The following is a 43,361-nucleotide window of genomic DNA, read 5'->3' as shown; positions in this document are numbered from 1 at the left end:
CGCCGCCGCGGCGCCGTCCCGCCCCGGGCCCCAAGGGGCTCGCGAAGAGGCCTGTAGACCGGCCTGTTTCCCGGCAGTGGCACGCCACGGGTACGCGCCGGGAATGCCTGCATGAGTGTCATGTTCGTTCCTCCGCCCGAAAATTCGTCGCTCATGTGTTCGACACCTTAGTCGATTGTGTGTTCGATTGCCGAACATCTGATCGAAGCGTGTCGTGCAAACGAAACGCTAGCCCGTGCCACCGACAAGGCCGGTCGGTCGCCATCACTGCCATGGGGCACGGATACCCGATCGCGCGAATAGTGACGCGTTTGTAATTCAGCACCTCAGCGGGTCAGCCCAGCTCCGGCTGGGCTGGGATTGAACCGGCATCACCGTCAAGCCCGCTCCGACACACCGGTCGAACACATGTTTGATTCTCGGGCGCCGTCGGGTTACATTCAGTGCCATGAGCGACAGCAACGCCCCCGCAGTCGGTTCCGTGGACCCCACACTCACCGAGCGGCAGCGCACCATCTTGAACGTCATCCGCACCTCGGTCACCAACCGCGGATATCCCCCCAGCATCCGCGAGATCGGCGACGCCGTTGGTCTCACGTCGACTTCGTCGGTAGCCCACCAACTGCGCGTTCTGGAGCGCAAGGGCTATCTGCGGCGTGACCCGAACCGGCCGCGTGCGGTCGACGTCCGCGGCGCCGAAGACGTCGTGACACCAGCGGCGGTCACCGAGGTAGCCGGCTCGGACGCGCTGCCCGAGCCCACCTTTGTCCCGGTTCTCGGCCGCATCGCCGCCGGCGGCCCGATACTTGCTGAGGAAGCGGTCGAAGACGTGTTCCCGCTGCCGCGCGAGCTCGTCGGCGAGGGGACGCTGTTCCTGCTCAAGGTCGTCGGCGACTCGATGGTCGAAGCCGCGATCTGCGACGGCGACTGGGTGGTCGTGCGACAGCAGAACGTCGCCGACAACGGCGACATCGTCGCGGCCATGATCGACGGCGAGGCAACCGTCAAGACCTTCAGACGAGCAGGCGGTCAGGTGTGGCTGATGCCCCACAATCCGGCCTTCGACCCGATACCAGGCAACGACGCAACGGTGCTGGGCAAGGTCGTCACGGTGATCCGCAAGATATAGGACCCGGCCGCCACCCGGCAGACATCGCCGGGAGCCGGACTTCTAGTCCGCCTTGATGAAACCGTTGGCTTGGGCGGCTTCCTCGCTGGCGAACCAGATCTCGGCGAGCGTGTCGTAATAGAGCGCACTGCTGGGGGTGTAATACAAGCCGAACCGAGCACTGGCTTTGATCGGATACCCCGCTGGCGCCTGGTATGGGTCGTGGTCCAGCGGCATGTGGATGGTCGGTCGCACAGCCGGGCCCGGCCCGGAGGCAACCGTCGGCGTCAGAGCCGATTCCGGCGCTTGCGGCTCGTCCTGGGGCTCTGCGGCAGCGTGGCGCCCCGTCCTCCCCTGAGGACCCGAAACGTCCGGGAAGACTTCCGGAAACGCCTCCGGAGCGACCTCCGCGTAGCCTGGCTCGGCATCGGCGAAGGCGGCGCGCGGGGCGAAAGCATCCGGGAAGGCGGCATCGGCAACCGCGGTCTCCGGCACACCTACCTCGGGAGCCGCTGCCTCTGGAACCGCCGCTTCCGGCGCATATGTTTCTGGTACCACAGGTTGCCCGGTCACGGTTTCTGGAACATCGGGCTCGGGAACCGCCGCCTCCGCGAGATCGGCGCGGGTCACGATGGGCGTCGGCGTGGTATCCACCGCGTCGGGATTTTCTTCGTCAAACTCGAAGCCCATATCCGACGCGCGCAGTGCATCGCCGCCGTATTCGCCACTGCTAGAGGCATATTCGTCGACACCAGCGCCGGTCGCGGCGCCCCGTGGCCAGCTGACCCGCGACGCCGCCCCGGCATCCGGACCGCGATGTTCCTGCAGGTGCTGGTCGTCGGCCGGGAAGTCTTCGGAGCCGAAATCGATGTCGTCATGCGGCCAGCGCCCACCGGCGGCGTCATAGCCGGCCTCCACATCGCGATCCTGCTCGTGCTCGTAGCCCTCGTAGGCGGCGGGTTGGCCGGTGCGCCGCCGGCGCACGCCCAGCACAACCAACACGAACATCACGATCAGCAGCACGACGGGGACCACGGCCACCAGCCACCACCAGTGCCAGGTGAACTTCTTGCCGTGCGATGGAGCCGCCGACGTACTGGGCTGATTCTGCCCGGACACCTGCAGCCCGGATAGCAGCGGCGCCAGGTTCGCCGGGTCGGTGGTGAAGGTGTTGCTCGAGCGGTTCCAGGACACCTTGCCGCCGGTGAACTTCTGCGACACCACGTCGCCGTCGACGGTCTGGTCGGCGACCGGCGCACCGAGTTTGCCGGTGGCACCTTTGAGCTTGTCCCAAGCGGCCTTCATCGCTCCGCGCACCACAAAGGCGCCGTGATCAGGGGTCCAGAAGATCACCGGCTTGTCGGCGGCGGAGAACGCCGCGATCCGGCTGGTCGGCGTGATGCCGCCGTCGGATTCGTTGGCGATGGGGAAGCCAAGGTCGCTGCTGACCGGACCGCCGAGCGACTCGTATTTGGCCAGGATCGCGCCCTCCACGGCGTTCGCACCGGTGGCCGGACTGAAAAAGATCTTGCCGCCGACGAAGTCCTGGGCGATACCGTCACCGCCGATCGGGTAGGGCGCGCCCTTCTTGGCACCCAAGGCGCCGGCGGCGCCGCCGGCGGCGCGCCAGGCCATGTTGATGGCGGCGGTGGGGTCAAGCGCCACCTGCAAGCCCTTCAGCTGATCAGCCAATACCGCCGGGTTGGTGGTGAAATCTTTGGTTTTCTTGTTCCAGGAGACTTCGCCGCCGGTGAACTTCTGGGACACGACGTCGCCGTCGTAGGTTTCATCGGCTATCGGGGCACCCAGGACGCCCCCAGAGCTGCCGAGCTTGTCCCACGCAGCGTTCATCGCGCCGCGCACCACGAATGCGCCGTGGTCGGGCGTCCAGAAAATCACCGGGTTGTCGCTGGCGGAAAAGGTGCTCACCCGACTGTCGGGGCCGGCGAGGCCGGGAACCTCGTTGATGGTCGGAAATCCCAAATCGCTGTCGGCCGGCCCGCCCAGCGCCTCGTATTTTGCCAGGACCGGGCCGTACAGGTATTTGGCACCCGTATCCGTGGTGTAAAACATCTTGCCGCCGTCGAAGTCCAGGCCGAACCCATCCCCGACGGGATAGACGTCACCTTTCCGGGCGCCGAGCGTCGATGTCTCGCCCCCTGCCTTCTCCCACGCGGCCATCATGGCGGCTTCCGCATCACCTATCGGAGACGCTGCCGCAGTAGGCGCCAGCAGCCCGACAGCCAGCAACGTAGCCGCCAAGCTGAGCACCGCACGCCCGACCAGCCTGCTCAATTGACCTCTCTGCCCGTTCACCAAGCCTCCCAGCCGATGCCCTGCCCGCGCCGCGAGCTGGCGGATTTCCCACCTGTGGGCCGTCCCCCAGCTACGTTCCGCATCGTCGCCGGGCCCGCATAACTTTGCTCTAGCGAACGACAAATGCGAAGTCAAATCGTAAATATTCCGAAAACGGATACCCAGCTGATTCCGAAATGATGCCGGATCGCGTGCGTGTCGCGAGGAACCGCGACTCGGCCCGCACCGGTCGTACGCTACCGTGCCCCAGAGCCCAGCCCGACTCACCCCACGAGAGGATACCCGGCTGACATGGGTGTTTCCGCAGTTGTCTGGGTCCTCACGATCGTCATGATCACGGCCCTCATGCTGATGGATTACGTCTTCCACGTACGACACACGCACGGCCCGACGCTACGGGAGTCCGCGCTGTGGTCGGCGATGTTCATCGGTATCGCCGTGCTGTTCGGTATCGCGGTGGCCGTGTTCGGCAGCGCTGCCATGGGAATCGAGTACTTCGCGAGCTACCTGAGTAACGAGGCTCTGTCCGTCGACAACCTGTTCGTGTTTCTGGTGATCATCAGCAGCTTCGGGGTTCCGCGGGTCGCCCAGCAGAAGGTGCTGTTGTTCGGTATTGCGTTCGCGCTCGTCGCACGCACCGGATTCATCCTGCTGGGGGCCGCACTCATCGACACCTTCAACTGGACGTTCTACGCGTTTGGCCTGGGTCTGTTGGTCATGGCGGGCAACCTCGCCAAGCCGGAACCGCCCGAATCCCGCAATGACAACCTGATCCTGCGGTTGGCCAACCGATTCCTGCGGACATCCCCGGACTACAACGGCGACCGATTGTTCGTCGTCGAAAACGGCAAGCGAGTGATGACGCCGCTGCTGCTGGTCATGATCGCCATCGGCGGCAGTGACGTGCTGTTCGCGTTCGATTCCGTGCCGGCGCTGTTCGGACTGACCCAGAACGTCTACCTGGTGTTCGCCGCAACCGCCTTTTCGCTGTTGGGGCTGCGCCAGTTGTATTTCTTGATCGACAATCTGCTGGACCGGCTGATCTACCTGTCCTATGGGCTGGCCGCGATCCTGGGCTTCATCGGCGTGAAGTTGGTGCTGGAAGCGCTGCACGACAACAACATTCCCTTCATCAACGCCGGCAAACCGGTGCCGATCGTAGAGATCACGACGGCGACGTCGTTGACGGTGATCGTCGCCGTCCTGTTCATCACCACCATGGCGTCGTTGTTCTCCGCCCGCGGCCGCAGGCAAAACGCCGTCGCCCGGGCACGCCGACACGCACTGGAATATCTTGACCTGCATTACGAGGCAGATCCGGCCGAACGCGAGAAGATCTTCGCGGCACTGCTGGCCGCCGAGGATGAGATCGACTCGCTCTCAACAAGGTATCGCGCACCGACCAAGCAAGAAGAAGAGCTGACGGCGTTGTTGCGCAGCGCCCACGACGCACACGAAGCGCACGGATGAGCCGCCGGGGCGGCTAGACACCCAGACCGCGGCCGATGATCTCCTTCATGATTTCGGTCGTGCCGCCGTAAATGGTCTGCACCCGCGCATCCAGAAAGGCGCGGGCGACCGGGTATTCGCGCATGTAGCCGTAACCGCCGTGCAGCTGCAGACAGCGGTCGTTCAAGTACACCTGCTTCTCGGTGGAATACCACTTGGCCATGGCGGCCTGCTCGACAGTCAGCTTGCCTTCGAGGTGCAGGGCGATGAACTCGTCGACCATGATCCGCACCACGGTGGCCTCGGTGGCCAGCTCGGCCAGCACGAACCGGTTGTTCTGGAAGCTGCCGATCGGCTTGCCGAAAGCCTTGCGTTCCCTGACGTATTGCAGCGTCTGCTCCAGCACGGCCTCCATCCCGGCGGCCGCCATGATGGCGATTGAGATGCGTTCCTGCGGCAGGTTCTGCATCAGATAGATGAATCCCATGCCTTCTTCCCCGAGAAGGTTTTCGGCCGGAACCTTCACATCGGTGAACGAGAGTTCGGCGGTGTCTTGCGCGTCCAGCCCGATCTTGTCCAGGTGGCGGCCGCGTTCGAACCCCTGCATCCCACGCTCGACCACGAGCAGCGAAAAGCCCTGCGCGCCCTTCTCGGGATCGGTCTGGGCGACCACGATCACCAGGTCGGAGTTGATCCCATTGGTGATGAATGTCTTCGAGCCGTTCAGCACGTAGTGATCACCGTGCTTGACCGCGCGAGTCTTGATGCCCTGCAGGTCACTTCCGGTTCCCGGCTCGGTCATCGCGATCGCCGTGATCAACTCGCCGCTGCAGAACTTCGGCAACCAGCGCTGCTTCTGCTCTTCGGTGGTCAGTGCCAGCAGGTACGGCGCCACGACGTCGTTGTGCAGCCCGAAGCCGATGCCGCTGTAGCGTCCGGCGCTGGTCTCCTCGGTGATGATCGTGTTGTACCGGAAGTCGGGGTTACCGCCGCCGCCGTACTCCTCGGGCACCGCCATGCCGAGGAAACCTTGCTTGCCGGCCTCCTGCCACACCCCGCGGTCAACGATCTTGGCCTTTTCCCATTCATCGTGGTACGGCGCCACGTGGCGGTCCAGAAAGGCCCGGTAGGACTCGCGAAACAAGTCGTGCTCGGGTTCGAACAGCGTGCGCTGATACTTGATGGCACTGCCCATGAAAACCTCCGGCGAAGCGAACTCTGCTGCCCAACATATACCAACCAGCCGGTTGGTCGGCAGCCGCCGACGGTCTGGTGCTTCAGCGGACGGCGAACTCCTGCAGGCGCCCGGCCAACGTCACCGGAACCCGCGCCTTGATCCGGGTGCCGTGAGCGCTGTGCTCCTGGTGCTGGACGCGCCCGTCGGAGTGCAGGCGGGCCACCAGATCGCCGCGATCGTAGGGGATCACGACGTCCACGGCGGCGTCGGTGGGAGCTACCAGCTCGGCCATCCGGCGTCGCAGCGCCTCGACACCGTCTCCGGTGCGGGCCGAGATGAATACCGCGCCGGGCAGCGCGTGACGCAGTTTGGCCAACGCCAGGTCGCTGGCAGCGTCAACCTTGTTGACCACCAGCAGTTCCTGCGGCGCGTCCCCGCCGTCAGCCCCGTGGTCGGCGATCACTTCGGAGATCACCTGACGCACCGCGTTGATCTGGGCCAGGGGGTTCGCGTCAGCGCCGTCGACGACATGCACCAGCAGATCCGCGTCAACGACCTCTTCCAAGGTGGAGCGGAACGCTTCCACCAGCTGGGTGGGTAGATGCCGGACGAAGCCGACGGTGTCGGTGAGCAGGAAACGGCCCGGCCGGCCCAAACCGTCATCGAACTCCGCGCGCCGGGTGGTCGGTTCCAACGTCGCGAACAGCGCGTCCTGCACCAGCACCCCGGCCCCGGTCAGCGCGTTGAGCAGGCTGGACTTCCCGGCATTGGTGTAGCCCACGATGGCGATCGAGGGCAGGTCGCTGTGCACCCGACGGCTGCGCCGGGTGTCGCGGGCCTGCTTCATGTCCTTGATCTCGCGTCGCAGCTTGGCCATCCGCTCGCGGATCCGGCGCCGATCGGTCTCGATCTTGGTTTCACCCGGACCGCGCAGCCCCACTCCGCCGCCACTGCCGCCGGCGCGGCCACCGGCCTGCCGCGACATCGACTCGCCCCAGCCCCGCAGCCGCGGCAGCATGTACTCCATCTGGGCCAGCGACACCTGAGCCTTGCCCTCCCGGCTCGTGGCGTGCTGGGCGAAGATGTCGAGGATCAGCGCGGTGCGGTCGATGACCTTGACCTTGACCGCCTTCTCCAGCGCAGTCAGCTGGGCTGGAGAGAGCTCTCCGTCGCAGATGACGGTATCGGCTCCGGTCGCCACGACGATCTCGCGGAGTTCGGCCGCCTTACCGGAGCCGATGTAGGTCGACGGGTCCGGCCGGTCGCGGCGTTGGATGATCCCTTCCAGTACCTGGGAGCCGGCGGTTTCGGCAAGCGCCGCCAATTCCGCCATGCTGGCCTCAGTGTCGGCGGCGCTGCCCTCGGTCCAGACGCCTACCAACACCACGCGCTCCAGGCGCAGCCGGCGGTACTCGACCTCGGAGATGTCGGCCAACTCGGTCGACAACCCCGCGACCCGGCGCAGCGCCGACCTGTCCTCGAGGGCAAGTTCGCCGGTGCTGGGCTCCAACGGATCTTGAGGGGGAAATTCGGGATGTGTCATAGGCAATTAGCAATAGTGCACGCTGAATCGGTGTCGTGCACCTCAATTAACGCTGCTGGGCGTGCCACCATTCCCCGCTGACTTCGCCGTTGGCCACCAGCACCGACGGCCCACGCAGGAAGCTGGTGGCATCGGTGACGGTCACCGTGACCGCGCCGCCGGGAACCCGCACGATGAGCGTGCCGGTCTCGGTCCCGTCGTCTGCCAGCGCGGCGACGGCGGCTGCGACCGTCCCGGTACCGCAGGAACGGGTTTCACCCACCCCTCGCTCATGGACCCGCATGCTGACCACGCCGTCGACCGGAGCCGTCAGCACCTCGACGTTGACCCCGTCGGGGAACTGCTCCGGGTCGAAGCTCACCGGCGCCGCAACATCCAAAGCCGCCAGGTCCGCAACGGTTAACCGGGGATCGAGGCAGGCCAGGTGCGGATTGCCCACGTCGACGGCCAGGCCGGGAAACCGCCGAGCCCCGACGACAGCGGTCCCCGTGCCGATCCGGTTGGCCTTGCCCATATCGACGGTGACGTCGGCGTTGCTCGCATCGACGCTGTGTACGGTGACCGGCCGGGGGCCGGCCAGCGATCCGACGACGAACTCGTCTCGGTGCTCCAGACCGCTGGCGCGCAGGTAGTGGGCGAACACCCGCACGCCGTTGCCGCACATCTGCGCTACCGACCCGTCGGCGTTGCGGTAGTCCATGTACCAATCGGCCGCACCGACGCCGTCAGGTAGCCGGTCGAGCACACCGGCGGCCACCGCGGCTTCGGCGATGGTGACCCGCAGCACCCCGTCGGCGCCCAGTCCCCGGCGGCGGTCACACAAGGCGGCAATCTGGCCCGCGCCGAGCGACAGCTGCGCCTTGACGTCGGGTAACAGCACAAAGTCGTTCTCGGTGCCGTGGCCCTTGGCGAACATCACCAGATCAGCCTACGTCCCGCCAGGCGCGGATCGCGTGGTCGACCACGCTGTCGGCCGAGTTCACATCCAGCCAGTGCACCCGGTGGTCGCGGCGGAACCAGGACCGCTGCCGTCGCACGTAGCGACGGGTGCCCACGTAGGTCTGCTCGCGCGCATCGCGCAGCTGGGCAGCGGTCCCGCCGGCGTCCAGCGCCGCGATCACCTGGGCATAACCCAGCGCTCGTGCGGCCGTGACGCCGCCCCGCAGGCCCTCACCGAGCAGCGCGCGAACTTCGGCAACCAGTCCCTGCTCGAACATCGCGTCGGTTCGGCGCTGTAATCTTTCATCGAGAATTGTTGTGGCACAGTCTAATCCGACGATAACGGTGCCCCACCGGGACTCTCGGATGCGCGGTGCGGACGCGGCGAACGGGCGCCCGGTGAGTTCGATCACCTCGAGCGCCCGCACGGTTCGGCGCCTATCGGTCGGCAGGATCACCGCGGCCGCGGCCGGGTCACGACGAGCCAACTCGGCGTGCAACTCGCCCACCCCGACTTCGGCAAGGCGCTGTTCCCATCGCGCGCGCACCGAGGGATCGGTGGCCGGAAACGTCCAGTCGTCGAGCAACGACTGAACATAGAGCATCGAGCCGCCCACCACGATCGGCAGCGCTCCCCTGCCCAGGATGTCCGCGATGTCGGCTGCGGCGGCCTGTTGATAGCGCGCGACGGTGGCCTTTTGGGTGACGTCGAGGACGTCGAGTTGATGATGCGGGATGCCGCGGCGGTCTTCGACGGACAGCTTCGCTGTCCCGATGTCCATGCCGCGGTAGAGCTGCATAGCGTCGGCGTTGACGATTTCCGCGCCCAGCTCGCCGGTGAGCCGGTCGGCGATATCGAGCGCGAGTTGCGATTTGCCGGTCCCCGTCGGCCCGATGATCGCCAGTGGCCTCATGGCAGCCAAACGCCGACGAAGTACCCCACCCCGTAGGGCGCCCCGCGGTAGAGCTCCTTGGCCGATTGCGGCCCGGATCCGGTCAAGCCCGCCAATACCTGAAATGCCGCCCGCCCGAGGACCGTTGCGGGCAACGTGCGCAGCGCCGCCACGTCGCCGGCTCCCAGCGCGTCGTCGAGGGCCAGCTGGACGTCGGCGCCGCCGGGGTCGTAACCGCCCGGGGCCTGGGACGTCAGGGCGTTGACGCCGTCGGCCACCACCAGCACGCCGATCGGATCGGGCACTCGGTCGATCTGGGCCCGCAGGTCTCTGCCACGCGCCAGCGCCGTATCGACATCGTGGTCGCCGGCATAAACGCGGACCTCGGCAGTGGCCTCCGGCCGTGCCCGGCCCCGTATCCAGGCCGTCATCAGCGCGCACAGCGGCAACTCGGCCGGCAGTCGCAGTCCCGGCTCGTCGTCACACAGCGGCGAGAGCCGGACGCGGACGTCAGTGCCGAAACCCGCGAAGGAGCCGACGGCATCGCGGTCCACGACCCCGTCGGCGGCGCCTACCCCGACGGCAACCCACCGCGGCGGCAACATGGCCGCCGCCGCGGTCACCGCCGCACCGATGTCGGCCACCTCATCAGCCGCCGCCCCGGCGAGCTCGGCAACGAGCACCGGCGCGGACGGAACGATCGCAATGGCGCCCAGCACGCCACCAAACTAACCCGTCCGGCGGTGGACCCAGGCGGGCACGCGGGCCCGCGGCAACCCCATCGCGGGGATTACACAGAGGAAGATCCCCAAACCGGACCATCGACCACCACGACGGGATCGGCGATCTGATCGACGCCGGCATCGCGCTTGGCCGACGACGTCGGCGGCGCTGTCAGTATCCTGTCGCGCCCGGCCTGAGCAACCATGGTCGCGGCCTCGCCACGGGCCAGCGCCACGGTCGCCGCGATCACCGCCGCCACCGCGAGCACCAGCACAATCGCCTCCGGACCGCTGGCTTCCAAGGTCTCGCCCAGCACGGTAACGCCCAGAACCGCCGCCACCACGGGCTTGGCGACGGTGATCGTTGGTAGCGAGGCGGTCAGCGCACCAGCGCGAAAAGCGGACTGCTGGAAAATCATGCCGGCCAATGCCGCCAGGAGCCAGGGGTAGAACTCCGGTGCTCGCAGCACCGCGCCCAGTCCGTCTTCGGCGACCTCGACCACTCCCTTGGTCAGTACGGCGAACAATGCCAGCGATGCACCCGACACCACCGCCAGCAACACCGCCGCTTGGGGGCGCCCGAGGCATAGCCGGGCCGCAAGCACGCACAACACCAAAATCGGGCCCAGGACCACACCAACGATGACCCAGGTGTGCAGCGGGGCGCGCTGGTGGCCGGCCGCCGGGTCTCCGACGATGATGACCACCGCCAACGCGGCCGCCAAGGCCACCGCCCACATCCACTCCCAGCGGGTGATCCGGTGATGCGCGAACCGCGCGTAGATAGGCAGGGCGAACAGCAGCGCGGTGACCTGCAACGCGGTCACCAGCATCACCGACGCCCAGGCCAGTGCCAATGCCTGCAGGCTGTAGTTGAGAGCCGCGGCCGCGCCGCCCAGCCACCACCGGCCGTCGCGCAGGGACAGGCCGAACAACCTCAGGTGACCGACCTGCTGGTCGGTAATCTCCTGGGCGGATCGTTGGCGAATAACGTCGCCCACCGCCGATGCCAGCGCCGCGCACAATGCGATCAGCGCGGCAACCTCAACCTTGGACATGGCCGACCCTCCACCTCTTCGCTCGGCTACCAGCGTTCCCCCGGTCAGCTGGACGTACACCCGTTGTTCGCTAGCAGTTCACTGAAAATCCTATGGCGCCGCTCACACTTTCTTGTGCTCGTCTTGGTGCTGGTTGCTTATAGTTCGCCTCCGAATACTTCCGCAACGACCTATGCACGACCTGTCATCAGCTATGCGGCAGCTGTGAAACCCCCATGATCGACGGCGCCCGATATCTCTGCCTCGCGCGTTAGCGCCAGGCGAAGCGCCCATCCCCCCCCACTGACCCCCGCTGGTCTGGCCCAGGCGGCCATGCCGCCGATCCGCCGATGTTCTGCGCCACGTTACCGGCCATGGGCAGGTCGTCACGCGTACCCGCCCAACGACAACCGAACTGTTACCGCCCTCGTGGCCGATGGCGTCAAAATCGGGGCGGCAAAAGCCTTTACGAGACCGCAAGCTGGCCTGGCACGTTCAGATCGCCGACAGGTGCGGCCATCATGGCCGCCTCGTCGCGGGCCAGTGCCACCGTCGCGACGACCACCACCGCCACCGCAACCGCCAGCGTGAACAGCTGCCCTTCACCCGAGTGGACCACCTCGTCGAGCACGGTGATTCCCAGCAGTGACGCGATCACCGGTCTGGCCACCGTAATCGTCGGCAGTGATGCCGTCAGCGAACCCGCCCTCAGCGACGATTGTTGCAGCATCAGCCCCGTCGGCAGGACCAACATCCAGCCATAGAACTCAGGAGTCCGAACCATCGCCTCGAACCCGTGCGGCAGTTCGGCGACCACTCCCTTGGTCAGCACGGTGAACCCCGCCAAAGCCGCCGATGACGCCAGCGCCAGCAACACCGCCGCCGCCGGACCCGGCCAGACACGCGCGCCGACCACACACAGCAGTACCACCGGAACGATCACGATCGCGACCACTGCCCAGTCCGACAGCGGAGCACGGGCGTGGCCGGCCGTCGGATCCCCCGCCAGGACGATCACGGCAACCGCCCCGGCCAGCAACACCGCCCACATCCACTCCCTGGCGGTGCACCGGTGGTGGGCCAGGCGAGCGTCGATCGGCAAGGCAAACAGCAACGCCGTAGCCTGCAGGGACTGCACCAACACCACCGACCCCATGGTCAGTGCCACCGCCTGCAGACCGAAACTCCCCAGAGCTGCCAGGCTGCCCAGCCACCACAGGGTGTGGCGCAGCGAGAGATGGAACAACGTGAAGTGGCCGACTTCCTCGTCGGTGACCTGCTGAGCGGACCGCTGAAGGGTCACATATCCGACGCCGGCCAGCAACGCAGCGCCCAGGGCGAGCAATGTCGCGAACTCGACGTTGGCCAAGGTGACCTCCCTGCGAACGGCCGGAAGCGCTCAGACGAACGTCTGCTACACAGTTGTTCAATAATGACTCTTGTGCGGCGGTTAAGCATCACAACGGGACTTTCCGTTGGAAATGGCTCATTTGCCGCCGGCGTCGCACTTTGCGGACCACAAGGCACCGATGTTCGCGACGATGCGAATCACGGTGCCGGCATTTCGCGCCTGGCTCCGCGGCCGGAAATCCGGCTCGGGCAGCAAAGCGACCCGCGGGCAGCGCCCACGGTGAGCAACGCCGCTGACAGCTACGATCCGGGCCCCACGCCGATCACCGTCGAACACCACAAATCGGGCGTCTGTCGTGCTGCACGCACACACCGCACGGTCGGGTTCCGGCACCGCGGTGCCGATCACCCGTGCCCACCCGCTACCGACAGGCGGGCACCCCAGCTAACGGAACGATTGCAGCTGTGGGACGGATGCTTCATTTTTGGTGCGCCCGCTATAGCAAGCAATTACCGTCATGATTGCTAGGCCGGGTGTGCGGTCAGCAGGTCGGCCGGTGAGTATGGCTTGCTGGTGCGATTACCCGTTGGTTTGAGGAGTCGGCGATGAGTGCCTCCACGCGAGGTTCGCGAGTGGGTACCCGGTTCGGGCCCTACTACCTCAAGCGGCTGTTAGGTACCGGCGGGATGGGCGAGGTCTATGAGGCCGTCGACACCGTCAGGCAGCGAGTCGTGGCGCTGAAACTGATGTCGGAGTCGCTGAGCCACGATCCGGTGTTCCGCATGCGGATGCAACGCGAAGCCCGCAACGCTGGCAGGCTGCAGGAACCGCACGTGGTGCCCATCCACGATTACGGAGAAATCGACGGGCAACTGTACTTGGACATGCGCTTGATCGAAGGCACCCACCTGGCACTGCTGTTGGAACGATTCGGCCCGGTCACGCCCCCGTGGGCGGTGGCCCTGGTGCATCAGGTGGCCTCGGCGTTGGACGCCGCGCATGCGGCCGGGGTGATGCACCGCGACGTCAAGCCGGAGAACATCCTGGTCACCCGCGATGACTTCGTGTACCTGGTGGATTTCGGGATCGCCAGCGCGGCAACGGACGAGAAGCTGACCCAACTCGGCAGTGCGGTGGGGACCTGGCGGTATATGGCCCCGGAAAGATTTTCCGATGCCGAGGTGACGCACCGCGCCGACATCTATTCCTTGACGTGCGTGCTGCACGAATGCTTGACCGGGACGCCGCCTTATCGGGCCGACAGCGCCGGCATGCTGATCACCGCCCCCCTGATGGCACCGATTCCACGCCCCAGTCAGTTACGCCCCGGGATCCCCGCCGCTTTCGACGCGGTGATCGCACGCGGGATGGCCAAACGGCCGGAGGACCGCTACGCAAGCGCGGGCGACCTGGCGCTGGCGGCTCATCAAGCACTCAGTGGGCCCCACCAGGCCCAGGAGTTTCGCATCCTCAAGCGCAGCGAGGAGGCGGGTGGGCTGTACAGCGACGTCCTGGCTGAAGACATCACCGGCGTCAGCTACGGGAGTCTTTCGACCTCCACCCCATCGGCGCCCACCCCGGTGGCGGCGACGCCGCAGCCGGACCTCAATGTGTCCGGGCCGCTGGCACTTCCGTCACTTCCGACGTCGGAGGTGAACGTTTCATCGTCCAACCCGCAGGCCAGCTCCTGGCCCGGCGTGACCAGCACCCCACCACCGCCGTCGCAATCGCCGCCGCCACCACCGCAGAAAGCCGATGCCACCCCACCTTCCGGCCGGCGCGCGCCGTCATTTTCCGGGCGGCTGCGCAACCCGTGGATACTGCTGGCGGCCGCGGCTCTGGCGGTATTGCTGGTGTTTGCGGCACAGGGGATCTGGCTCACGGTCCGGCCGAACACGGCGTCGGGCCCCCGGACGGTCACGGCCTCACCGTCACCGACATCTCCCACTTCGACGGCGTCCGCAGACGCGTTGGCCCGGCTGCTCAGCCTGCTGCCGTTGGGGTACGCACCAGGCACCTGCAGGCCTTTCCTGCCGCCCAAAGACGCACTGGCCAGGGTCATCTGCGACAAGAACGTCGACGCCGGCGGACCATCCCGGGCGATTTACACGCTGTTCGGCGAAACCGCCACCTTGCGTCAATTCTTCGACGGACTGCTGCGAACCGACATCATGGTCAACTGTCCCGGGGAATCCAAGTCGCCGACGGGTTGGCATCGCCCCGAGAGCCCACAAGTGGGCGGCATGGTCTTCTGCGCGGTCCAGGAAAGCAGCCCGACGGTGGTATGGACCAACGAGGCCCAACTGATGATCTTCCTCGCCCAGGGGGATCCCGAGGGGCCCAACCTCGACCAGCTCTACGCCTGGTGGAAAAAGCACTGGTGACCGGACCGCCCGTACCGCGGCACCGAATAAGGTGGCGGCGCACGGCCCGGCAAGCTGCTTCAATACTGTTGGAGCCGGTCGGAAACCCTGATGACGCATAGGGCCCATCAGACCTGCCGGCCGTACGGTGCCGCTTCGCGCGGCCGATGCGCGGGTATCCAACGCGCGAAAGGGTGCAAAGGGTAGGTGACGAGCACATGACGGCTGACGAGCCCCGCAACAGCGATCCGCACCCGCCGGTGCCGGGGCCGGTTTCCAGGCCGGTTCCAGGCCCCGTGCCACGTCCGGGACCGCGCCCGGGTCCGGTGTCGCGGCCCGTCCGGCACCCGGTGGCACTACCCCCGCACAGCGATCCGCACCGCTTCGGGCGTGTCGATGGCGACGGCACGGTGTGGCTGATCACCTCGGCCGGCGAGCGTGTTGTCGGCACCTGGCAAGCGGGCGATCCCGAAGCCGCATTTGCGCATTTCGGCAGGCGGTTCGACGACCTGAGCACCGAGGTCACGCTGATGGAAGAGCGGCTGGCCTCGGGCACCGGGGATGCCCGCAAAATCCGGGCCAACGCCGTGGCGGTGGCCGAGACCTTGCCCACCGCAAGCGTGTTGGGCGATGTCGAGGCGCTCGCGGAAAGGCTGAACTCCCTTCGGGAGCGCGCCGAGGCGGTCATCGCGGCGGACCGCTACAAACGCGATGAGCACCGTGCCACACAGACCGCGCGCAAGGAGGCACTGGCCGCCGAAGCCGAGGAGTTGGCTGCTAACTCCACCCAGTGGAAGGCCGCCGGTGATCGGATGCGGGCGATCCTCGACGAATGGAAGACGATCACCGGTCTGGATCGCAAAGTCGACGACGCACTGTGGAAGCGGTATTCGGCTGCCCGCGAGACCTTCAACCGCCGGCGCGGATCCCACTTCGCCGAACTCGACCGTGAGCGATCCGGTATCCGTCAGACGAAGGAACGGCTCTGCGAGCGCGCCGAGGAGTTGTCCGGCTCGACTGACTGGACCACCACCAGTGCGGAATTCCGCAAGCTGCTCACCGAATGGAAAGCCGCCGGACGGGCCAGCAAGGACATCGACGACGCATTGTGGCGCCGTTTCAAGGGCGCCCAGGATGCGTTCTTCAGCGCCCGCAACGCCGCGACCGCAGAAAAAGATGCCGAGCTGCAAGCCAATGCTGCGGCCAAAGAAGCGCTGCTGGTCCAAGCCGAAAAGCTCGACACCAACAACCTTGACACGGCCCGGGCCGCGCTGCGCACCATTACCGACAAGTGGGACGCGATCGGCCGTGTACCGCGGGAGCGATCAGCCGAGTTGGAGCGCCGTTTGCGCGCGGTGGAGAAAAAAGTGCGCGACGCCGGCGAATCGGATTGGGCCGACCCGCAGGCCCAGGCACGCGCCGAACAATTCCGCGCCCGTGCCGAGCAGTTCGAACAGCAGGCCGCGAAAGCTGCCGCCGCCGGCAGGACCAAGGAAGCCGAAGAGGCCAAGGCGAACGCCGAGCAGTGGCGGCAGTGGGCCGAGGCTGCCGCCGACGCGCTGAGCCGCAGGTCCTAGCGGTCCCTGCCGTTGGCAGCGGTGCCGTCACCGGGCTGGTCGGGCTCGTCCAGGCTGTCCAACAGCGTTTTGGATTGTTGCTGTGCCGCCGAGCGGCGACGCTGTTCCTCGGCGGCGAGTTGCACGATGGTGCGCTGCCATACTACCCGCGCCCAGTGAAACGTCAGAAGCATCACGGTGATCCACGACACGATCAGCCCGATACCCGGCCCGGGGTGACCCGCGGCGACAGTCTGGCGCGACCACACCGCCAACAGGCCGGTGGCGCTGGCCAGTGCCGACCCCACGAGCGCGATCCAGGCCAGCGCCCAGCGCCTGGTCATCAAGGCGAGCATCGAGAAACCCACCCCGAAAACCAGCGCCAACCAGGCAAAGACCCGTGACGGTAACGCCACCGCAGCGGCGGCGGCGCCGTGGCTGCTGAACAGCACGTCCCATCCCCGCACGCTGCCGGTGTGCGGCAAGATGAACGATCCCACCAATACGAACACCAGGATCGCCACCACGAAACCCCTTGCGCCAGGCTCGATCTCACCTGCTACCCGGCGCTCGGCCGCCTCGATTTCGGACCGGTAGGCATCGAAGTCGGCCACGTCAACTGCTCCGTTCATCGCAAGACCCGTTACCCGGATCGTCCGTCGGGCCGCACCCGGAGCCGCATCCCCCGGAATCGGCGGCCACGGGCCGTCCCACACCGGGGATGCCAAGCCCGACGCCGGGTGATCGCCCTCCGGCGGCGTAGGCGTCGCCGGCGCGGGTGCGGCGGTGATCAATGATGCCCGCGTCGGCGATGAGATGGTGCGGGGCGGCGCCGGTGATCCGTGTGGTGATGATGTCGCCGGGACGCACGTGCTGAACGCCCACTCGGAAATGGACCAGTCGTCCGTCGCGTGCCCGCCCGCTCATCCGGGAAGTGCGGCTGTCCTTGCGGCCTTCACCGGTGGCGACCAACACCTCGACGCTCTGCCCGACGAACTCCCTGTTGCCCTCAAGCGAAATCTGCTCCTGCAACTCGATGAGCCGCTCATAGCGTTGCTGCACAACGGCTTTCGGCAATTGTTCGTCGAAGTCGGCGGCCGGAGTGCCGGGGCGTTTGGAGTACTGGAAGGTAAACGCCGCCGCGAATCGGGCCTGCCGCACCACATCGAGGGTGGCCGCAAAGTCCTCCTCCGTCTCACCGGGAAAGCCTACGATCAGGTCGGTGGTGATGGCGGCGTGCGGCATCGCCGCACGAACCCGTTCAATGATGCCGAGATAACGGTCGGATCGGTAGGACCGCCGCATGGCCCGCAGCACCCGGTCCGACCCGGATTGCAGCGGCATGTGCAGCGCGGGGCAGACATTGGGTGTCTGCGCCATCGCCTCGATCACGTCGTCGGTGAACTCGGCGGGATGCGGGGAGGTGAACCGGACGCGCTCCAGGCCCGGTATACGGCCGCAGGCGCGCAGCAGTTCGGCGAACGCGCCCCGGTTGCGCGGCAATGCCGGGTCGGCGAACGAGACGCCGTAGGCGTTGACATTTTGTCCCAGCAGAGTGACTTCGAGCACACCGGTGTCCACCAGCGACTGCACCTCGGCCAGGACGTCGGCGGGACTGCGGTCGATTTCCTTGCCCCGCAGCGACGGCACGATACAAAAGGTGCAGCTGTTGTTACAGCCTACCGAGATGGAAACCCAAGCAGCATAAGCGGATTCGCGAGCGCTCGGTAGCGACGACGGGAACTGCTGCAGCGCCTCGGCGATTTCGAGTTGGGCGACCTTGTTGTGCCGGGCCCGGTCGAGCAATGTCGGCAGCGAGCCGATGTTGTGGGTACCGAAGACGACGTCGACCCACGGCGCCCTGCGCAGCACCACGTCGCGATCTTTCTGGGCCAGGCAACCGCCGACCGCGATCTGCATGTTGGGATTGGTGCGCTTGCGCGGGGCCAGATGGCTGAGGTTGCCGTACAGCTTGTTGTCGGCGTTCTCGCGAACGGCGCAGGTGTTGAACACCACGACGTCGGCATCTCCAAAATCTGAGCCGTCGGCCGCACGCTGGTAGCCGGCAGCTTCGAGAAGGCCGGCCACACGCTCGGAGTCGTGGACGTTCATCTGACAGCCGTAGGTCCGGACCTGGTAGGTACGTGCGGCAGTGGGCGCAGCCTTGCCCGCCACATTCGCAGCATCGGCCCGCTGCGCCACCGTCGAAGTCACGGGGTCATGGTACGGCGACCGGCCGGTTGGCGCCGGGCCGGATGTGCGGCCGCACGCCTAGCAGGGCGCGTCGCGACTCGGCGCGGCCCTAGACGCGCCGGCGCTCCCGTTCGGCGGCCAGCTCGGCGGCCACCACCTCGCACGCCACCGTCTGGCTGTAGCCGCGGCGGGCCAGCATAGCCACCAGCCGGCGGCTGACTCGCGTTTCATGCCTGTTGTCCTCGCCCAGCGTTTCCCGCCGCAGCCTGGTCCGTACCAGTTGCTCGGCCCGTTCCCGCTCGGCAGCGCCATCGATCCCGGCCAGCACCGTGGTGATTACGTCGTTGTCGACCCCCTTGGTGTGCAGCTCAGCAGCCAACGCACGCTTGCTTTTTCCCGCGTTGGCCCGCCGGGACTGCACCCATTGTTCGGCGAAGTCAGTGTCGTCCACCAGACCAACGGCGGCCAGCCGATCCAAGACCCGGTTGCTGATGTCGTCGGGGTATCCGCGCTTGGCCAGCTGGCCGGATAACTCAGCGCGAGTTCTCGATCGCGCGGTGAGCAGGCGCAGGCACAACGCCCGCGCCTGCTCTTCGCGGGATGGCTCAGAAGTCGACGGGGGCGGGCAAGACGTCGGCATTTGCGGGGTCATCGGTCACCACTGCGCCAATGCCAAGCTTTTCCTTGATCTTCTTCTCGATCTCGTTGGCCACGTCGGCGTTCTCCATCAGGAAGTTGCGGGCATTCTCCTTACCCTGGCCGAGCTGCTCGCCCTCGTAGGTGAACCAAGCCCCGGACTTGCGGATAAAGCCCTGGTCCACGCCCATATCAATCAGCGAGCCCTCTCTGCTGATGCCCTTGCCGTAGAGAATGTCGAACTCGGCCTGCTTAAACGGCGGCGACACCTTGTTCTTGACGACCTTGACCCGGGTGCGGTTGCCGACCGCGTTGGTGCCGTCCTTGAGCGTCTCGATCCGTCGCACGTCCATGCGCACCGACGCGTAGAACTTCAGCGCCTTTCCGCCGGTGGTCGTTTCGGGCGATCCGAACATGACGCCGATCTTGTCGCGGAGCTGGTTGATGAAGATCGCCGTGGTTCCCGAATTGTTCAGCGCGCCAGTCATTTTCCGCAGCGCCTGGCTCATCAGCCGGGCCTGCAGTCCGACATGGCTATCCCCCATCTCACCTTCGAGTTCCGCGCGCGGCACCAGCGCCGCCACCGAGTCGATGACCACGATGTCGAGCGCGCCGGAGCGGATCAGCATGTCGGCGATCTCGAGCGCCTGTTCACCGGTGTCCGGCTGGCTGACCAGCAGGGAATCGGTGTCGACGCCGAGCTTCTTGGCGTACTCGGGATCCAGCGCGTGCTCGGCGTCGATGAACGCCGCGACGCCGCCGGCGGCCTGCGCATTGGCCACCGCGTGCAATGCGACGGTGGTCTTGCCCGAGGACTCCGGGCCGTATATCTCCACCACCCGGCCACGCGGCAGGCCGCCGATACCCAGGGCGACGTCCAGGGCGATGGATCCGGTCGGAATGACCGAAATCGGCTGACGCACCTCGTCACCGAGGCGCATCACCGAGCCTTTGCCATAACTCTTCTCGATCTGGGCCATCGCCAGTTCGAGAGCCTTCTCACGGTCGGGGGCTTGCGCCATGGTGCCTCTCCTATAGTCGGTGTTCGGTTGACCGGTATCGGTCGGTTGGCCGTGACACTAGAGAAGGCCACCGACAAGTCGACATCTTCGCCAATGCCCACCACAGTAGCCGAACATCTGTTCGACTCAAGTTGACACGCCGAACGCGCCAACATCGCTTGCTACCGAAGGACACATGAACATCGCCGCGGAACTGACCGAAATATCCACCTACGGTGGGTTTTTCGCGCCGGTCGTGGGCGGTGACGCCACCGGATGGCATCCGGTAGCCCACTTCTACGCCGCCGGGTTCGCGGACCTGATCGACACCACCCTCACCCGTTACCGCACCACGGAGTTGCGGATCGGCGCCTCGCTGGTTCACCTCGGCCACGCCGCCCGGCTGTGGTCACCCGTTCTCGCCTGTGCGCTGGCCCACGGCGTCCTTCCGGACCTCCGCGACCTGCAACGCGCTGACGACGGAGCGCAGCTACGACTGCCCGAACCTGCCGGAGCAGCTGTCCCGTCTTTCCCGGGGCTCCCGGCCAGGTTGTACCGCCTTGTCGTACAGGACCATCTGGAACCGTTCGCGGCCGGCCTGCGGGTCAAGGTTGCGCCCGTCCTGCTGGCCGGCAATATCGCATCAGCCCTCGTCGGAGCCTCGCGGGCGTTGCTCTCGGCACGGCCTGACTTGCGTCAGCCGATCGTCGAGACCACCAACCGCCTACTGGACACCGGCGTTCTGGCCGGAACCGGTGTGCTCACCGGGCTGGACTTCAGGCGTCGCAGCTGCTGCCTCTTCTACCGCGTGCCGGGTGGCGGCACCTGCGGCGATTGCCCGCTGTAGCGAGGCGAGTCTGCGGCCAGCGCATCGAATCTGCGGTGAGCGCGCGCTTTCGCCGCTCGGACGCGCTGCACGCAGACTCGAAACCCACAAACTCACCACTGGTCGCGGGGGACGTCGAAGTCGGCGCACAGCGCCCGCCACACATCGCGGGGTTCGACACCGTCCTCGATCGCCTGGGCCGCGGTACGACCCCCGAAGCCGGTCAGCACATGGTCCACCAACACGGATGTCCCATAGGCGGCACCGAATCGCAGGGTGACCCGCTCGTGGAACTCCGTCAACCGCACGCCAGTCAAGATACCCAGCGGATCACCACGCTATAGCGCCTCATGGCACACCCGGACCGGATCGGCGACCGCGGCGGCACCGGCGGCGGCCTGCTGCGCGGCCCGGCGGTACCCGGGCGACGACAACACCTCGTTCACCGCGGCCACCAGCGCCTCGGCGGTCAACGGCCGGACCAACCGGCCGCTGCCCTGACGCACCACCCGGTTGGCGATCTCCCACTGGTCCCCGCCGCCGGGTACCACCACCAGCGGAACCCCGGCCAGCAGCGTCTTGGCCACCATCCCATGACCGCCGCCGCAGATCACCAGGTCGGCATGCGTCAACAGCTCGGCCTGGTTTCCCAGCCCGACCACCGCCCAGGCCGGCACCGGCAGATCCCCGCCACCCAGCCGGGAGACCACCACCCGCGAACCCTCCGGCAGCGTGTCACCCGGCGTCAGGCACCCCAGCGCGACCTCGACCAGTCCGGCGGTCCCGGTCACCGCGGTGGACGGCGCGACGACCACCACCGGCCCCGACCCCGGAGGAACCGGTAGCACCCGATCGGTCGGCTCGAAATGCAACGGACCCACCACCACGGCCTCGGCCGGCCAGTCCGGACGAGGCACCTCCAGCGCGGGCAGCGTGGCGATCAGGCGCCGCAGCGGCCCGGGATCGCGTGCCGGCAAACCGATCTGGACCCGGACGGCGGCTCGCTGTCGCAGACCCGCACGCCAGGACCGCCCCGTCAGCGCCCGCATGGTGGCATCGCGCAGCCGGCCGCGGATGCCGGTGCCCCGTGCCAGCCCGCTGCCGATCGGCGGCAGACCTTTCGAGGGCAGATACAGCGGATGCGGGTTGAGTTCGATCCAGGGAATGCCCACCAGCTCGGCGGCCAGGCCCCCGCAGGCGGTGATCACATCGGAGACCACCAGATCGGGCGCCAGCTCGCGCAACGCCGGCGCATTGAGCACCGCCATCTCCGCGGCTCTTCGATGAATCCTCGCCCCGGCGTCCAGATCCTCGTCGGTGGCCGTCAATCCGTCCAGCTCGACGGCGTCGACCCCGACCGCGTGTGCGGCGTCCAGCCATTCCACCCCGGTGAACAACGTGGGTGCGTCCCCCGCCGCTTGAAAGCGTTGGCACAGCGCGATCGCAGGAAACGAGTGCCCGGGATCCGGCCCGGCGACCACGGCGACGCGCATCGGCCCTACCCTGCCACAGCGCCCGGCCACACGCTCGCCCATGCTCGTTCGTGCTCGCCTAGGCTGGCAACCATGACCGAGCTGACCCAGATCACCCCCGAAACCGCAGACAACATCCGCACGGTCGAGGGTTTCCTGAACGCCCTGCAGAACGCGGACTTCGACGCCGTAGCAGCGGCATTCGACGACAACCTCGTCTATGAGAACGTCGGATTCTCCAGGATCCGCGGCGGCCGCCGGACGGTGAAGCTGCTCCGCAAGATGGAAGGGCGCGTCGGTTTCGAGGTCAAGATCCACCGCATTGCCGCCGACGGCGCGGCGGTACTCACCGAACGGACCGATGCGCTGATCCTCGGACGGCTGCGGCTGCAATTCTGGGTCTGCGGCGTGTTCGAAGTACACGACGGCAAGATCACGCTCTGGCGCGACTACGTGGATGTCTACGACATGACGAAGGCGCTGCTGCGCGGTCTGGCCGCACTGGTGATCCCACAGCTCAGGACGACGTTGTAGGCAGCGGCAAGCGCTACCGGCGGGGCAGCCCGCCGAGTTCGTCGAACGCCTGCGCCCAACCGACCAGACGATCGGTGGCACCGGCCAGCTCCTCGCGGTAGCGCTGTTGCGATCCCGGCTCACCCACCGCGCCGCCATTGGCCGACGAGACCAATTGCGCTGCGGCGGTAACCATTTCGTTGTACTGACGGACGCCGGAACTGAGCTGCGCGGTGAACGCGTTGATGGTGGGCACCAGATGCGACCGCGACGATTCCGAACACTGCGCCGCCCGCTCCATCGACACCACTTCGGCCGCTGTCGCCGCCATCGCCGCCGAGGTCTGGTTGGCAGCGGCCGTCAAGTCAGCGACCTCGTCGGCCGGCAGCATCGCGCCCCGCTCGATCACACCCAACAACGAGAAGAACCCCCGTTCGGAGGCGCCCAACGCCGACATCGCGGGCCGGGCCGCCGAACCGGGCGGGGGTAACCGGCGGGTGTTGGCCGGCCGCGGCGTCGGCAGCGGCTCCGCCCGCAACCAGCGATAGCGGAAGAACAGCAGCGTCGCGGGAATGACCTGTACCACCGCGATCGCTCCGGTGACCTGCAGCAGCAGCGCGAACCAGCCCCAGGCCGCCAGCACCGCCGTCACCGCAGCCCAGAACACGCATCCGGCGCTGAATATCAACGCCCAGCGCAGCGCACGGCGGCGGCGGCGAAGCAACCGAGCCCGCGGGTCGGTAACGGCGCTGATCTTCCGCGCGGCGAAGTCGAAGATCTCGGCGATCATGTCGAGCCAGCGCTGCAGCAACGCACGCCGCCCACGCCGAGCCGACTTGACCGCCATCTCAGGTCCTTACTGGCCGAACGGTTTCTCGGTGATCTGCCCGCCGCCCTCGGCGGCGGGTGTGGCCGGGGTGGCGGCCGGACCGGCGGAACCCCCGGCCGGCAACGCTTCTCCGCGCATCGACGCCCGGATCTGCTCCAGCCGGGAATGACCGGCCATCTGGATGCCGGCCTGCTGCACCTCGAGCATGCGGCCCTGCACCGACGATTGCGCAAGCTCGGCCTGACCAAGCGCGGTGGCGTAGCGACGTTCGATCTTGTCGCGTACCTCGTCGAGGCTGGGCACATTGCCGGGGGCGGCGAGCTCGCTCATCGACCGCAGCGATGCGCTGACCTGCTCCTGCATCTTCGCCTGCTCGAGCTGACTGAGCAGCTTGGTGCGTTCGGCGATCTTCTGCTGCAGCACCATGGAATTCTGCTCGACGGCCTTCTTGGCCTGAGCGGCCGCGTTGAGCGCCTGGTCATGCAGGGTCTTGAGGTCTTCGACGCTCTGCTCGGCGGTCACCAACTGCGCGGCGAACGCCTCCGCGGCATTGTTGTACTCGACCGCTTTGGCCGCGTCGCCGGCCGCGGTGGCCTGGTCGGCCAGCGTCAGCGCCTGACGGACATTGACCTGAAGCTTTTCGATGTCGGCCAGCTGCCGGTTGAGCCGCATCTCCAGCTGGCGCTGGTTGCCGATCACCTGCGCCGCCTGCTGAGTCAGCGCTTGATGGGTGCGCTGCGCTTCCTCGATGGCCTGCTGGATCTGCACTTTGGGGTCGGCGTACTCGTCAATCTTGGAGCTGAACAGCGCCATCAGGTACTTCCACGCCTTGACGAACGGATTGGCCATCGGTTAGCTCCGCCTTCGCTTTCTTGTGTGCCGGATGGGCTCTGCATCGCCCACCGCTTACCCTGCCGCTCAATTTATCGGGTCAGGCCCGATCTCCCCACCCGTGGTTGCCCAACTGGCCGGCACCAAGTTCCGCCCCGGTGATGCTCAGGCCACCGCCAGCGACGCGACCGCGGGGATGACCACCTTGGTGCTGACGTCGATGCTGGCGCCAGCCACCGACGGGACACGCTTCGCACGCTCCTCCCCGGCCAACCGCTCCCCAGCGACGATGAGGACCTCCGACAGCGGGACCTCCAACGCCTCGCAAATGGCGTTGAGTAGCTCACTGGAAGGCTCCTTGCGGCCGCGTTCGACTTCCGACAGGTATCCGAGGCTCACCCGCGCTGAATCGGACACTTCCCGCAGCGTCCGGCCCTGCGAAGTCCGAGCCCCGCGCAACACGTCGCCAATGACCTCGCGCACCAATGACGCCATCGTGGTCTCCTTCATCCGGTCACGCCCCGATATCTCAACCACATCCGATCGCAACCCGATCGCAATGGTCCTTTGGTCAACGCCGAGCGGGCTGATGCGGTTCCCAGAGGCGGAGGAGCACGGGCGCCGGAATATCCCGAAGTACCCCGATTACTTGGCGGGGCTACCCGCGCGAATCTCCCTGACTGTGGATGCCACGTAATCGACACCGGTCACCACGGTAAGCACGATGGCAGCGGCCATCACCACCACCGCCGCCGTGTGCAGCGCGCCCGACAGCGGCAACACGAACAAACCGATGGCCACCGCCTGGACAACGGTCTTGAGTTTGCCGCCCCAACTGGCGGGTATGACACCGCGGCGAATCACCGCCAGCCGCAACACCGTCACCCCGATCTCGCGGGCCAGGATCAACACCGTGACCCACCAGGGCAAGTCGCCCAACATCGACAGGCCGATCAACGCCGCCCCGATCAGGGTCTTGTCGGCAATGGGATCCACGAAGGCGCCGAATTCGGTCGCCATGCCGTAGTTGCGAGCCAGCAAGCCATCGAACCGGTCGGTAATGCTGGCGACGGCAAATATCGCCCATGCCGCGACTCGGGCAGGCGTTTGGTGGCCGCCGTCATAGAACAGTGCGTACAAGAAAATCGGTACTAACACCAGCCGCAGGCCGGTCAGAATATTGGCGAGGTTGGCAATACGGGCGGTTCCTGGCATCTGACCTGTTTGCGGCTGCCCGGGCACGGCAACAGAATAACGGTTGACCAGCCCACCCGATACTGTTCCCACGTGACTGAAAGTCCACGAGATTTCCGACCGGTAGTCCGGCGCGCCCGCACGTCCGATGTACCTGCGATCAAGAAACTCGTCGACACCTATGCGGGAAAGATCCTGCTGGAAAAGAATCTGGTAACGCTTTATGAAGCGGTGCAAGAGTTTTGGGTAGCCGAACATCCCGGCGTCCCGGGAAAAGTGGTCGGCTGCGGCGCGTTGCACGTGTTGTGGTCAGATCTGGGCGAAATCCGCACCGTGGCAGTCGACCCCACAGTGACCGGCCTCGGCGTCGGCCATGCGATCGTCGATCGGCTGCTCGAGGTCGCGCGGGAACTGCAACTGCAACGGGTGTTCGTGTTGACTTTCGAGACCGAATTCTTTGCTCGACACGGCTTCACCGAAATCGAAGGAACGCCGGTTACCGCGGAGGTGTTCGAGGAGATGTGCCGTTCCTATGACATCGGGGTCGCGGAATTCCTCGACCTGAGCTACGTCAAGCCCAACATCCTGGGCAACTCGCGAATGCTGCTGGTTCTATAGCCGGGCGAGCAGACGCAGAATCGCCCCGACACGCCGGGAAATCGGACGACTCTACGTCTGCTCGTCGAGGTCGTCGGCGCTCACAGCCCCGCCTCGGATCAATGCCAGCGTTCCCGCCAGCTCGTCGGGCTTGACCAGCACCTCACGCGCTTTGGAACCCTCGCTGGGCCCGACGATGCCGCGGGTCTCCATCAGGTCCATCAACCGGCCGGCCTTTGCGAAACCCACCCGCAGTTTGCGCTGCAGCATCGACGTCGAGCCGAACTGACTGGACACCACCAACTCCACGGCCTGCAGGAAGACGTCCATGTCGTCACCGATGTCCGGATCGACGTCGGTGCGCTCAGCGGTGGGCTTGGCGGTGGTCACGCCCTCGGTGTACTCAGGTTCGGCCTGGTCTTTGCAGGCGCTGACGACGGCGTGGATCTCCTCGTCGGTGATGTAGGCGCCCTGCAGCCGGATCGGCTTGCTGGCGCCCATCGGCAGGAACAGGCCATCGCCCATGCCGATCAGCTTTTCCGCGCCCGCCTGGTCCAGGATCACCCGGCTGTCGGTGAGCGACGACGTCGCAAACGCCAGCCGCGACGGCACATTGGTCTTGATGAGCCCCGTCACCACGTCCACCGACGGGCGCTGGGTGGCCAGCACCAGGTGGATGCCGGCTGCCCGCGCCTTCTGGGTGATCCGCACGATGGCATCCTCGACGTCACGCGGGGCGGTCATCATCAGGTCGGCCAGCTCGTCGACGATCGCCACCACGTAGGGGTAGGGCCGGTACACCCGCTGGCTGCCCAGCGGCGCGGTGATCGCGCCGGATCGCACCTTGTCGTTGAAGTCGTCGATGTGGCGCACCCGCGACGCCTGCATATCCTGGTAGCGCTGCTCCATCTCCTCGACCAACCATGCCAGCGCGGCGGCGGCCTTCTTCGGCTGGGTGATGATCGGCGTAATGAGATGCGGGATGCCTTCATACGGTGTCAGTTCCACCATCTTCGGGTCGATCAGGATCATCCTGACCTCGTCGGGGGTGGCCCGGGTCAACAGCGATATCAGCATCGAGTTGACGAAGCTGGACTTGCCGGATCCGGTGGAGCCGGCGACCAGCAGGTGCGGCATCTTGGCCAGGTTGGCCGAGATGAAGTCGCCTTCGATGTCCTTGCCCAGCCCGATCACCAGCGGATGATGGTCGCGACGGGTCGACGGCGCCGTCAGCACATCGGCCAGCCGCACCATTTCCCGGTCGGTGTTGGGCACCTCGATGCCGACGGCGGACTTGCCGGGGATCGGGGCCAGCATCCGCACACTCTCGGTGGCCACGGCGTAGGCGATGTTCTTCTGCAGCGCGGTGATCTTCTCGACCTTGACGCCGGGCCCCAGTTCGACCTCGTAGCGGGTGACGGTGGGCCCGCGGGTGCAGCCGGTGACTGCCGCGTCCACCTTGAACTGGGTGAGCACGTCGCCAATGGCGGCGGCCATGTGATTGTTGGCCGCACTGCGTTTCTTGGGCGGATCGCCGGCCACCAGCAGCTCCAGCGAGGGCAGTGTGTAGGTGCCTTCGACGACGCGGTCCAGTGCTTGGGTGTCCCGCTTCTTGGAGCCGCGCTTGCGACCGCGCCCGATCGCCGGTTCGGGAACGGTCGGTACGTCGTCGTCAGCCGGCGGGCAGCTCTCGGGCCCCGGCGGGACTTCGTCGTAGTAGCCGTCGGAGAAGTCCTCGCGCGCAACCTCGACGGTGTCCGCGTCGTCGCCCGCGAAGTCGTCACAGCCCTGGTCGTATTCGTGGTCGTAGTCGTGGTCTTCGAGGTACTCACGCTGGAATAGCCGGGTGCCGAAGATGCGGCGCAGCGCGTCGGGCACCTCGCGGACCGTGGTTCCGGTCAGTAGTAGCAGCCCGAACAGCGCACCGATGAACAACAGTGGCGCGGCGATCCACGCCGTCAGCCCGTCCGACAACGGCCCGCCGATCGCAAAACCGATGAACCCGGCCGCATGCCCGCGCAACGCCGGAGTTTCCGGCGAACCGGCCCACAAATGCCGTAATCCCAGGAAAGACGATGCGATCAGGCTGGATCCCAGGATCAGCCGCGGGCGGGTGTCAGGATTGGGCTGGGTCCGCATCAGCACTACCGCCGCGGCGACGAGGACGATGGGCAGCAATACGACGGCCGAGCCGATGAGCGTCCGCAGCACCGCGTCGACCCACGCCCCGACGGGCCGGGCGGCGTGGAACCACGAACCGGCGGCGACGACCACGGCAAGGCCCAGCAGGACCAGCGCCACACCGTCGCGGCGATGTCCGGGTTCGATGTCACGCGCGCGCCCGATCGACCGCGCCGCTCCCCCGGTGCCCCTGGCCGCCATCAGCCAGGTCGCGCGCAGGGCCCGGCCGCAGGCCAGCCCGGTCGATGCCAGCAGGGATTGGTTGCGGCGCCGCGGGGGCCGGCTCACCCGCTTGACCGACCTGGCCGGGCTCTTGCTGCCCGTCCTGGGCGCAGCCGATCGCGCACTGCGCGTCGCCCCCCGCGAAGTGGCTTTTGACCTGCTCGTTCTGCTTCCGGAGCGGGCAACGGTCCGATTCGCCATGCCGGCAAGCGTAGTCGCAAATACATCTTCTGCACCACATGCCACACTGGTAACGCTCGCTTGTCCAACCCGTGCTCGCCTCGAGATCGGCGGTCGTGAGTAGGGTGGCCAGAGGTGACAACCGTCATCCGCGGTCATCCGCGGTCATCCGCGGTCACGCCGCGTCACGCCGCCGATAATCAGCCACGGTCCCAGGAGGCCCCAGCATGCCCGTCGTCGTCGTCGCCACGCTGACCGTCAAGCCCGGATCGGTCGACACCGTCCGCGACATCTTGACCACCGCGGTCGAAGAGGTGCACGGCGAACCCGGCTGTGAGCTGTACTCGTTGCATCAAGCGGGTGAGACATTCGTCTTCGTCGAGCAATGGGCCGACGCCGACGCACTCAAAGTCCACAGCACCGCTCCCGCAGTCGCCAAGATGTTCAAGGCGGCCGGTGACCACCTGGTCGGTGCCCCCGACATCAAGATGTTGCAGCCCATCGCGGCGGGCGATCCGGGCAAAGGGCAGCTTCGGCCCTGATGGCACGGTCGTCGCAAGTGCCGCTGAGCGGCCGGGTCGCCTTCGTCACCGGAGCCGCGCGCGGTCAGGGTCGCGCCCACGCGGTTCGGCTGGCCGCCGACGGCGCGAACGTGATCGCGATCGACCTGTGCCGCCAGATCGCCAGCGTGCCCTACCCGCTGGGCACCGCCGACGACCTGGCACACACCGTCAAGCTCGTCGAGCAGACCGGCGCGCGCATCGTGGCACAACAAGCCGACGTCCGCGATCGCGCGTCGCTGGCCGCCGCGCTGCGGGCCGGTCTCGACGAGTTCGGCCGGGTCGACATCGTCGTCGCCAATGCCGGGATTGCGCCGATGCAGTCGGGCGCCGACGGCTGGCGCGACGTCATCGACGTCAACCTCACCGGCGTCTACCACACCGTGGATATCGCGATACCTGAGATGATCTCCCAAGGGGTTGGGGGCTCGATCGTGCTGATCAGTTCGGCGGCGGGGCTGGCCGGCTTCGGCAGCGCCGATGCCGGCTCCATCGGCTACACCGCCGCCAAACACGGACTGGTGGGGTTGATGCGGCTATACGCCAATTTGCTTGCACCCCATAATATTCGAGTAAACTCCGTGCATCCGTCCGCGGTCGGCACCCCGATGATCGACAACGAGTTCACCGCGCAGTGGCTTGCCGACCTGGCCGCTCAGAGCGGCTCGGCGACGGGCTCGGGCAATGCGTTGCCGGTAAAGATCCTGCAAGCAGAGGACGTCGCCAATGCCGTGGCATGGCTGGTCTCCGACCAAGCCCGATACATCACCGGCGTCGCGTTGCCGGTGGACGCGGGTTGTGTGAACAAGAGGTAGTTGATGGCCCGAAATCCCGCTGCACAGACCGCATTCGGCCCGATGGTCTTATCGGCCGTCGAACAAAACGAGCCACCCGAGCACCGGCTGGTGGACGACGACCTCGCGGACCTGTTCTTGCCCAGGCCGCTGCGCTGGCTTGTCAGCGCCACCCGGCCGACCACACTGCGGCGCCTGTTCATCGCGGCGTCGGAGTGGTCAGGCCGCGGGCTGTGGGCAAACCTGGTGTGCCGCAAACGATTCATCGCCGACTTGCTCACCGCGGCACTCGACGACGTCGACGCGGTCGTCATTCTCGGCGCCGGATTGGACACCCGCGCTTATCGGTTGACCCGGCAGGTACGCATCCCGGTCTTCGAAGTGGACCTGCCGGTCAACATCGCGCGCAAGGCCAAAACAGTCCGACGGGTGCTGGGCGAGTTGCCGCTGTCAGTTCGGTTGGTAGCCTTGGATTTCGAGCATGACGATCTGCTCACCGCACTGGCCGAGCACGGCTATCGCACCGATTACCGGGTCTTCTTCATCTGCGAGGGCGTGACCCAGTACCTCAGCGAACGCGCCGTCCGGCGGACGTTGGACGGACTGCGCGCCACCGCACCGGGTAGTCGGCTGGTATTCACCTACGTGCGCCGCGACTTCATCGACGGCAGTAACCGATACGGCACCCGGACGCTGTACCGTGCCGTCCGGCAACGGCGTCAGTTGTGGCATTTCGGCTTGCTGCCCGAGCAGGTGGCCGATTTTCTCGCCGAGTACGGATGGCGGCTGGTGGAACAAGCCGGGCCCGACGAACTCGTCCAGCGCTATGTCGCGCCCACCGGCCGCAAACTCAAGGCCTCGCAAATCGAGTGGTCGGCCTATGCGGAGAAGATCTAGACATCTACCCTGTCAGCAGTAGAGCCAGCCGCTAGACGATCGCGCCGCTCAGGCCGAACTCCGTCAGCGTTTCCGCCGCCAGCTCACGCAGGTCAGACGTGGAATTCAGGTCGAGTTGGTAGACGACGACGGCGAGAGAAACCTTGCCGCCGATGCGGCCGCCCGACACGGCGGTCATGCCACGCACCTGCTCGACGATCTGTCGCGTTACCTGCTGCGTGACCCCTCGCACGAACAATGAATCCGCATCGCTGCCGTCGGGCCGGCCGATCAACGGGTCGATGTCGCCAAGGTAGGAACAGCCCACCGCTGGAGTCGCCAACAATGTGCCCGTCATTCGTCTTGCCAGCCACTCCGGCGTCAACGGGATCAACGGTTGCAGCTGCGCCGACTTAGCAACTGCCTCCGGCAAAGCGGCGAGAGCGCGTTTGATGCTCGCCCGTAAACCGGATAAATCCGTTGTGAGGCCACTCGGGTCGACGTCGACGGTCGCCAGCGAGAATGCGTTCGCACGCATGTCGCCCTCGGAGCGGTCGTTGACGGTGATACCCACCCGGATCCGGCCGTCGTGGGCACGTCGACTTCCCACTCGCTCGGCAAGTTTCGCGGCGAACGCTGTGAACAGCGAATTACTCGTGCCGCCAAGAGCTTTCGCCCGGTGATCCCAATCGTCAGGATCAACAAAGATGACGATAGCCGGTATCGCAACAGCGTCACCCTTGCCAGCACCGATGACGAGCGGCCGCGATGACCCTGACGGGGCAATGTTTCGCTTGCGACGCCGGGCAAGCTTGGTCGCCGCCACCAGTGCCCGGGCACCCTCGGGCAAGCCTTGCACGGTTTGGCGGGCATCGGACAGCGCTGCGACCAGTCGAGTACCTGAACGCGGCGGCGGGTAGCCGAGATCGCCCACATTGCCTCTGATCGCATCGGCAATCGCGAGACCGCCACCGACCCCGTCGACCAAGCAGTGCGAAGCCACCAAGCTGACGCCCGTCGAGCCGTCGGAAAACGGTTGCACGCCGAGGTGCCAACCAGGGCCCCGTTCCGGATCGACAGGCAGTTGTGCCCGTTCGTCGGCCCACTCGATTAACTCCGCGCGCGGACGGGAGTGCCGCGCGATATCAATGTCCGACGAGACCCTTGGCGAGATCCACCGATGCCGGGCGAATGGCAGCGCAGAACGCTCGATCCGCCGTCCCAACAACCCGCGACCGAGATTGCGCTGAAAACGCCTCAGACCATCCAGGTCGACGGGGCGCTGGTAAACCCACACCCACTGAGCCACCGGTGCCAGACCGGTCGCGCGCGCTGCGAGAAACCTCGCTTGATCATTGAACGCGAGTCGATTGTCTAGCGGCATAAGGCATTTCATCTGATGTCAGGCATCGCCGGCGCAACGCCAGCGGATCGACGCCCCGTGCCGCGCTCTGGAATCGGACACGGGACGTAGCGAGTGCATGCTTTCCGTACGCCATGCAATGAAGGCGGGTAGCTGCCGCCCGCTAACCGACGGCGTTCCTGCTAACCGATGACGTCAACCACGAAGACGGGGCTCGAGTATGTGGTTTCCACTTGCCGGAAGAGGGACTCGTGGCAGACGGTGTTGCGGGACATATCTCTCCTCGGCGTGGAACTACGGCATGAAAATAGGACGTAAGACTGGAAAAGCCTTCCGGCACAATGTCATCAAGCCGGGAGCCAACTGTTACCGCTAGCAACAGTAGTCATTGTAGCTTTCCTTCGTTGCATGGTAGGGCAGGCAAGCGGGAAACGCCAATCGATGTCGTGCGGCGTGGTTTGCCTGCTCCTCGATCGAGGTATGCGCGGTAAGCCCGGGCAGTTGGGCCGCTCGAATGGCCACCTGCTACGACGAGGTTCGAGTGTCAGACCTCGATCACCGTAGGCACGATCATCGGCTGACGGCGGTAGGTTTCGCCCACCCACTTGCCGACCGTGCGACGCACGCCCTGCGCGATCCGGGTGGGATCGGTGACGTTGGCGGCGACCAGCGATTCCAGCTCCGCCTCGACCTTGCGCACGGCGGGTTCCAGCGCCTTGGGATCTTCGGAAAAGCCGCGCGAATACAGATGCGGCGCCGCCACCGGGCGGCCGGTACCACGCTTGACGACCACGGTCACCGCGACAAAGCCCGACGACAGGATCAGCCGTTCACCCAGAGTGATTTCGCCGACGTCGCCGGTGATCAGCCCGTCCACGAACATCTTGCCGACCGGCACGGCACCGGCGATCGATGCTCTGCCACCGACCAGATCGACGCTGACCCCGTTCTCGGCCAATAGGATCGACTCTTCCGGAACTCCGGTGCCGGCCGCGAGCTTGGCGTTGGCGCGCAGCATTCGCCAGGTCCCGTGTACCGGCATCACATGGCGGGGCCGCACCCCGTTGTACAGAAACAGCAGCTCGCCGCTGTATGCGTGTCCGGAAACATGCACCCGCGCTTGGGCATTGGTGACAACGCGGGCTCCGATCTTGGAGAGCTCGTCGATGACGCCGTAGACCGCCTCCTCGTTTCCGGGGATCAGCGACGACGACAACACGATGAGATCACCCGAAGTCAGAGTGATACTGCGGTGTTCGCCACGCGACATCCGGGACAACGCCGACATCGGTTCGCCCTGCGTGCCGGTGGTGATCAGCACCACCTGCTCGGCTGGCATCATCTCCGCGGCGGCGATGTCGATCAGATCGGAATCGGCCACCCGCAGGAAACCCAATTCCCTTGCGATACCCATGTTGCGCACCATCGACCGGCCCACGAATGACACTCGTCGGCCCAAAGCCACTGCGGCGTCGACGATTTGCTGCACCCGGTCCACATTGGAGGCAAAGCATGCCACGATGACCCGGCCCTCGGCGCCCCGGATCAACCGGTGCAGCGTCGGACCCACCTCGCTTTCTGATGGCCCGACACCGGGAATCTCGGCGTTGGTCGAGTCGCACAAGAACAGATCCACGCCGGCGTCGCCCAGGCGCGACATGCCGGGCAGGTCGGTGGGACGGCCGTCGAGCGGCAGTTGGTCGAGCTTGATGTCGCCGGTGAACAAGACCGTGCCTGCGCCGGTGTACACAGCGATGGCCAACGCATCCGGGACGGAGTGGTTAACCGCGAAGTATTCACACTCGAAGACCCCGTGTCTGCTGCTCTGCCCCTCGGCCACCTCGACGAACACCGGTTTGATCCGATGCTCACGGCACTTGGCGGCGACCAGCGCCAGGGTGAAACGGGAACCGACGACGGGAATATCGGGACGCAATTTGAGCAGGAAGGGAATGGCCCCGATATGGTCCTCGTGCGCGTGCGTCAGCACCAGTGCTTCGATATCGTCGAGGCGGTCTTCGATATGACGCAGATCAGGAAGGATCAAGTCGACGCCCGGCTCGTCGTGGGTGGGGAACAGCACCCCGCAGTCGATGATCAGCAGCCGGCCCAGATGCTCGAAAACCGTCATGTTGCGGCCGATTTCGCCGACGCCGCCCAGCGCGGTGACCCGTAGTCCGCCCGCGGCCAACGGAGCTGGCGGCGGGAGGTCTTCGTTCACGGGTGACTCGCCCTATCACTCACCGAAGCACCGAAACCGCACGCATGTCGGCGGCCAACGCGTCGATCTGTTCCGGTGTTGCGGGCATCTGCGGCAGCCGGGGGTCTCCGACGTCGATGCCCTGCATCCGCAGGCCCGCTTTGGCCATGGTCACGCCGCCCAGACGGCTCATGGCCTTGCACAACGGGCTTACCGCGACATTGATCTTGCGTGCGGTGGCGATGTCGCCCGACTGGAAGGCCGACAGCAACTCGCGAAGCTGACCTGCCACCAGATGACCGATCACGCTGATGAACCCGATGGCGCCCATTGCCAGCCAGGGCAGGTTGAGCGCGTCGTCGCCGGAGTAATAAGCCAGCCCGGTGTCGGCGATGATCTGGGCGCCGCTGGGCAGGTCGGCTTTGGCGTCCTTGACCCCGACGATGTTGGGGTGCGACGCCAGCGCGCGGATGGTCTCGGGCTCGATCGGCACGCCGGACCTGCCCGGGATGTCATAGAGCAGCACCGGCAGATCGGTCGCGTCGGCAACGGCGGTGAAGTGTGCCGTCAGCCCGGTCTGCGGGGGCTTCGAGTAGTACGGGGTGACCACCAGCAGCCCGTGTGCACCTTCGGCAGCGCAGGACTTGGCCAACCGGATGCTGTGCGCGGTGTCGTAGGTGCCGGCGCCGGCGATCACCCGGGCCCGATCCCCCACCGCCTCCAGGACGACCCGCAGCAACTCGAGCTTCTCGTCGTCGGTGGTCGTCGGCGACTCACCCGTGGTACCCGAAACCACCAGGCCATCGCATCCCTGGTCCACCAGGCGATTGGCCAGACGCGCCGCCGCGGCGGTGTCCAGGGAGCCATCGGCGCCGAATGGTGTCACCATCGCGGTCAGCAGTGTCCCCAAGCGCGCGGGGACGTCGAATCCGACGGTGCTCACGTTGTCCAAGGTTACCTGGCGCCGCCAAGCTTTTTGGCAGCAGCGTCAGCGCGCGTGCCGGGCCGAAGCTCAGGCTTCGGTCGCCAACGGACTCGTCGCCACCTCGCTGCCGTCGGCCAGGGTCGTAACCTCGAAGTCGGCGAACACCGCGGGGGCAACGTCGGTGAGCTGACGCAGGCACTCGATGGCCAGCCGCCGGATCTCCACGTCGGCATGCTCGCTGGCCCGCATGGCGATGAAGTGCCGCCACGCCCGGTAGTTGCCGGTGACAACGATGCGGGTCTCGGTGGCGTTGGGTAGCACGGCACGGGCGGCCTGGCGTGCCTGTTTGCGCCGCAGCACGGCGTTGGGCTGGTCGGCGAACTTGGCCTCCAGCTTGGTCAGCAACTCGGTGTAGGTGGCGCGGCTGGCGTCGGCGGCGGCAGCCAGGATCTGCTGCAGTTCGGGGTCGTCCTCCATTCCCGGGGGCACGACGACCTGCGAGTCACCTTCCGGCACGTAGCGTTGCGACAGCTGCGAGTAAGAGAAGTGGCGGTGCCGGATCAGCTCATGGGTGCATGACCGCGAAATTCCGGTGATGTAGAACGACACGCTCGCGTGCTCGAGCACCGAGAAATGGCCGACGTCGATGATGTGCTTGAGGTAGCCGGCATTGGTCGCGGTCTTGGGGTTGGGCTTGGACCAGCTCTGGTAGCACGCCCGGCCGGCAAACTCCACCAGCGCCGAGCCGCCGTCGGCGTCGGTGGTCCACGGCACGTCGGGCGGCGTCAAGAACTCGGTCTTGGCGATTAGGTGTACGCGTAGCGCGGCGGTTTGGGCCACGGCGCTCACCCTAGCGGGACGACCTGGTGCGTTTTCGAGTGCGCCTCGAAGGCGTATTGAGGAGGCGGGCAATCAAGCCGGCCCGCCGAGTGTGCCTCCAGGGCGCCCAGTGTGGGTCCAGGGCGCCCAGTGTGCGTCCAGGGCAATCCCAACGGCGCGTCGCCGCCGTGTGTACACCCTCGAAGCCCTGGACGCACACTCGTGCTGGCTGGCGCATCCGGATCGCTCAGCCACGGGTATCCAGGTCCACATCCGCCGGATCACCGCGGTGAATGCGTTTCGTCGAGGCTGGCATTGAACAAACCCGACGGGTCGTGACAGGCTCCGAGATTGACAGGCCCTCCATTTCTCGCGAGGCGTCCGATTCGTCGTCGTCCCTGCTTGCGGCAATCGATAAATCAAGCTGCCGGCAATGCAATAACCTCTTCCGCAATGGCGCTGTTTGCAACGTCGATCCACGGGAGCGGGTGTCCAAAAGCAGTGACCAAGACCGACGCGAACCATTATGATCCCAAGGGATTTCGCGGCCGTCGAAACGATGTGCGGCGCTCATCGGTACTCCGATACCGAGATTGCCGACGAGGACTCCAGCCCACCACCCCTTCACCGGATAGGAGGACGACGGCACGCATCTCGAACGGAAACATGACCGTCGAACCGATGGATTAGCAGCAGTGTCGACATCGACAATGCCGCCACGCTGGCCGCGGAACCAAGCTCATGGGCGATGGGAACAATCGCGAGCGGCGCGAACGATGCAGCCATCGAAAGTGCCTGTGATAGCCCAGGGCCCGCGCGTTGCCGGCACATCCCACTCGACGTCTTCCGGCAGCGCCGGCACACCAGTCATGCCCCTTTGAGCCGCCCTGAACTCAACCAACTTCAACCCGAGTTGCCTAGCCGCCGCCGGCACGAGCGGTACAAGGAACAGGCCAAGATTCTCCGTATGAATGTTCAATATCAAATACGGATGCCCATGCTGATCAGATCCGGTATTGAACGAATACATTTGCGGCATAAGCTGGACCGGTTCCGGCTCGCCATTGCGAATAACACTGCCATTCACCGCATACTCCGATTCACATTCGCGTAAGCCCGACGCACACCAACCCCCACCGAACGCAACGCCTCCACCTTCTCGCTTAGCACGCGTCAATATCGCGGGCATCTTGTACGGGCGCCCGACCGGTGAGTAGCCGCATCAGCACGGGACTCCTGTCAGCTCAACCACGGTGGTCGCCGATGTGGACGACAACCACAACAGCCCTTGTCCACGCGGCCGAAGTGATTCATGGCAACTGGTAACTCATTCTTCGCAACGCGGAGTTCGCTGTCCAACACTTGTCGCCGCTTGACAGATAATCGCCGATTATCACGACCGTCATTGTGGCGCCCCGGATACCGCTGCGGGACCTCCCCTTCACCAATCGCTAACCACGGCGACGAGTTCACCACGCATTGAGCCGCTTCAACTGATTTCGCAACTCCGTCTCCAGACGCGCCGACTCGTCCAGCGCTGTCAACAGCTCCGCCGTCAACCGTGTGATTTCGCCGCCGTTCGGCTCACCCTCGCAACCGATTTCGGGAGCGTCGACGTACCGGCCCGGGGTGAGCACATAGTTGGCAGCCCTTATCTCCGCCACCGTTACCGATTTGCACAATCCGGAAACATCCTGGTATGCAATGCTTTTCGAGTCAGCCGAATATGTTCCGCGCCACGCATGGTAGGTATCGCCGATAAGCGTGATTTCTTCTGCGGCCAATACCCGCTCGGTTCGGTCGACCAGCTGGCCGAATTCGCGCGCGTCGATGAACAGCACCTGGCCGGAGCGGTCTATCGTGCCTTGCCGACCGGCCTTCTTATCCGTGGCGAGAAACCATAGGCAGACCGGAATCGCGGTGCTGCGAAACAGCTGAGCCGGCAGTGCGACCATGCAGGCAACCAGATCTTCCTCGACGATACGAGCGCGAATTACGCCTTCGCCGTTAGAGTTCGACGACATCGAGCCATTCGCCATCACCACCCCGGCCCTGCCGCCCGGTGCCAGCTTGGACAAGATGTGCTGAATCCATGCGTAATTGGCGTTGTTGGCGGGCGGAACGCCGAAACGCCACCGTGGGTCTTTCTCGTTCCGCGCCCAGTCTTTGATGTTGAACGGCGGATTGGCCATCACGCAGTCCATCTGGACGTCCGGATGCTGGTCGCAGACGAACGTGTCACCCCACTTGAGACCGTTGTTGTCGATACCGTGGACGGCGAGGTTCATCTTTGCCATTCGCCAGGTCTCCTCCACGCTCTCCTGGCCGTAGATGTAAATATCGTTGACGTCGCCGCTGTGCTCGTAAGCGAACTTCTCGGTCTGCACAAACATGCCGCCGGACCCGCAGCACGGGTCATAGACCCGTCCGCGTGACGGCTCCAGCACCTCGACGATCAGCTTGACCACGCTCGCGGGAGTGAAGAACTCCCCTCCCCGCTTCCCCTCCGCGCGAGCGAAATTGCCGACAAAGTACTCGTACACCTCGCCCATCAGGTCCCGGGCGCGATGTTCACCCTGGCGACTGAAACGTGCCGTGCTGAACAGTCCGATCAGCTGACCGAGCCGGCGCTGGTCGATGTTGTCCCGGTTGTATATCCGGGGCAGGCTCACGGCGAGCGTCGAATTAGCTTGCATCACAGCGTCCATCGCCTCGTCGATGAGCACACCGATGCTTTTCGCCGGCTCACCGGCGACCACCGACTTGCCTTCTGCGTGTGCGGCCAGGAACTCCCAGCGGGCGTTCGCTGGCACGGTGAACGCACCGCGCTTCGCTCCGGACGACGCCGTCCCGATTGCGGTGCGCTGCTCGGTATCCGCGTCTGACAAGCACTTGAGGAACAGCAGGCCAAGGATGACGTCTTTGTATTGGCTGGCCCCGATCGACCCCCGCAGTTTGTCGGCGGCCTTCCAGAGCGTGTCCTTGAGCTCCTTGAGCGTCGACGGTTCCTGCTTCTTACCGGGAGGCATCCGTGGGTTCCTCCATCTCGATGTTGCGCCGCAGTGCCAGGCCACCGCCGGCCGATGAGTACCTCAGTTCCGCAGTGTGCGGCATCGGCGTGGCATCTGTGACATTGACGTCGCCGCACACCAAGAGCGGAAGCATCGCGTCGCGGCCCACCGCCAGCCGCACCGATTCGGCACGTCGGCCATGGCACAGAGCCCCCAGGCCGGATATCGCCGTCGCTTGTGCGGTGGTCAATCGCCGCACATCGCGCACCGGTGCGTGCAGAAGCTCACCCGGTTGAATGCGTTGACGGCTTCCTGTCACGCCCGCCACCCGACGCCGGAGCCTGGCCCCGACATCGGGTTGTCGCAACGCCGACCACAACGCCGACGTATCGACTCCAACGGGATGCAGGACGACGAACTCCGTACTCGTCAGCGCTATTTCCGCTGCGAGGCTGGTGACATTCCAGATTCGCGGGATCCTCGGATTCAGCTTGGAAAACAATACGCACGGCTGCGTCAAAACGGACTTGACGCTCTTGATCGTGCGGCTATCGACGACGGCGGGCACGGCGCCGTCGTCGAACGCGGGAAAGCTGTAATATGCGACGCTGCCGTCGAATTCCTGGGGATGACGACACGTGGCTGACCTTCTCGCCAGGGTCGACAGCGGCACCCGATCAGAAACGCTTTGGACGATCGCCAGCATCAACCCCTCGGCGGCTTCGATAACTCGGCTGTTGGCAGCGATCTTGTCGTCCAGTGCTCCAAGCACGTCACCAATTCGGGAACGGTCAGGTGCGGCGGCGGCACGCGTCGAAACGTCGCGCAGGATCGTCTGACTGAGCAGGGGCTGACCCGAGCCGGCGCGATACCGATTGAGTCCGCAGCCCTGCAGTGCGTAATACCAGTAGCGCGTTTCCTCGGGGCGCTTGGCGCGGCAGGCGAGTGCGTTGTCGGTGACCCACACATCGCCATCGTGGTAATGCACGCTCCCGCAATACGAACCGACGCGCCCGATGACGATCAACGGCCCCCGGGAATTGGGTTGGTCCGCGTAGCCGATGATCCCGTTGGCGCCACAGACCGGAAAGCCGCCGGCGGACAGCCGCGTCGGCAAAGCACGTCCGTGGGCGAAATCGAGATGATCGCCCAGTCTGACGCGTCCGGTCCTCATCCGCCGGCCCGCTTGGCGGCAATGCGAAGCGGCTCGGCCAGGTCGCCGCGCCCGGACACGCCGACACCGGATAACCCCAGCCAGGACGCCATCGACGCCAGTTCGCCGGCCAGCGCCGCGGCGACCCGCGTCCGTGGCGAATCGGGCTCACCGAACACCCCCAGCACGCGCAACGAATCGGCGGCGCGGTCGGTTTTGAGGTCCACCCGCGCGACCAGCTGTCCGTCCAGCAGCAGCGGCCACACGTAGTACCCGTACTGACGCTTGGCCGCCGGTGTGTAGATCTCGATGCGGTAATGAAAATCGAACAGCCGCTTGACCCGTGGCCGGAAGAAGATCAACGGGTCGAAGGGACATAGCAGCGCGGTGCCGCGGTCGCGGCGTGGCACAGTCTGGCCGGCCCGCAGGTACGCCGGCACCGGCCAGCCCTCGACACGCACCCGCTCGATTTCACCCGCGGCCACCAGCTCTGCGATCACCGGCTTGATCTGTTGGGCGGTCAGCCGAAAATAGTCGCGGAGATCGGCCTCGGTGCCCACGCCCAACGCGGTGGCGGCACGCAGGGTGAGCTGCCGGACGGCTTGGTCGTCGTCGACCTCCCGCGCCAGCACCTCGGCCGGCAATACTCGCTCCACCAGGTCGTAGTGCCGGGCGAAGCCGACGCGGGTGGCGGTTGTCAGCGCACCGGAGGCGAACAGCGCCTCGGCGACCCACTTGGTGTCGCTGCGATTCCACCACGTTCCTTTTCGCATGCGCGGCTCGGCGGCCAGGTGGGCTTCGATCTGACCGGCGGTGCTGGGTCCGAGTTCGGCAACCGCGGCGACGATGTCGTCGGCCAGCTGCGGGTTGGCCTTGACGATCTGGGTTCCCCAACGTCCATGCCGATACTGACGCATCCGCCAGCGCAGCAACGGCCAGTCGTCGACGGCCATCAATGCGGCTTCGTGCGCCCAATATTCGACCAGTAATCGCGACGAGCGCGGGCCCCATGCGGCGCGGTCCAGCACATCGCGGTCGTAGGGTCCTAGGCGGCTGAACACTGGCGCGTAGTGCGCGCGCACCGCTACCGACACCGAGTCCAGCTGCAGCACCTGAATCCGCGAGATCAGCCGCCGCAGATGTGCGCGGGTGATCGGCCCGGCTGGTTTGGGCTCGGCGAAGCCTTGCGCCGCGACCGCCACCCGGCGGGCCTGCGCGGCAGTGAGGGCGCTCATCACCGGTGGTAGCTGTGAAACCGGTAGCGCAATCCGGACCGGCTGACCAGCCACTGCCGGGCGTCGCCATGCCATGTCGCGTCAAGCAGCGGGGCCAAGACGTCGTCGTCGTCGCGGTGCAGGTCCACGTCGACCTCGGTGACCTCACACCTGATGGCCCGCGGCAGGGCAAGGGCGTAGATCTGCGCGCCGCCGATCACCCAGGTGTCCTCCGGGCCGGTGAGGGCGTCTTCGAGCGAACCGACCACCTCGGCTCCCTCCGCTACGAAGCCAGGCTGGCGGCTCAGCACCACATTTCGCCGGCCGGGCAGTGGCCGGGCTGCGGCCGGCAGCGAGTCCCAGGTCCGCCGGCCCATCACCACCGTGTGGCCCAGGGTGACCCGTTTGAAGTGGCCGAGGTCTTCGGGTACCCGCCACGGAATGTCACCGCCGCGGCCGATGACACCCGACGTTGACTGAGCCCAAATCAGGCCCACCGTCGTCATACGGCTACTGGGGCTTTGATCGCCGGGTGCGGGTGGTAGTTCTCGACGAGAATATCCTCGTAGGTGTAGTCGAAGATCGAATGTCTTTGGGCCAGAACCAGTTTCGGGTATGGTCGGGGTTCACGGCGCAATTGCTCGCGGACCTGTTCGAGGTGGTTGTCATAAATATGGCAATCACCGCCGGTCCAGACGAACTCGCCGACGTCGAGGTCGGATTGCGCGGCCATCATGTGGGTGAGCAGCGCGTAACTGGCGATGTTGAACGGCACGCCGAGGAACAGGTCGGCGCTGCGCTGGTAGAGCTGGCAGCTCAGCCGCCCGTCGGCGACGTAGAACTGGAAGAACGCGTGGCACGGTGGCAGCGCCATCTGCGGGATATCGCCGACGTTCCAGGCCGACACGATGATCCGGCGGGAATCGGGATCGGTGCGCAGTAAATTCAGGGCGGCGCTGATCTGGTCGATGTGCTCACCCGACGGGGTCGGCCAGGAGCGCCATTGCACACCGTAGATGGGACCGAGATCGCCTGTGCTGTTTGCCCATTCGTCCCAGATGGTGACTCCGTGCTGGTGTAGCCAGCCGATGTTGGAGTCCCCGCGTAAGAACCACAGCAACTCGTAGGCCACCGACTTGAAATGGACCTTCTTGGTGGTGAGCAATGGGAAGCCGCGGGACAGGTTGTACCTGATCTGCTGGCCGAACAGGCTGCGGGTGCCGGTGCCGGTACGGTCGGATTTGGCCGAACCCGTTTCAAGCACCAGGCGCAGCAAGTCCTCGTAGGGAGTCGCAATCGGCACCACGCGGCCAGCTT

39 protein-coding genes are annotated in these 43,361 nt (G+C 66.1%); 10 read left to right on the top strand and 29 right to left on the bottom strand.

Annotation, left to right across the window (positions count from 1 at the left end):
- The first annotated feature begins 448 nt into the window (after positions 1-448).
- The gene (gene lexA / locus B4U45_RS25020) at positions 449-1,129 is read left to right on the top strand and encodes a transcriptional repressor LexA (protein ID WP_075549965.1); all 681 of its coding nucleotides are present in this window, start codon (positions 449-451) and stop codon (positions 1,127-1,129) included.
- 42 nt (positions 1,130-1,171) lie between these two features.
- On the opposite strand, the gene B4U45_RS25015 is transcribed toward lexA, so the two are convergent.
- On the bottom strand, positions 1,172-3,424 hold the full coding sequence (locus B4U45_RS25015) for an LGFP repeat-containing protein (RefSeq protein WP_183154985.1): 2,253 nt from the start codon (positions 3,422-3,424) through the stop codon (positions 1,172-1,174).
- A gap of 291 nt (positions 3,425-3,715) precedes the next feature.
- Here B4U45_RS25015 and B4U45_RS25010 point away from each other — a divergent pair, with 291 nt between their 5' ends.
- Entirely contained in the window at positions 3,716-4,894 is a 1,179-nt protein-coding gene (locus B4U45_RS25010; RefSeq protein WP_075549964.1) for a TerC/Alx family metal homeostasis membrane protein, read from the top strand.
- A 13-nt stretch (positions 4,895-4,907) separates the two neighbouring features.
- Here B4U45_RS25010 and B4U45_RS25005 read toward each other — a convergent pair whose 3' ends face one another.
- From B4U45_RS25005 to B4U45_RS24975, 7 genes are all read right to left on the bottom strand, one after another.
- On the bottom strand, positions 4,908-6,068 hold the full coding sequence (locus tag B4U45_RS25005; RefSeq protein WP_075549963.1) for an acyl-CoA dehydrogenase family protein: 1,161 nt from the start codon (positions 6,066-6,068) through the stop codon (positions 4,908-4,910).
- A gap of 82 nt (positions 6,069-6,150) precedes the next feature.
- The gene (gene hflX, locus B4U45_RS25000; protein ID WP_075549962.1) at positions 6,151-7,593 is read right to left on the bottom strand and encodes a GTPase HflX; all 1,443 of its coding nucleotides are present in this window, start codon (positions 7,591-7,593) and stop codon (positions 6,151-6,153) included.
- A gap of 46 nt (positions 7,594-7,639) precedes the next feature.
- A complete protein-coding gene (dapF, locus tag B4U45_RS24995) occupies positions 7,640-8,512 on the bottom strand; it encodes a diaminopimelate epimerase (RefSeq protein ID WP_075549961.1) in 873 nt (290 codons plus the stop codon).
- A gap of 4 nt (positions 8,513-8,516) precedes the next feature.
- The gene (gene miaA, locus B4U45_RS24990; RefSeq protein WP_075549960.1) at positions 8,517-9,446 is read right to left on the bottom strand and encodes a tRNA (adenosine(37)-N6)-dimethylallyltransferase MiaA; all 930 of its coding nucleotides are present in this window, start codon (positions 9,444-9,446) and stop codon (positions 8,517-8,519) included.
- Positions 9,443-10,144, bottom strand: coding sequence for a class III extradiol ring-cleavage dioxygenase family protein (locus B4U45_RS24985; RefSeq protein ID WP_075549959.1), 702 nt, complete (start codon positions 10,142-10,144; stop codon positions 9,443-9,445). Before B4U45_RS24985 ends, miaA begins: the two co-directional genes overlap by 4 nt.
- 71 nt (positions 10,145-10,215) lie before the next feature.
- On the bottom strand, positions 10,216-11,205 hold the full coding sequence (locus B4U45_RS24980; protein WP_219859534.1) for a DMT family transporter: 990 nt from the start codon (positions 11,203-11,205) through the stop codon (positions 10,216-10,218).
- A gap of 445 nt (positions 11,206-11,650) precedes the next feature.
- The gene (locus tag B4U45_RS24975; RefSeq protein ID WP_219859533.1) at positions 11,651-12,553 is read right to left on the bottom strand and encodes a DMT family transporter; all 903 of its coding nucleotides are present in this window, start codon (positions 12,551-12,553) and stop codon (positions 11,651-11,653) included.
- Positions 12,554-13,140: 587 nt separating this feature from the next.
- Between B4U45_RS24975 and B4U45_RS24970 the strand changes: the two genes are divergently transcribed.
- Together B4U45_RS24970 and B4U45_RS24965 are read left to right on the top strand one after the other, a co-directional pair.
- On the top strand, positions 13,141-14,919 hold the full coding sequence (locus B4U45_RS24970) for a serine/threonine-protein kinase (protein WP_219859532.1): 1,779 nt from the start codon (positions 13,141-13,143) through the stop codon (positions 14,917-14,919).
- 197 nt (positions 14,920-15,116) lie between these two features.
- Complete coding sequence (locus B4U45_RS24965; RefSeq protein ID WP_075549954.1) at positions 15,117-16,475, top strand: DUF349 domain-containing protein; 1,359 nt, start codon at positions 15,117-15,119, stop codon at positions 16,473-16,475.
- Here the strand turns inward: B4U45_RS24965 and B4U45_RS24960 are convergent.
- The 4 genes from B4U45_RS24960 to recA all read right to left on the bottom strand — a co-directional run bounded on the left by B4U45_RS24960 (position 16,472) and on the right by recA (position 20,305).
- On the bottom strand, positions 16,472-17,086 hold the full coding sequence (locus B4U45_RS24960) for an Rv2732c family membrane protein (protein WP_075549953.1): 615 nt from the start codon (positions 17,084-17,086) through the stop codon (positions 16,472-16,474). The genes B4U45_RS24965 and B4U45_RS24960 overlap by 4 nt on opposite strands.
- Complete coding sequence (gene miaB / locus B4U45_RS24955) at positions 17,070-18,656, bottom strand: tRNA (N6-isopentenyl adenosine(37)-C2)-methylthiotransferase MiaB (RefSeq protein ID WP_371687097.1); 1,587 nt, start codon at positions 18,654-18,656, stop codon at positions 17,070-17,072. Before miaB ends, B4U45_RS24960 begins: the two co-directional genes overlap by 17 nt.
- A 100-nt stretch (positions 18,657-18,756) precedes the next feature.
- Positions 18,757-19,287, bottom strand: a complete 531-nt coding sequence (recX, locus tag B4U45_RS24950) for a recombination regulator RecX (RefSeq protein ID WP_075549951.1) — start codon at positions 19,285-19,287, stop codon at positions 18,757-18,759.
- A complete protein-coding gene (gene recA / locus B4U45_RS24945; RefSeq protein WP_075549950.1) occupies positions 19,253-20,305 on the bottom strand; it encodes a recombinase RecA in 1,053 nt (350 codons plus the stop codon). Before recA ends, recX begins: the two co-directional genes overlap by 35 nt.
- Positions 20,306-20,480: 175 nt before the next feature.
- On the opposite strand from recA, the gene B4U45_RS24940 reads away from it, so the two are divergent.
- Entirely contained in the window at positions 20,481-21,131 is a 651-nt protein-coding gene (locus B4U45_RS24940) for a (2Fe-2S)-binding protein (protein WP_075549949.1), read from the top strand.
- Between the two features lie 92 nt (positions 21,132-21,223).
- Here B4U45_RS24940 and B4U45_RS24935 read toward each other — a convergent pair whose 3' ends face one another.
- Positions 21,224-21,418: a DUF3046 domain-containing protein gene (locus tag B4U45_RS24935; RefSeq protein ID WP_075549948.1), complete on the bottom strand. Its 195-nt coding sequence runs from the start codon at positions 21,416-21,418 to the stop codon at positions 21,224-21,226.
- A 30-nt stretch (positions 21,419-21,448) separates the two neighbouring features.
- Positions 21,449-22,603, bottom strand: coding sequence for a glycosyltransferase (locus tag B4U45_RS24930; protein ID WP_075549947.1), 1,155 nt, complete (start codon positions 22,601-22,603; stop codon positions 21,449-21,451).
- 72 nt (positions 22,604-22,675) lie between these two features.
- Between B4U45_RS24930 and B4U45_RS24925 the strand changes: the two genes are divergently transcribed.
- Entirely contained in the window at positions 22,676-23,116 is a 441-nt protein-coding gene (locus tag B4U45_RS24925) for a limonene-1,2-epoxide hydrolase family protein (RefSeq protein ID WP_371687072.1), read from the top strand.
- 13 nt (positions 23,117-23,129) lie between these two features.
- On the opposite strand, the gene pspM is transcribed toward B4U45_RS24925, so the two are convergent.
- The 4 genes from pspM to pgsA form a co-directional block, all read right to left on the bottom strand.
- Positions 23,130-23,942: a phage shock envelope stress response protein PspM gene (gene pspM / locus B4U45_RS24920; RefSeq protein WP_075549946.1), complete on the bottom strand. Its 813-nt coding sequence runs from the start codon at positions 23,940-23,942 to the stop codon at positions 23,130-23,132.
- Positions 23,943-23,951: 9 nt separating this feature from the next.
- A complete protein-coding gene (gene pspA, locus B4U45_RS24915; RefSeq protein WP_075549945.1) occupies positions 23,952-24,773 on the bottom strand; it encodes a phage shock protein PspA in 822 nt (273 codons plus the stop codon).
- A 147-nt stretch (positions 24,774-24,920) separates the two neighbouring features.
- Positions 24,921-25,250: a transcriptional regulator ClgR gene (gene clgR / locus B4U45_RS24910; protein ID WP_075550023.1), complete on the bottom strand. Its 330-nt coding sequence runs from the start codon at positions 25,248-25,250 to the stop codon at positions 24,921-24,923.
- A 150-nt stretch (positions 25,251-25,400) separates the two neighbouring features.
- On the bottom strand, positions 25,401-25,970 hold the full coding sequence (gene pgsA / locus B4U45_RS24905; protein WP_075549944.1) for a CDP-diacylglycerol--glycerol-3-phosphate 3-phosphatidyltransferase: 570 nt from the start codon (positions 25,968-25,970) through the stop codon (positions 25,401-25,403).
- A gap of 72 nt (positions 25,971-26,042) precedes the next feature.
- On the opposite strand from pgsA, the gene B4U45_RS24900 reads away from it, so the two are divergent.
- Positions 26,043-26,567 carry an amino-acid N-acetyltransferase gene (locus B4U45_RS24900; RefSeq protein ID WP_075549943.1) on the top strand — a complete coding sequence of 175 codons (525 nt, stop codon included), beginning with the start codon at positions 26,043-26,045 and terminating at the stop codon, positions 26,565-26,567.
- A gap of 51 nt (positions 26,568-26,618) precedes the next feature.
- On the opposite strand, the gene B4U45_RS24895 is transcribed toward B4U45_RS24900, so the two are convergent.
- Positions 26,619-29,150 carry an FtsK/SpoIIIE family DNA translocase gene (locus B4U45_RS24895; protein WP_183154984.1) on the bottom strand — a complete coding sequence of 844 codons (2,532 nt, stop codon included), beginning with the start codon at positions 29,148-29,150 and terminating at the stop codon, positions 26,619-26,621.
- A gap of 206 nt (positions 29,151-29,356) precedes the next feature.
- On the opposite strand from B4U45_RS24895, the gene B4U45_RS24890 reads away from it, so the two are divergent.
- Genes B4U45_RS24890 through B4U45_RS24880 form a run of 3 tightly spaced genes read left to right on the top strand, consistent with a single transcriptional unit; the run spans position 29,357 to position 31,380 of the window.
- Positions 29,357-29,671 carry a putative quinol monooxygenase gene (locus B4U45_RS24890; protein WP_075549942.1) on the top strand — a complete coding sequence of 105 codons (315 nt, stop codon included), beginning with the start codon at positions 29,357-29,359 and terminating at the stop codon, positions 29,669-29,671.
- Positions 29,671-30,504: a mycofactocin-coupled SDR family oxidoreductase gene (locus tag B4U45_RS24885; protein ID WP_075549941.1), complete on the top strand. Its 834-nt coding sequence runs from the start codon at positions 29,671-29,673 to the stop codon at positions 30,502-30,504. Before B4U45_RS24890 ends, B4U45_RS24885 begins: the two co-directional genes overlap by 1 nt.
- A gap of 3 nt (positions 30,505-30,507) precedes the next feature.
- Positions 30,508-31,380 carry an SAM-dependent methyltransferase gene (locus tag B4U45_RS24880; protein WP_075549940.1) on the top strand — a complete coding sequence of 291 codons (873 nt, stop codon included), beginning with the start codon at positions 30,508-30,510 and terminating at the stop codon, positions 31,378-31,380.
- A gap of 31 nt (positions 31,381-31,411) precedes the next feature.
- Here B4U45_RS24880 and B4U45_RS24875 read toward each other — a convergent pair whose 3' ends face one another.
- From B4U45_RS24875 to B4U45_RS24830, 10 genes are all read right to left on the bottom strand, one after another.
- The gene (locus tag B4U45_RS24875; RefSeq protein ID WP_244899396.1) at positions 31,412-32,668 is read right to left on the bottom strand and encodes a condensation domain-containing protein; all 1,257 of its coding nucleotides are present in this window, start codon (positions 32,666-32,668) and stop codon (positions 31,412-31,414) included.
- Between the two features lie 598 nt (positions 32,669-33,266).
- Positions 33,267-34,943, bottom strand: a complete 1,677-nt coding sequence (locus B4U45_RS24870; RefSeq protein ID WP_075549938.1) for a ribonuclease J — start codon at positions 34,941-34,943, stop codon at positions 33,267-33,269.
- A gap of 19 nt (positions 34,944-34,962) precedes the next feature.
- Positions 34,963-35,865, bottom strand: a complete 903-nt coding sequence (gene dapA, locus B4U45_RS24865) for a 4-hydroxy-tetrahydrodipicolinate synthase (RefSeq protein ID WP_075550021.1) — start codon at positions 35,863-35,865, stop codon at positions 34,963-34,965.
- A gap of 69 nt (positions 35,866-35,934) precedes the next feature.
- Complete coding sequence (gene thyX / locus B4U45_RS24860) at positions 35,935-36,687, bottom strand: FAD-dependent thymidylate synthase (RefSeq protein ID WP_075549937.1); 753 nt, start codon at positions 36,685-36,687, stop codon at positions 35,935-35,937.
- A gap of 718 nt (positions 36,688-37,405) precedes the next feature.
- Positions 37,406-37,753 carry a hypothetical protein gene (locus tag B4U45_RS24855; protein WP_131808389.1) on the bottom strand — a complete coding sequence of 116 codons (348 nt, stop codon included), beginning with the start codon at positions 37,751-37,753 and terminating at the stop codon, positions 37,406-37,408.
- Between the two features lie 382 nt (positions 37,754-38,135).
- Positions 38,136-39,695: a class I SAM-dependent DNA methyltransferase gene (locus B4U45_RS24850; protein ID WP_075549936.1), complete on the bottom strand. Its 1,560-nt coding sequence runs from the start codon at positions 39,693-39,695 to the stop codon at positions 38,136-38,138.
- Complete coding sequence (locus B4U45_RS24845; RefSeq protein ID WP_116526579.1) at positions 39,682-40,851, bottom strand: restriction endonuclease subunit S; 1,170 nt, start codon at positions 40,849-40,851, stop codon at positions 39,682-39,684. Before B4U45_RS24845 ends, B4U45_RS24850 begins: the two co-directional genes overlap by 14 nt.
- Positions 40,848-42,065, bottom strand: a complete 1,218-nt coding sequence (locus B4U45_RS24840; protein WP_075549935.1) for a winged helix-turn-helix domain-containing protein — start codon at positions 42,063-42,065, stop codon at positions 40,848-40,850. The genes B4U45_RS24845 and B4U45_RS24840 overlap by 4 nt, the downstream gene beginning before the upstream one ends.
- On the bottom strand, positions 42,065-42,550 hold the full coding sequence (locus B4U45_RS24835) for a dihydrofolate reductase (RefSeq protein WP_075549934.1): 486 nt from the start codon (positions 42,548-42,550) through the stop codon (positions 42,065-42,067). The genes B4U45_RS24840 and B4U45_RS24835 overlap by 1 nt, the downstream gene beginning before the upstream one ends.
- Positions 42,547-43,347 carry a thymidylate synthase gene (locus B4U45_RS24830; protein ID WP_075550020.1) on the bottom strand — a complete coding sequence of 267 codons (801 nt, stop codon included), beginning with the start codon at positions 43,345-43,347 and terminating at the stop codon, positions 42,547-42,549. The genes B4U45_RS24835 and B4U45_RS24830 overlap by 4 nt, the downstream gene beginning before the upstream one ends.
- Positions 43,348-43,361: the final 14 nt, after the last annotated feature.

This window comes from Mycobacterium persicum (assembly GCF_002086915.1).
GTDB lineage: Bacteria > Actinomycetota > Actinomycetes > Mycobacteriales > Mycobacteriaceae > Mycobacterium > Mycobacterium persicum.
The sequence above is the reverse complement of the archived record's forward strand: the minus strand, read 5'-3'. Positions and strand labels throughout refer to the sequence as shown.

Coding starts and splice junctions, on each gene's coding strand:
- recA (WP_075549950.1), bottom strand. CDS start 20,305: ATGGCGCAAGCCCCCGACCGTGAGAAGGCTCTCGAACTGGCGATGGCC.
- B4U45_RS24970 (WP_219859532.1), top strand. CDS start 13,141: ATGAGTGCCTCCACGCGAGGTTCGCGAGTGGGTACCCGGTTCGGGCCC.
- B4U45_RS24940 (WP_075549949.1), top strand. CDS start 20,481: ATGAACATCGCCGCGGAACTGACCGAAATATCCACCTACGGTGGGTTT.
- B4U45_RS24965 (WP_075549954.1), top strand. CDS start 15,117: ATGACGGCTGACGAGCCCCGCAACAGCGATCCGCACCCGCCGGTGCCG.
- B4U45_RS24845 (WP_116526579.1), bottom strand. CDS start 40,851: ATGAGGACCGGACGCGTCAGACTGGGCGATCATCTCGATTTCGCCCAC.
- lexA (WP_075549965.1), top strand. CDS start 449: ATGAGCGACAGCAACGCCCCCGCAGTCGGTTCCGTGGACCCCACACTC.
- B4U45_RS24895 (WP_183154984.1), bottom strand. CDS start 29,150: ATGGCGAATCGGACCGTTGCCCGCTCCGGAAGCAGAACGAGCAGGTCA.
- recX (WP_075549951.1), bottom strand. CDS start 19,287: ATGCCGACGTCTTGCCCGCCCCCGTCGACTTCTGAGCCATCCCGCGAA.
- B4U45_RS24980 (WP_219859534.1), bottom strand. CDS start 11,205: ATGTCCAAGGTTGAGGTTGCCGCGCTGATCGCATTGTGCGCGGCGCTG.
- B4U45_RS24880 (WP_075549940.1), top strand. CDS start 30,508: ATGGCCCGAAATCCCGCTGCACAGACCGCATTCGGCCCGATGGTCTTA.
- B4U45_RS25005 (WP_075549963.1), bottom strand. CDS start 6,068: ATGGGCAGTGCCATCAAGTATCAGCGCACGCTGTTCGAACCCGAGCAC.
- miaA (WP_075549960.1), bottom strand. CDS start 9,446: ATGAGGCCACTGGCGATCATCGGGCCGACGGGGACCGGCAAATCGCAA.
- B4U45_RS24835 (WP_075549934.1), bottom strand. CDS start 42,550: ATGACGACGGTGGGCCTGATTTGGGCTCAGTCAACGTCGGGTGTCATC.
- B4U45_RS24840 (WP_075549935.1), bottom strand. CDS start 42,065: ATGAGCGCCCTCACTGCCGCGCAGGCCCGCCGGGTGGCGGTCGCGGCG.
- pspA (WP_075549945.1), bottom strand. CDS start 24,773: ATGGCCAATCCGTTCGTCAAGGCGTGGAAGTACCTGATGGCGCTGTTC.
- pspM (WP_075549946.1), bottom strand. CDS start 23,942: ATGGCGGTCAAGTCGGCTCGGCGTGGGCGGCGTGCGTTGCTGCAGCGC.
- B4U45_RS24850 (WP_075549936.1), bottom strand. CDS start 39,695: ATGCCTCCCGGTAAGAAGCAGGAACCGTCGACGCTCAAGGAGCTCAAG.
- B4U45_RS25010 (WP_075549964.1), top strand. CDS start 3,716: ATGGGTGTTTCCGCAGTTGTCTGGGTCCTCACGATCGTCATGATCACG.
- clgR (WP_075550023.1), bottom strand. CDS start 25,250: ATGGCGTCATTGGTGCGCGAGGTCATTGGCGACGTGTTGCGCGGGGCT.
- B4U45_RS24885 (WP_075549941.1), top strand. CDS start 29,671: ATGGCACGGTCGTCGCAAGTGCCGCTGAGCGGCCGGGTCGCCTTCGTC.
- pgsA (WP_075549944.1), bottom strand. CDS start 25,970: ATGCCAGGAACCGCCCGTATTGCCAACCTCGCCAATATTCTGACCGGC.
- hflX (WP_075549962.1), bottom strand. CDS start 7,593: ATGACACATCCCGAATTTCCCCCTCAAGATCCGTTGGAGCCCAGCACC.
- B4U45_RS24930 (WP_075549947.1), bottom strand. CDS start 22,603: ATGCGCGTCGCCGTGGTCGCCGGGCCGGATCCCGGGCACTCGTTTCCT.
- B4U45_RS24960 (WP_075549953.1), bottom strand. CDS start 17,086: ATGAACGGAGCAGTTGACGTGGCCGACTTCGATGCCTACCGGTCCGAA.
- B4U45_RS24890 (WP_075549942.1), top strand. CDS start 29,357: ATGCCCGTCGTCGTCGTCGCCACGCTGACCGTCAAGCCCGGATCGGTC.
- B4U45_RS24925 (WP_371687072.1), top strand. CDS start 22,676: ATGACCGAGCTGACCCAGATCACCCCCGAAACCGCAGACAACATCCGC.